The 44628-nt window shown below is 72.3% G+C and carries 45 protein-coding genes (1 of these 45 cut by a window edge); 22 read left to right on the top strand and 23 right to left on the bottom strand.

The window, feature by feature from the left end; genetic code table 11:
• Positions 1-188: 188 nt before the first annotated feature.
• Positions 189-1187: an NAD-dependent epimerase/dehydratase family protein gene (locus ASF28_RS21260; protein ID WP_056097436.1), complete on the bottom strand. Its 999-nt coding sequence runs from the start codon at positions 1185-1187 to the stop codon at positions 189-191.
• Between the two features lie 352 nt (positions 1188-1539).
• Between ASF28_RS21260 and ASF28_RS21255 the strand changes: the two genes are divergently transcribed.
• Positions 1540-1773 carry a hypothetical protein gene (locus tag ASF28_RS21255; protein ID WP_056097434.1) on the top strand — a complete coding sequence of 78 codons (234 nt, stop codon included), beginning with the start codon at positions 1540-1542 and terminating at the stop codon, positions 1771-1773.
• Positions 1774-1867: 94 nt separating this feature from the next.
• Here the strand turns inward: ASF28_RS21255 and ASF28_RS21250 are convergent, their stop codons facing one another.
• The gene (locus ASF28_RS21250; protein ID WP_056097432.1) at positions 1868-2446 is read right to left on the bottom strand and encodes a hypothetical protein; all 579 of its coding nucleotides are present in this window, start codon (positions 2444-2446) and stop codon (positions 1868-1870) included.
• 303 nt (positions 2447-2749) lie between these two features.
• Here ASF28_RS21250 and ASF28_RS21245 point away from each other — a divergent pair, with 303 nt between their 5' ends.
• The gene (locus ASF28_RS21245) at positions 2750-3334 is read left to right on the top strand and encodes a superoxide dismutase family protein (protein WP_056097431.1); all 585 of its coding nucleotides are present in this window, start codon (positions 2750-2752) and stop codon (positions 3332-3334) included.
• Between the two features lie 59 nt (positions 3335-3393).
• Here the strand turns inward: ASF28_RS21245 and ASF28_RS21240 are convergent, their stop codons facing one another.
• Complete coding sequence (locus ASF28_RS21240) at positions 3394-4989, bottom strand: helicase HerA domain-containing protein (RefSeq protein ID WP_056097429.1); 1596 nt, start codon at positions 4987-4989, stop codon at positions 3394-3396.
• A gap of 389 nt (positions 4990-5378) precedes the next feature.
• On the opposite strand from ASF28_RS21240, the gene ASF28_RS21235 reads away from it, so the two are divergent.
• Positions 5379-5585: a hypothetical protein gene (locus ASF28_RS21235; protein ID WP_056097427.1), complete on the top strand. Its 207-nt coding sequence runs from the start codon at positions 5379-5381 to the stop codon at positions 5583-5585.
• Positions 5586-5637: 52 nt separating this feature from the next.
• The gene (locus ASF28_RS21230; protein WP_056097425.1) at positions 5638-5931 is read left to right on the top strand and encodes a hypothetical protein; all 294 of its coding nucleotides are present in this window, start codon (positions 5638-5640) and stop codon (positions 5929-5931) included.
• On the opposite strand, the gene ASF28_RS21225 is transcribed toward ASF28_RS21230, so the two are convergent.
• The 4 genes from ASF28_RS21225 to ASF28_RS21210 form a co-directional block, all read right to left on the bottom strand.
• Positions 5928-7202: an oxalate decarboxylase family bicupin gene (locus tag ASF28_RS21225; protein ID WP_056097424.1), complete on the bottom strand. Its 1275-nt coding sequence runs from the start codon at positions 7200-7202 to the stop codon at positions 5928-5930. The genes ASF28_RS21230 and ASF28_RS21225 overlap by 4 nt on opposite strands.
• A 160-nt stretch (positions 7203-7362) precedes the next feature.
• Positions 7363-8373 carry a P1 family peptidase gene (locus ASF28_RS21220; RefSeq protein ID WP_056097423.1) on the bottom strand — a complete coding sequence of 337 codons (1011 nt, stop codon included), beginning with the start codon at positions 8371-8373 and terminating at the stop codon, positions 7363-7365.
• Positions 8374-8482: 109 nt separating this feature from the next.
• Positions 8483-9340 carry an EamA family transporter RarD gene (gene rarD, locus ASF28_RS21215; protein WP_056097421.1) on the bottom strand — a complete coding sequence of 286 codons (858 nt, stop codon included), beginning with the start codon at positions 9338-9340 and terminating at the stop codon, positions 8483-8485.
• A 166-nt stretch (positions 9341-9506) separates the two neighbouring features.
• Positions 9507-9803, bottom strand: coding sequence for a hypothetical protein (locus ASF28_RS21210; protein WP_056097419.1), 297 nt, complete (start codon positions 9801-9803; stop codon positions 9507-9509).
• A 113-nt stretch (positions 9804-9916) separates the two neighbouring features.
• On the opposite strand from ASF28_RS21210, the gene ASF28_RS23080 reads away from it, so the two are divergent.
• From ASF28_RS23080 to metC, 6 genes are all read left to right on the top strand, one after another.
• On the top strand, positions 9917-10093 hold the full coding sequence (locus tag ASF28_RS23080) for a ribosome modulation factor (protein WP_187273067.1): 177 nt from the start codon (positions 9917-9919) through the stop codon (positions 10091-10093).
• Between the two features lie 64 nt (positions 10094-10157).
• The gene (locus ASF28_RS21205) at positions 10158-11213 is read left to right on the top strand and encodes an amino acid ABC transporter substrate-binding protein (protein WP_056097418.1); all 1056 of its coding nucleotides are present in this window, start codon (positions 10158-10160) and stop codon (positions 11211-11213) included.
• Between the two features lie 171 nt (positions 11214-11384).
• Positions 11385-12548 (top strand): amino acid ABC transporter permease, encoded by a 1164-nt coding sequence (locus ASF28_RS21200; RefSeq protein WP_056097417.1) that lies wholly within the window; start codon positions 11385-11387, stop codon positions 12546-12548.
• Positions 12545-13690: an amino acid ABC transporter permease gene (locus ASF28_RS21195; protein ID WP_056097415.1), complete on the top strand. Its 1146-nt coding sequence runs from the start codon at positions 12545-12547 to the stop codon at positions 13688-13690. The genes ASF28_RS21200 and ASF28_RS21195 overlap by 4 nt, the downstream gene beginning before the upstream one ends.
• Positions 13687-14439 carry an amino acid ABC transporter ATP-binding protein gene (locus ASF28_RS21190; RefSeq protein WP_056097413.1) on the top strand — a complete coding sequence of 251 codons (753 nt, stop codon included), beginning with the start codon at positions 13687-13689 and terminating at the stop codon, positions 14437-14439. The genes ASF28_RS21195 and ASF28_RS21190 overlap by 4 nt, the downstream gene beginning before the upstream one ends.
• Before the next feature lie 197 nt (positions 14440-14636).
• On the top strand, positions 14637-15824 hold the full coding sequence (metC, locus tag ASF28_RS21185; RefSeq protein WP_056097456.1) for a cystathionine beta-lyase: 1188 nt from the start codon (positions 14637-14639) through the stop codon (positions 15822-15824).
• 926 nt (positions 15825-16750) lie between these two features.
• Here the strand turns inward: metC and ASF28_RS21180 are convergent.
• Genes ASF28_RS21180 through ASF28_RS21165 form a run of 4 tightly spaced genes read right to left on the bottom strand, consistent with a single transcriptional unit; the run spans position 16751 to position 20197 of the window.
• On the bottom strand, positions 16751-17362 hold the full coding sequence (locus ASF28_RS21180) for a pyridoxamine 5'-phosphate oxidase family protein (protein WP_056097412.1): 612 nt from the start codon (positions 17360-17362) through the stop codon (positions 16751-16753).
• The gene (locus ASF28_RS21175; protein ID WP_056097410.1) at positions 17359-17679 is read right to left on the bottom strand and encodes a lipid-A-disaccharide synthase N-terminal domain-containing protein; all 321 of its coding nucleotides are present in this window, start codon (positions 17677-17679) and stop codon (positions 17359-17361) included. Before ASF28_RS21175 ends, ASF28_RS21180 begins: the two co-directional genes overlap by 4 nt.
• 4 nt (positions 17680-17683) lie before the next feature.
• Positions 17684-18424 carry a glycosyltransferase gene (locus ASF28_RS21170; RefSeq protein WP_056097408.1) on the bottom strand — a complete coding sequence of 247 codons (741 nt, stop codon included), beginning with the start codon at positions 18422-18424 and terminating at the stop codon, positions 17684-17686.
• Between the two features lie 15 nt (positions 18425-18439).
• On the bottom strand, positions 18440-20197 hold the full coding sequence (locus tag ASF28_RS21165; protein WP_244475105.1) for an ArnT family glycosyltransferase: 1758 nt from the start codon (positions 20195-20197) through the stop codon (positions 18440-18442).
• Between the two features lie 299 nt (positions 20198-20496).
• Between ASF28_RS21165 and ASF28_RS21160 the strand changes: the two genes are divergently transcribed.
• From ASF28_RS21160 to ASF28_RS21135, 6 genes are all read left to right on the top strand, one after another.
• Complete coding sequence (locus ASF28_RS21160) at positions 20497-21201, top strand: DJ-1/PfpI family protein (RefSeq protein WP_056097406.1); 705 nt, start codon at positions 20497-20499, stop codon at positions 21199-21201.
• Positions 21202-21320: 119 nt separating this feature from the next.
• Complete coding sequence (locus ASF28_RS21155; protein ID WP_157085684.1) at positions 21321-22646, top strand: O-antigen ligase family protein; 1326 nt, start codon at positions 21321-21323, stop codon at positions 22644-22646.
• Entirely contained in the window at positions 22643-23812 is a 1170-nt protein-coding gene (locus tag ASF28_RS21150) for an acyltransferase family protein (protein ID WP_056097403.1), read from the top strand. Before ASF28_RS21155 ends, ASF28_RS21150 begins: the two co-directional genes overlap by 4 nt.
• A gap of 24 nt (positions 23813-23836) precedes the next feature.
• Positions 23837-25711 (top strand): acyltransferase family protein, encoded by a 1875-nt coding sequence (locus tag ASF28_RS21145; protein WP_056097401.1) that lies wholly within the window; start codon positions 23837-23839, stop codon positions 25709-25711.
• A 122-nt stretch (positions 25712-25833) separates the two neighbouring features.
• Positions 25834-26145, top strand: coding sequence for a GCG_CRPN prefix-to-repeats domain-containing protein (locus ASF28_RS21140; RefSeq protein ID WP_056097400.1), 312 nt, complete (start codon positions 25834-25836; stop codon positions 26143-26145).
• 117 nt (positions 26146-26262) lie between these two features.
• Entirely contained in the window at positions 26263-28050 is a 1788-nt protein-coding gene (locus ASF28_RS21135; protein WP_056097398.1) for a methanol/ethanol family PQQ-dependent dehydrogenase, read from the top strand.
• 108 nt (positions 28051-28158) lie between these two features.
• On the opposite strand, the gene ASF28_RS21130 is transcribed toward ASF28_RS21135, so the two are convergent.
• Both ASF28_RS21130 and ASF28_RS21125 read right to left on the bottom strand, forming a co-directional pair.
• Complete coding sequence (locus tag ASF28_RS21130; protein WP_056097395.1) at positions 28159-28605, bottom strand: hypothetical protein; 447 nt, start codon at positions 28603-28605, stop codon at positions 28159-28161.
• Between the two features lie 107 nt (positions 28606-28712).
• Positions 28713-29801, bottom strand: a complete 1089-nt coding sequence (locus ASF28_RS21125) for a replication protein RepA (RefSeq protein ID WP_056097394.1) — start codon at positions 29799-29801, stop codon at positions 28713-28715.
• 587 nt (positions 29802-30388) lie between these two features.
• On the opposite strand from ASF28_RS21125, the gene mazG reads away from it, so the two are divergent.
• A complete protein-coding gene (gene mazG, locus ASF28_RS21120; protein WP_056097392.1) occupies positions 30389-31240 on the top strand; it encodes a nucleoside triphosphate pyrophosphohydrolase in 852 nt (283 codons plus the stop codon).
• A gap of 44 nt (positions 31241-31284) precedes the next feature.
• Here mazG and ASF28_RS21115 read toward each other — a convergent pair whose 3' ends face one another.
• The 4 genes from ASF28_RS21115 to pabB are packed head-to-tail and all read right to left on the bottom strand — an operon-like array spanning position 31285 to position 34508.
• Positions 31285-31647, bottom strand: a complete 363-nt coding sequence (locus ASF28_RS21115) for a DoxX family protein (protein WP_056097390.1) — start codon at positions 31645-31647, stop codon at positions 31285-31287.
• Positions 31648-31703: 56 nt separating this feature from the next.
• Complete coding sequence (locus ASF28_RS21110; protein WP_056097388.1) at positions 31704-32519, bottom strand: aminotransferase class IV; 816 nt, start codon at positions 32517-32519, stop codon at positions 31704-31706.
• Positions 32506-33117 carry an anthranilate synthase component II gene (locus tag ASF28_RS21105; protein WP_056097385.1) on the bottom strand — a complete coding sequence of 204 codons (612 nt, stop codon included), beginning with the start codon at positions 33115-33117 and terminating at the stop codon, positions 32506-32508. The genes ASF28_RS21110 and ASF28_RS21105 overlap by 14 nt, the downstream gene beginning before the upstream one ends.
• Entirely contained in the window at positions 33114-34508 is a 1395-nt protein-coding gene (gene pabB, locus ASF28_RS21100) for an aminodeoxychorismate synthase component I (protein WP_056097384.1), read from the bottom strand. The genes ASF28_RS21105 and pabB overlap by 4 nt, the downstream gene beginning before the upstream one ends.
• Positions 34509-34754: 246 nt before the next feature.
• On the opposite strand from pabB, the gene rimO reads away from it, so the two are divergent.
• On the top strand, positions 34755-36101 hold the full coding sequence (gene rimO, locus ASF28_RS21095) for a 30S ribosomal protein S12 methylthiotransferase RimO (protein ID WP_056097382.1): 1347 nt from the start codon (positions 34755-34757) through the stop codon (positions 36099-36101).
• Positions 36102-36191: 90 nt separating this feature from the next.
• On the opposite strand, the gene ASF28_RS21090 is transcribed toward rimO, so the two are convergent.
• The 3 genes from ASF28_RS21090 to ASF28_RS21080 all read right to left on the bottom strand — a co-directional run bounded on the left by ASF28_RS21090 (position 36192) and on the right by ASF28_RS21080 (position 38098).
• Entirely contained in the window at positions 36192-36377 is a 186-nt protein-coding gene (locus ASF28_RS21090) for a DUF3606 domain-containing protein (RefSeq protein WP_056097380.1), read from the bottom strand.
• Between the two features lie 82 nt (positions 36378-36459).
• Positions 36460-37095: a bifunctional nicotinamidase/pyrazinamidase gene (gene pncA, locus ASF28_RS21085; protein ID WP_056097379.1), complete on the bottom strand. Its 636-nt coding sequence runs from the start codon at positions 37093-37095 to the stop codon at positions 36460-36462.
• Between the two features lie 28 nt (positions 37096-37123).
• Positions 37124-38098, bottom strand: coding sequence for a quinone oxidoreductase family protein (locus ASF28_RS21080; protein WP_056097377.1), 975 nt, complete (start codon positions 38096-38098; stop codon positions 37124-37126).
• A gap of 251 nt (positions 38099-38349) precedes the next feature.
• Between ASF28_RS21080 and ASF28_RS21075 the strand changes: the two genes are divergently transcribed.
• Positions 38350-38568 carry a hypothetical protein gene (locus ASF28_RS21075; RefSeq protein WP_056097375.1) on the top strand — a complete coding sequence of 73 codons (219 nt, stop codon included), beginning with the start codon at positions 38350-38352 and terminating at the stop codon, positions 38566-38568.
• Here ASF28_RS21075 and ASF28_RS21070 read toward each other — a convergent pair.
• Positions 38552-39943 carry a GntP family permease gene (locus ASF28_RS21070; RefSeq protein WP_056097372.1) on the bottom strand — a complete coding sequence of 464 codons (1392 nt, stop codon included), beginning with the start codon at positions 39941-39943 and terminating at the stop codon, positions 38552-38554. The genes ASF28_RS21075 and ASF28_RS21070 overlap by 17 nt on opposite strands.
• Before the next feature lie 201 nt (positions 39944-40144).
• Here ASF28_RS21070 and ASF28_RS21065 point away from each other — a divergent pair, with 201 nt between their 5' ends.
• Positions 40145-41368 carry an FAD-dependent monooxygenase gene (locus tag ASF28_RS21065; RefSeq protein ID WP_056097370.1) on the top strand — a complete coding sequence of 408 codons (1224 nt, stop codon included), beginning with the start codon at positions 40145-40147 and terminating at the stop codon, positions 41366-41368.
• A 3-nt stretch (positions 41369-41371) separates the two neighbouring features.
• Here ASF28_RS21065 and ASF28_RS21060 read toward each other — a convergent pair whose 3' ends face one another.
• Positions 41372-42643 (bottom strand): patatin-like phospholipase family protein, encoded by a 1272-nt coding sequence (locus tag ASF28_RS21060; RefSeq protein WP_056097367.1) that lies wholly within the window; start codon positions 42641-42643, stop codon positions 41372-41374.
• Between the two features lie 217 nt (positions 42644-42860).
• Between ASF28_RS21060 and ASF28_RS21055 the strand changes: the two genes are divergently transcribed.
• Both ASF28_RS21055 and hspQ read left to right on the top strand, forming a co-directional pair.
• Positions 42861-43913 (top strand): HpcH/HpaI aldolase/citrate lyase family protein, encoded by a 1053-nt coding sequence (locus ASF28_RS21055; protein ID WP_056097366.1) that lies wholly within the window; start codon positions 42861-42863, stop codon positions 43911-43913.
• Between the two features lie 67 nt (positions 43914-43980).
• Entirely contained in the window at positions 43981-44334 is a 354-nt protein-coding gene (gene hspQ, locus ASF28_RS21050; protein WP_056097363.1) for a heat shock protein HspQ, read from the top strand.
• A gap of 185 nt (positions 44335-44519) precedes the next feature.
• Here hspQ and ASF28_RS21045 read toward each other — a convergent pair whose 3' ends face one another.
• Positions 44520-44628, bottom strand: partial view of an invasion associated locus B family protein gene (locus ASF28_RS21045; RefSeq protein ID WP_056097361.1) — the end only. 674 nt of this gene lie beyond the right edge of the window; the window shows 109 of its 783 coding nt (coding positions 675-783); the start codon falls outside the window, past its right edge; its stop codon occupies positions 44520-44522.

Below are 44628 nucleotides of genomic sequence, written 5' to 3'. Positions count from 1 at the left end.
CCTGCCCGACACCTACCAGGACCACAATTCCCCCGACGCCATGTACCGCGAGGCCGGCCTCGACGCCGACTCCATCGCCGGAACCGTGCGCGACACCCTGCCAGAGCGGAAGGTCCGGGGCCCGGCCAAGCTCGTCAGCGTCGGCCAGACCCAGCGCTGACCCGCCCCGCCCCCGATGCGTCGGGGGCTCAGGCCCGGTAATACGACCGGTACCAGTCCACGAAGGCGGGGATCCCCACCGACAGGGGCGTCTCCGGCACGGTGCCGACGAGGGCGCGCAGGAGGTCCGTGCTCGCGTGGGTGCGGGCCACGTCGCCGGGCGGCAGGGGTTTCAGCACCCGCTCGGCCCGTCGGCCGAGGGCCGCCTCGAGGGCGTCGATCATTGCGTCGAGGCGCACGGGCCGGCCGCCGCCGATATTGACGAGGCGGTACGGCGCCACCGGGCTCAGGGTGTCGCAATCGCCCACGGGCACCGTCCCGGGCGGCGTGTCCATGAGGCTGGCGATGGCCGCCACGAGGTCGTCGACGTAGGTGAAGTCGCGCTCGGCCGCCCCGTCGGCGAAGACCTCGATGGGCTCGCCGGCCAGGATCTTTCCCGTGAACAGGAACAGGGCCATGTCCGGCCGCCCCCACGGGCCGTAGACCGTGAAGAACCGGAACGCCGTGGTGGGGATGGCGAACAGGTGGCTGTAGGCATGCAGCATCGCCTCCCCGGCGAGCTTGCTCGCGGCGTAGAGGGTCAGGGGCGAGACCGCCCGGTCGGTCTCGCGGAACGGCATCTGGGCGTTGCCGCCATAGGCCGAGCTCGTCGAGGCGAACAGGAGATGGCGCACGGGATGGGCCCGCACGGCCTCGATGAGGTTGGCGGTGCCGACCAGGTTGGCCTGCACGTAGGCGCCCGGATTCTCCAGGCTGTGGCGCACGCCGGCCTGCGCCGCGAGATGCACCACCATGTCGGGCCGCACCCGCGCCAGGGTGTCGAGGAGCAGGCCGGGCTCCTCCAGGCGCCCTTCCACGGCCTCGAACGCCGGATGCCCGGCGAGCCGCGCGTGGCGGGCGCGCTTGAGACCGACATCGTAATAGTCGCTGAACCCGTCGAGCCCCGTGACGGCGTGGCCCGCCGCCAGGAGACGGCGGCCGAGGTGGTAGCCGATGAAGCCGGCGCTACCGGTCACGAGGACGCGCATCGGATCTCCCAGGAGGGGCGGGGCCGCAGGGTGGAGGCATGCCCTATCCCGTGCGCCGCCGCACCTCAAGAAACCGCGCTGCGCGCCGCGTCTTCCCGCCGCCATTCACCCATCCCGGGGCAGGCATACGCAGAAGGACTTGTTTGCGGACTGAAGAACGCCATATATAACAGCAGCATGACGTGATCGCGTCGCGCCCGCCCCACTCCCGCCGGTCCGCCACGCCAACGCCCCTGCGCCGCCCGCAAGGCCGCGATGGACAAGGACGAACCGTCGGAACGCGGCGCGCGCCTCCGATCTTCCCGACGGGCCCAGGCCCGCGACACTCTCTTTCCGCGAGTCGAACCCAACCATGAACCAGCTTGTCCGCATGTCCCAGGTCGGCGAGGCCGATGCGATCGCCGAGCCGTCCGCCTCCCTGCGGGTTCCCTTCGCGCAGTCGGGTGCGTTCGTGTGCAAGTTCATCATCGGCGAGCCCAACGACCGCGCCGTGTGCTGCGGCGCCCCGGTGTCGGACGGCAAGAGCTGGTGCGCCTTCCACCGCCGCATCGTGTTCGAGCCCGCCCGCCCCGGCCGCCTGCGCTGAACCCGGCCGACCCCGCCCATCGACCTCACCCCGCCGAGCCACCCGGCGGGGTTTTTCATGCGCGTTCAGGGCGAGGCGGGGTCAGGCGACGGGATCAATCGTCGAAATCGTCGGCCTCGTAGGGGCGATAACCGTACAGGAGACGGCCATCGGGGCCGGAGACGGTGCTGCGGCGCACGACGAGGTAGCCCGCCGCCTCGGCCTGCCGGATGCGCCGGGCGCGCGGGTCCGCGTCGAACCCACCGGGCGGCGGGGGCGGCGCGAGGAAGCCGTAGGAGACCGGCCGGGCCGCCGTGTCCCGCATCCGGGCGTGGGCGGCGCTCCGCATCGGGACCTGGGCGTGGACGATGCGGACGGGGGCGCTCCGCAGGCCCGGATGGGTCGGCGTGAGGGTCCGGACCGCGACGACGGGCCGGGGGCGGGCCACCGCCACCCGTGTCTTCGGAGTGCGCGAGGCGGTCCGGGGGGCGGCCCGGGGTTTCGCGGCCGCGGCCACCGGCGCCTCGGGGGCGGGCCGGGCGACGGGCGGTGCCACGGCCCCCCGCGCCGGAGGATCGGTCCAGGCCCGCTCGGCGGGGGCGGTCTGCGCCGTGGCGGCGCCGGCCCAGCCCAGGGCCAGCCCGGCGACCAAGCGGATCGGCAAGTGAGTCGACAAGCGGATCTGGATGGACATGCGGCTCTCCCGATCGGTTCCGGCCCGCGCCGAGCGGGGTGACGCGAATCGAAGACGAGCCCGCCCGGATCGGAGAAAACCTTAAGGAAGTCTCAACACGACGTCCACAGGGCGAACGAAGGCGGGCCCCGCCGTTCCCGAGGGCAGACCGCTAACGCGGCGGCGGCGGCGCGAACCGCTTGCGCGGCGGCGTCCGGAGCGGCATGCCCTGCGGTGGACTGAATTGGTACGTCCCGGATCGACCCGGGTCCCTGCCTCGTTGAGATTCGCAAGCGCCCCCGGCGTGGAGAGGAAAGCCATTCCATGAGACGCGTCCTGTCGATCATCCCCCTCCTCGGCATCCCCTGCCTGGCCCTGACCGCCGCCGCCGCCCTCGCCCAGGGGACGCCGGCGACGCCGCCGGCTCCGGCCGCGGCACCCGCCGCCGCACCGGCGGCGCCCCAGGCCTTCGAGGCCGACATCCAGAACGGCAAGGGCGAGGCCATCGGCCGGATCGCCCTGCGCGACGGGGCCAACACCCTGGTGATGCGGGTGACGATCAACGCCGGCGGCCTGCCGCCCGGCTGGCACGGCATCCATTTCCACGCGGTGGGCGACTGCTCGGACACGGAGAAGTTCGAGAAGTCGAAGGCCCACGTGAACCACGACCAGAGCAAGCACGGCCTGCTCAACCCCGAGGGCCCGGACGAGGGCGACCTGCCCAACGTCTTCGCCAATGCCGACGGCTCGGTGAACGCCGAGGTGTCGAGCGAGACGCCGCTCACGGGCGAGGGCGGGCTGAAGGACGGCGACGGCTCGGCGCTCATCATCCACGCCAACCCCGACGACCACGCCACCCAGCCCATCGGCGGGGCCGGCCCGCGCATCGCCTGCGCGGTGATCAAGTAGGCGGCAAGTCTCGGCGGTAAGTCCGGGCGGCCGGTCGGGGAACCGCGTCGCGGCCGGGGCTACTCGGCCGCGAACAGGCCCGGCATCTCGGGCATCGGCGGGGCCGCGGCGGAAGCGGGCTTGGCCTCGGGCGCGGCCCCCTTCGCCTCCGCGCCCTTCAGGTCGCCCATCGGGGCTTTCGGGTCGCCCGGCGCCGTCTCGCAGTTGAGGGACGGCAGGGCGACGACGCGGTTGCCGCGATAATCCGTGCGGCAGACGATGGTGCCCCGGGTCTCGACATAGGCGAGCAGGCGCTTGGCCCGGCCGGGCGAGCGGCTGCCGATGGCCCGCGCCAGGGCCTCGTCGCCGGGACACGGCTCGCCCGCCAGCGCCGCGCGGGCCAGCATGAGGAACAGGCCCTGGACCTCGTCGGGGAGGGCCGCCGCGGCGGCCTGCGCCTCGTCCCAGCGCCCGTCGGCCTCCGCCGGCTCGGCCTCGTCGAGGCCCGCACGGGCCACGCCGAGGCGGCGGCGGAAGCTGGCGAGGCTCAGGGACTCGCCGTCGAGGCCGCGCATCCGGCAGCGCACGAGGAAGTCCTGATACACCACCGCCACGGGCTGGCCGCCGGCATCGGGATCGGCGGCGATGCCGCGCAGGACCGCGTCGCAGCCGGCGCGGATCTCCTCCTCGCTCAGGGGCTCGGGCGCCGCCACGGGCTCGGGCCGGTAGGCGCTGAGTTCGCGCATGAGGTCGGCCGGGGTCGCGCGCGGGACCGGGGGCGTGCGCGGCGCCGGGGCCCAGGCCGGGGCGCCGTCCTCCGCCGAGCGGGTGAGGATGAGGGCGCGGAGATCCGCGTCCGCCGGGGCCGGCAGGGGGACGAGCTTCGGCGAGCCCGAGCGCGCCGAAGTGGTGACGGAGCCGATGCGCAGGGCCAGGGGCCGGCGGCTGAGGGCGGGCCCGAGGGCCACGAACTCGCCGCGCGCCAGGTCGCGGAACCGCTCGGCCCCGCGCCGGTCGAGGCCCAGGAGGTCGGCGGCCCGCGCCATGTCGATGTCGAGGAAGGTGCGGCCCATGAGGAAGTTGGTGGCTTCCGCCGCGACGTTCTTGGCGAGCTTGGCGAGGCGCTGGGTGGCGATGATGCCGGCGAGGCCCCGCTTGCGGCCCCGGCACATGAGGTTGGTCATGGCCCCGAGGGAGGCCTTGCGTGCCTCGTCGGAGACGTCGCCGGCGGCGGCGGGGGCGAAGATCTGCGCCTCGTCGACGACGACGAGGACCGGGTGCCAGTGGCTGCGCTCGGCCTCGAACAGGCCGCCGAGGAAGGCGGCCGCGGCGCGCATCTGCGCCTCCATGTCGAGGCTCTCCAGGGTGAGGACCACGGAGACCCGGTGGGCCCGCACCCGGGCGGCGATGGCCTGGAGGTCGGCCTCGCCGTGGGCGCCGTCCACCACCACGTGGCCGTAGGCCTCCGCCAGGGTGACGAAGTCGCCTTCCGGATCGACGATCACCTGCTGGACCGATCCGGCGCTCTGCTCGAGGAGGCGGCGCAGGAGGTGCGACTTGCCCGAACCCGAATTGCCCTGGACGAGGAGACGGGTCGCCAGCAGTTCCTCGAGGTCGAGGCGGGCGGGCTCCGCGCCCGGCCCCATGCTCAGTCCCATCTCGATGCCGACGCTCATGCCCGCTCCGGTTGCCGAACGCCGGGACCCGCCCCGCCGCATCACGGCATTTGCACGGAAACCTTAACATGCGGGGACGGGTCCGGATCGGGCGACGCGCCGGGCTTCCACAGGTGCGTTCCACTCCGTTCCGGTTTTGTCCCTAAAGTGACCTTCCGATCCCGGCCTCTCCAGTCATTTTATCCTAGGCTCAAAAGCCCAGGACAATGATCCGCACACTATGATTCACACAAATCTTCGAACAGATCGGGTACGGAACGGGATCGACGGGGCGGATGCAGGGACCGCCCGGCGCGGCGGGAGGGTGCGGCAACGGATCCGGCATTTCCCTGCAGGGCCGGCGGCGTCCCGGCCTTGCCGTGCCCGGCACGCGATCTAGGTCACCGGTCATGAACCCAGTCCTCGTCGTCGCCCTCATCTGCGCCTCCACCGTCCAGGCCCCCGATTGCTCGCGGGAGACGGCCCTCGACATCATCACCGGTCCGGCCCACACGCTTCAGGAATGCCTGATGCAGGGGCCGGTGCTCGCCGCCAATGCGGGCCACGGCAACGACCGGGACACCTACGTGAAGACGCGCTGCGAACCCCGGCGCTGAGCGTTCGACAGGACCCCGCTTCGACAGGACCCCGCCATGCAGGCCCTCCGCCATGGATGATGTCGCCCCCGACCGCGCGGTGATGATCCGCCTGCGCGCCCGCCTCGCCGTGGTCGAGCGCGCCGCCTGGTTCGGCCTCGTCGAGGCCATGCGGACGCGGCCGGCCGAGACGGAAGCCTACCTCACCGCCGAGCGCGCCAAATGCGCCGAGGGGTTCGGGCAGCGCGGCTGGGCCGCCGATCTCACCAACGCCGAGCGGGCCATGCTCGGCGCCGAGGTCGATGCGGGTCTGGCCGCGCTCATCACCGATGCCAGGGCGGAGGCGGAAGGGTCGGCGGAGGGTTAGGCGGGCGGCCGTCCGATCACCGGGTCCTTGCCCTGCGGCAGGCCATCGATGAGCGCCCGGTCGATTCCCGTATGCGCCGCCACCAGGGCGTGGGGGGTCAGGGCGAGCCACTGGCGCAGGGAGATGTCGGCGTAGGTCGGCGTCCGGAACATCTCCAGGAAGGTCAGGGGCCCCTGGCCGGTGTTCTCGATGTAGTGGCCCATGGCGAAGGGCACGTAGCCCACGTCCCCGGCGCGGTAATCGAAGGTCCGCGCCTTCGATTCGGAGCCGAACACGGTCATGCGCCCCTCCCCCGCGATGTAGAACTGCCACTCGTCGCCGTTGGGGTGCCAGTGCAACTCGCGCATGGCGCCGGGCTCGAGCTCGACCAGGGCCGCCGCGATGGTCTTGGAGGCGGGAAAGACCGTCGAATCGGTGATCCGCACCGTGCCGCCCTTGGTGCGGATCGGCGCCTGGGCCAGCATCCGGTGGCTGAAGCCCTCGGGGATCGGGCCGGCTCCGCCCATTCGGTCGTCGGAAAGCGGACCCGGCTTGGGGCCGGGGAAGATGTAGAGCTCCTTCTCGGGGATCCGGGCGAACGCCGCCTCGGGCAGGCCGAAGTTCTTGGCCAGGATGTCCTTCGGGGTGTGGGCGAGCCAGTCGGTGAGGAGGAAGGTCGAATCCTCCGAGAACGCGCCGTCGTCGAAGACGAGGAGGAATTCGCAGCCGTCGGTCCCGTCGCTCTCCAGGGCCTGGATCGAGTGGGGAATGCCGGAGGGGAAGTACCAGAGGTCGCCGGGGCCGACATCGTCCGCGAAGGTGCGGCCCTGCGCGTCGATGGCGGTGATGCGGGCCCGGCCCTGGAGCATGTAGGACCACTCCGCTTCCTTGTGCCAGTGCATCTCCCGCACGACGCCGGCCCTGAGGCGCATGTTCACCCCCGCCATGGCCTTCGAGACCGGAAGTTCGCGAATGGTGGTCTGCCGGGCCCAGCCGCCCTCCTCCAGGCGCATGTGGCTGTCGGCGAACGACCATTTGAGGTTGGGCATGGTGCCGTGGTCGGTCTTCGGCGGCAGCACCGTGAACGGGTCCTGCGCCTCGCGCGCCGGGTTGCGCGGGCCGAGAATCGGGGCGCCCTGCGTCCCGCGCTCCGGGACGACGCCGCCCGGGGGGACACCTGCCGGAGGGAAACCTGCCGGAGGGACACCTGGGCCGGCGGCGCGGGCGGCCGAACTCATCAGGGCGCCGCCGGCGGTGGCGGCGATCAGGCTGCGGCGGGAGAGATCGGTCATGGGGGTCTCGCTTGCGGCGTTCGGGCCGATCCCCGGATGGGGCCGAACCGGCCCGGGGGCCGCCACGATCGGATGGGTGACGCGGGGCTCCGGCCGGGCAATGGCCCGGACCCGGGCCGCGTTCCGACCCGGCCATCACGGTTTCGCGCGTCAGCCGCCTTCAGCCTCCTGGCCCGAAGCAGTCGGTCCACGCCGGCGGCATCCGCTCGAAGCCCGGCAGGGACGTCGCGGAAAAGACCCCGATGGCCACGGCCCGCGCCAGGGTCCGGGCGGCGGCGTCGCCGAGGCGCGCGAGGTCGCCGACGGGGTCGGCCAGCGGCACCCGCCCCGTCGCCACGGCGAAGACCACGTCGCCGTCGAGGGGCGTGTGGACCGGGTGGATCGCCCGGGCGAGGCCGTCCTGGGCCATCACCGCGAGGCGCCTGGCCTGGGCCTTGGTGAGGATCGCGTCGGTCGCAACGACGGCGAGGGTCGTGCTGGCGCCGGCCGGGCCCGCGTGCTTGCGCGGCCAGTCGAACGCCTCGGGCGGCATGTGGCGCGGAAAGCCCAAGGCTCCGAACTCGTCGCCGACCTCGTAGGGCGCCGCCCAGAAGTGCGCCCCGTCCCCCACGGTGACCCGGCCGAAGGCGTTGACGGCGGCGAGGGCGCCGATCCGGGCTGACAGGCCCGCGACCTCCGCCGAGGCCGAGCCGACGCCGCCCTTGAGGTTGGCCGTGGTCGCCCCCGTGCCGGCCCCGACGGAGCCCAGGGCGAAGTCCACGGCCGCCGCCCGCGTCGCCGCGTAGCCGAGGTCGCGGTAGGGCGGAAACCGGCCCCAGTCCTTGTCGCCGCCGTTGAGGAGGTCGAACAGCACGGCGCCGGGCACGATGGGCACCCGGGCGGAGCCGACGGCGAAGCCGCGCCCGGCCTCGGCCAAAGCCGCCATGACGCCCGCCGCCGCGTCGAGGCCGAAGGCCGACCCGCCCGACAGCACGATCGCGTCGATGCGCTCCACCGTGCGCTCGGGATCGAGGAGGTCGGTCTCGCGGGTGCCGGGTCCGCCGCCGCGCACGTCGACGCCCGCCACCACGGGCGCGTCGAAGACCAGCGCGGTGACACCGCTGCCCAGGCGAACATCCTCGGCGTGGCCGACGCGCAGGCCGGGGATGTCGGTGATGCGGTTGGGGCTCATGCGGGGCTTTTCCGATTGCGGATCGGAGACGGTCGCACGGCGGGCGGTCCCCCGGCGAGGGGCCGCGTCGCGGAGGCGGGACGCGCGAATGCCGGGGGACGCGGCCGGTTCAGGCCGCCCGCGCCTTCCGCGCCGCGCGGAACGCGTCCGCCGCGTACAGGGCGAGCGCCAGCCAGATCAAGCCGAACAGCCCCATCCGGTGCGGCTCGAGGCGCTCGCCGTAGGCGGCGACGCTGAGGACGAGGAGGCAGCTCGGGGCGAGGTACTGCATCAGGCCGAGGGTCGCGAGGGTCAGGCGCTCGGCGGCGGCGGCGAACCAGATCAGCGGCAGGGCGGTGGTGACGCCCGTGAGCACGAGGAGTCCGGCCCGCACGGGGTCCCCCGTCATCACGGGCGGCGCGAACAGGACGAGGTAGCCCAGGGCCACGGGCAGGAGCACGGCGGTCTCGGCGGCGAAGCCCACCATGGCGTCGACCCCCACCACCTTGCGCACGAGGCCGTAGAGGGAAAAGCTCGCCGCGAGCGCCAGGGACACCCAGGGCAGGTGGCCGGCCACCACCACCGCCAGGAGCACGGCCCCGGCGGCAAGGGCCACGGCCGCGACCTGGACCCGGCGCAGGCGCTCGCCCAGCACCGCGGCGCCGAGCACCACGCTCATGAGCGGGTTGATGAAATAGCCGAGGCTGGCATCCAGCATGTGCCCGGACTGGACGGCGCGCAGGTAGAGCAGCCAGTTCACGCCGATGAGGCCGGCCGAGAGCACAAGCCAGCCGTGCCGGGGCCGCAACGGGAACGGGTTGCGGAGGCGCCGGCGCAGGGCCAGCAGCAGCCCGGCCACGAGCACCGCCGACCAGACGATGCGGTGGGCCAGGATGCTGGTGGCCGGCACCGCGTCGAGGAGGCGGAAATGCACGGGGACGACGAGGCCCCAGCTCAGATAGGCGCCGAGCGCGTAGATCAGACCCACATCGCGGCTCCCGCCCTCGCGGGCCGTCCCGCGGACGGGGCTTATATCAGACGACGATGCGGGGAACGCATCGTCGTCTGCCCGCGCGACCGCGTGGCGGCGGGCGTCCGCCGAACGCGCTGAGGCCGGCCATCGGCCGGGATCAGCGCCGCTTCGTCTTACAACATCAGCGCGTGCGCGACAGGGTGACGGCGGGGTCGCCGCGCATGAGGGCGTTGAGGCGCTCGGTGTCGAACCCCTCCACCGCCTTCGGCCGGGCGGCCTTGGCGGTCTTCATGGGGGTGGGGGCCTCGGGGAGCGCCCCCGTGGCGATGGGGTCCACCAGCACCGGGCGGGCCAGGGCGGGCACGGGCGGCGCGGCCACCACCACCGGATGGCCGAGGCGGTCGACGCAGGTGAAGCCGACGATGGTCAGGCTGATCCCGAAGAGACCGGCCACGGTGAGGGAACGCAGGATACGCACGGCGACGCACTTCCCAGAGACGCGAACAAAGAACCGCAACAGCTTTAGCCCAGGGCCGTTAACGAACCGCCCGGCGCCGCTGCCCGCGCCGCCTTCCTCCAGGAGTTCGCCGCATGCCACCGGATCCCGACGCCACGGCCACCGCCAGCGACAGCCCGTTCATCCAGGGGCGCAACGCCCGCACCCACGGCAAGCCCGCCGAGACCTGTCCCTATCCGGAGGGCTCGGCCGACCGGCAGGCCTGGCTCCAGGCCTGGGAGGAAGCCGGCCCGCCGGCGGACGCCCCCTGACCTTTCACTCGGCCGGGCGACCCTGTTAGAGGTCGCCCGGATGGACATTCGATCGTGGAGGCCGATGCGCGTGGTTCGACCGAAGGCTGCGCTGCTCCTCGCCCTCGCCCTCCTCGGCGCGCCCCTCCCCGCCAGGGCCGAACCCGCGAAGGCCGAGCCGGCCCGGGCCGAGGGCACCCTCGCGCAGGTGAAGGCGCGCGGGCACCTCGTCTGCGGGGTCAGCCCCGGGGTGGCGGGCTTCAGCGTGCCCGACGGCCAGGGCCGCTGGACCGGCCTCGACGTCGATTTCTGCCGGGCGCTGGCGGCGGCGATCTTCGACGACCCGGAGGCCGTGCGCTTCATCCCGCAATCCTCGGCCGCGCGCTTCACGGCCCTGCAATCGGGCGAGATCGACGTGCTCGCTCGCAACACCACCTGGACCCTGTCGCGCGACACGGCGGCCATGAACTTTCCGGCCATCACCTTCTACGACGGCCAAGGATTTCTCGTCCGCAAGTCCCTCGACATCACGCAGGTCAGGCAGCTCGACCGGGCGACCATCTGCCTGCAGCAGGGCACCACCACGGAGCTCAACCTCGCCGACTGGTTCCGCACCCGGGGCCTGACCCAGAGCGTGGTCACCTTCGCCAACAGCGAGCAGACCCTCGGCGCCTACGAATCCGGCCGCTGCGACGCCTATTCCACGGACCAGTCCTCCCTCTACGGCGAGCGCCTGAAGACCGCGCACCCCGACGAGCACGTGATTCTCAGCGAGGCCATCTCGAAGGAGCCGTTCGCCCCGGGCGTGCGCCAGGGCGACGACCAGTGGCGGGACATCGTCGCCTGGACCCACTACGCCATGCTCGACGCCGAGGAGGCGGGCATCCGCCAGGACAACATCGCGCAGATGCGCCGCGAGGCTCTGAGCCCCGACGTGAAGCGCATCCTCGGCCTCGAGGGCGCCTACGGCGCGCGCCTCGGCCTCACCGCCGACTGGGCCGCCCGCATCGTCCGCCACGTCGGCAATTACGGCGACAGCTTCGCCCGCAACCTCGGCGACGCCACCCCCCTCAAGATCCCGCGCGGCCTCAACGCCCTGTGGAACCAGGGCGGGTTGCAGTACGGGCCGCCGATCCGGTGAGGGGGGTTTTGCGGAAGGATCGCGCGCGAACCCTCCCCCCTCTGCGGGGGAGGGTGGTCGCGAAGCGACCGGGAGAGGGGCAGCGCCACCTTCTCCGGAGAGACCTGAGCCGGCCCCTCTCCCGCCTGCTCCGCAGGCACCCTCTCCCGCAGGGGGGAGAGGGTTTTTCCCATGCGTAACCCCCGCATCGCCCCGTCCTGGCGCGCCCTCGCCGTCCAGACCCTCCTCGTCCTGGCGCTGGCCACCCTCGCCTATCTCGCCGCCGCCAACGCGGCGCAAAAGCTCGCGCGCCAGGGGATCGTGGCCGGGTTCGGCTTCCTCGAGCGCGCCGCCGGGTTCGACATCGGCCAGAGCCTGATCCCGTATGCCGCCGCGACCGCCACCTATCTCGACGCGTTCTGCGTCGGCCTCCTCAACACCCTGCTGGTGTCGGGCCTCGCCATCGTGCTCTCGACCGTCCTCGGCTTCGCCCTCGGCATCGCCCGGCGCTCGGGCAACCTTTTGGCCCGGTCCTTCGCCGCCGCCTATGTCGAGGGGTTTCGCAATCTGCCGCTCCTGCTGCAGCTGCTGGTCTGGTACGTCGCCGTGCGGGTCGCCCTGCCCTCCTCCGGCGATCCCGCCGCGTGGGGCGGCGCCTATCTCAGCCAGCGCGGCCTCTTCCTCCCGCGCCCGGACTTCTTCGGATTGGCCGCCCTGGTGCCCGTGGCCTTCGCCGCCGGGCTTTTCGCGATGGGGCTGCTGATCCGCGCGAGCCACCGCGCCGTGGCCCTCGGGAAAAAGCCCGTTCCCGTCCTGTGGCCCGGCGCCCTCCTCGTCCTCGGCCCGCCGGCGCTCGCCTGGGCCGGCCTCGCGCTCGCGGGCCATCCCGTGCCCGTGGCCTGGCCGGCGCGCGGCCCCTACGACGTCGAGGGCGGACTGCCCGTGCGGCCGGAATTCGCGGCCCTGCTCATCGGGCTCTCGACCTACTCGGCCGCCTTCATCGCCGAGCTCGTGCGGTCGGGCCTCGACAGCGTCGGACGCGGCCAGCGCGAGGCCGCCGCCGCCCTGTCCCTGAGCCGGGGCCAGGCCCTGCGCCTCGTGGTGCTGCCCCAGGCCATGCGGGTGATCGTGCCGCCGCTGACCAGCCAGTACCTCAACACGACGAAGAACTCGTCGCTGGCCGTGCTCATCGGCTACCCCGACCTCGTCCACGTGTTCATGGGCACCGTGCTCAACCAGACCAACCAGGCGGTGGAGGTGGTGGCCCTCACCATGTGCGTCTATCTCAGCCTCAGCCTCGCCACGGCCCTCGTGATGAACCGGTACAATGCCCGCGCCGCGGGGACCCGCCGATGAGGTCCGAGACCGAGGGGTACGTCCGAAAAACCCTGATCCCGCCGGCCCCGCCGCCGCGCCGCCTCGGCGGCCCCCTCGCCTGGATGCGGACCAACCTGTTCGCGACCTGGACGGACGGCCTCGTCACCGTCCTGATCCTGGCGGCGCTGGCCTGGCTCGTGCCCCTGGCCCTGCGCTTCCTCGTCCTCGACGCCGTCTGGACCGGGACCTCCGGCGAGGCCTGCCGGCCGGAGGTGGCGGGCCGGCCCGTCGGGGCGTGCTGGGCCTTCATCGGGGGAAAAATCAACTACCTCGCCTACGGCTCCTACCCGGCGGCCGAGCGCTGGCGCCCGAACCTGTTCTTCGCCCTGCTGGCGTTCGGCGCCGCCTGGATGCTGTGGCTCGGCGCGCCGAAGCGCGCCTGGGGCGCGGCCTACCTGTTCGGCGTCTTTCCCCTGCTCGCCTACGCCCTGCTCGCCGGGATGCCGTCCGTGGGCCTCGCGTCCGTCGCCACCGGCCTGTGGGGCGGCCTCCTCGTCACCGTGGTGGTGTCCATGGTCGGCATCGTCGCCTCCCTGCCGCTCGGCATCCTCCTGGCGCTCGGCCGGCGCTCGGACTGGCCGGTGGTGCGCTACGCCTGCATCGGCTTCATCGAGTTCTGGCGCGGGGTGCCCCTCATCACCGTGCTGTTCATGGCCAACGTGATGCTGCCCCTGTTCCTGCCGGGCGACGTCACCGTCGACCGGCTGGTGCGGCCGCTCGTCGGCATCGCCCTGTTCGCCGCCGCCTACATGGCCGAGGTGGTGCGCGGCGGCCTCCAGGCGATCCCGGCGGGCCAGATGCAGGCCGCCCTGGCGCTCGGCCTGACGAGGACCCAGGCCCTGCGCGCCGTGGTGCTGCCCCAGGCCCTGAAGATCGTGGTGCCGGGCATCGTCAACACCCTCATCGGCCTGTTCAAGGACACGACGCTGGTCTCCATCGTCGGCATCGCCGATTTCATCCGCGTGCTGGAGGCGGCCCGCGCCGACCCGCGCTGGTCGGCCCCCGCCGTGCCGGCCACGGCCTACGCCTTCGCGGCCCTGTTCTACTTCGCCATCTGCTTTTCCATGGCCCGCTACGCCGGCTTCATCGAGCGGCGCCTCGCGGCGGGGGAGGCCCGATGAGCCCGCCTGCCCCCGATCCGCCCGCCGTGGAGTTCGCGGGCGTCAACGCCTGGTTCGGCGCCACCCACGTCCTGCGCGACATCGACCTCGCCGTGGCGCAGGCCGAGACCGTGGTGATCTGCGGCCCCTCGGGCTCGGGCAAATCCACCCTGATCCGCGCCATCAACGGCCTCGTCGATCACCAGTCCGGCACGATCCGGGTCGCGGGCCTCCCCCTCGACGGCAGCGCCAAGGCCACCGACGCCGTGCGCGCCCGGGTCGGGATGGTGTTCCAGGGGTTCAACCTGTTCCCGCACCTGACCGTGCTGGAGAACTGCACGCTGGCGCCGCTGCACGTCCGCCGCCTCGGGCTCAAGGCGGCGCGGGACCTCGCCCTCTGCCACCTCGACCGGGTGCACCTCGCCGACAAGGCCGACCGCACACCCGCCGAACTCTCCGGCGGCCAGCAGCAGCGGGTCGCCATCGCCCGCGCCCTGTGCCTCGAACCCGACATCATGCTGTTCGACGAGCCGACCTCGGCCCTGGACCCCGAGATGGTGCAGGAGGTCCTCGACACCCTCACCGAACTGGCGGCGGGCGGCACCACGCTGCTCTGCGTCACCCACGAGATGGGGTTCGCCCGCGCCGTGGCCGACCGGGTGGTGTTCATGGACGAGGGCCAGATCGTCGAGATCGCCCCGCCGGACGCGTTCTTCGACCGGCCGCAACATTCCCGGACGCAGGCCTTCCTCAGCCGCATCCTGGGGTGATGGGCGTCGGCAGGCGCGCATCCCCTCGCCCCGCTTGCGGGGAGAGGGGGATGCGCACGAACCGGCCGCTCGACTGGCCCGAGGCCCTCCCCTTCGGCGCGACGCACGATCGGCCCGAAAGCCGCACGACTTGACGGCCCGCCCCCCGCCGGGCTGTGGTCGCCGCCATCCTCGAAAAATCCCGCCCGAAGGCGCCGATGTCCATCACACCGCCCCGCGATCCCGCACGCTTCGGCCCGAGCACCCGCCTCGTCCATGCCGGGCGCGATCCCTCCGCCCAGCACGGCTTCGTCAACACGCCGATCTATCGCGGCTCGACGGTGCTGTTTCCCACCTACGACGACCTCAAGCACCGGCGCGGGCGCTACGATTACGGCACCTCCGGCACGCCGACGACGGAGTCGCTCACCACCGCCTGGAGCGAGCTCGCGGGTGCCGCCGGCACGGTGCTGACCCCGTCGGGGCTGGCGGCGCTCACCGTCGCCCTCATGGCCGTGGTCTCCGCCGGCGACCACCTGCTGGTCTCCGATTCCGCCTACCGCCCCACCCGCATTTTTTGCGATGGGGTGCTCAAGCGGTTCGGGGTCGAGGTCGAATACTACGACCCACTGGTCGGCGCCGGCATCGGCGCCCTGATGCGGGACAACACCAAGGCCGTGCTGGTCGAGGCGCCGGGCTCGCAGAGCTTCGAGATGCAGGACGTGCCGGCGATCAGTGAAGCGGTCCATGCGCGGGGGGCCGCCGTGATCATGGACAACACCTGGGCGACCCCGCTGCTGTTCCCGCCCCACGCGCGCGGCGTCGACATCGCCGTGGAGGCCGGCACCAAGTACCTCTCCGGCGGCTCGGACCTGCTGCTGGGCCTCACCTCGGCCAACGCACAATACTGGCCGGCCCTGCATCGGACCTTCGAGCACTTCGCCATGTGCCCCGGCCCCGAGGACGTGTTTCTGGGCCTGCGCGGGTTGCGCACCATGGCCCTGCGCCTGCGCGAGCACGGCGCGCAGGGCCTCGCCATGGCGCGCTGGCTCCAGGCCCGGCCGGAGGTGGCCCGCGTGCTCCATCCCGCCCTCCCCGAGGACCCCGGCCACGCCATCTGGCGCCGCGACTTCTCCGGGGCCTCGGGCCTGTTCGGCGTGATCCTGAACCCCGCCCCCGAGCGCGCCGTGGCGGCGATGCTCGACGGCCTCGAACTGTTCGGGATGGGGTTTTCCTGGGGCGGCTTCGAGAGCCTCGTCATCCCGTTCGACTGCCGCACCTACCGCACGGCCACCACCTGGGCCCCGGAGGGACCGGGCCTGCGCTTCCATATCGGCCTCGAGGATGTTGCGGATCTGCAGGCGGACCTCGACGCCGGGTTTTCGCGGCTGCGCGCGGCGATGTGAGGCAGGCGACCCCTCTCCCCTCTGCGGGAGAGGGTGCCTGCGGAGCAGGCGGGAGAGGGGGCGACCTCTCCGGACAACGCGCTCCCCTCATCCGACCCGCATGCGCGGGCCACCTTCTCCCGCAAGGGGGAGAAGGGATGCTCACGTGGGGCCAGGACTTTCCCCACTGCTTCCCCGAACACCGAAATGTCTTGACAATATTCCTATTTCGTGGTTGTCTCCGGTCACTCGCCTCCCACACGGGAGGCCCCCCGGCGGACCGGGTCGGGGGGCTCGGGGGGAGGAGACGGTGCCCCGCGTCGATGGCCCACACTCTTTCCCTCCCACACGGGAGGCCCCCCGGCGGACCGGGTCGGGGGGCTCGGGGGGAGGAGACGGTGCCCCGCGTCGATGGCCCGGTCGCCATCGCCCCGGGCCGCATTGGCGACGCAAGGTGCCCTGGACGGGGAGGCCGTGTTGAGGCTGGCTCCGGGACCCTGGGGCGCACCGAGAGAACGGACGGTCCGCCCACTACGAGGCGGGCTCGGGGCCCAGCGCCCTGATTAGTCGGCTGCCGCACCGGCGTTCCCGCGAGGGGCGTCGCGTCGCGCGGAGGAGGGCCGCCACTAGCCGAGTCGCCGACGCCGTGAAGACATCGTGACGAAAAACGGACCGGCCCCNCGGCTGCCGCACCGGCGTTCCCGCGAGGGGCGTCGCGTCGCGCGGAGGAGGGCCGCCACTAGCCGAGTCGCCGACGCCGTGAAGACATCGTGACGAAAAACGGACCGGCCCCGAAACGGGCCGGGCCGAGGGACGCCGGGAGACCGGCTAAACTTTCAAAAACGTGGTTTCGCGGCGTCCCGCGTCTCCCGTTTCCCGGCCATCCCCCGCGCCACCGGCGGCGGGGCCGCAGCCGCGTGGCCTTGCCGAACAGACCTCGCTTGGCCTCACGGCGCCAGCCAGGTCCCGGTCCACCCCGCCGCCCCGCGCACCCATCCTGCCCGGCGGTGGCCGCGCCGGTCGAGGAACAGGAAGTCGAGGTGGGTCGCCGTCACCACCACGGCGCAGAAATTCGCGCGGCTGAGGTCGAGGTCGGCCCCGTCCTCCGGCTGGGTGTAGGCGTCCCCCGCCGGCAGGGCCGTGCCGGGCGCCGGGGCGATCCCGTAGCAGGTCCGGCTCATGACCCGCGAGCCGGACCACGCGGCCTCGGCCAGGGCGTCGTCCGTGTGGAGGCGGGCGGACCCCGAGACCCGGATCTGGATCTTTGACGCCGTGTCGTAGCCGTGCAGGGCGGCCCGGCCCGACGCGGCGATCTCGACGGCCTTGGCCGAGCGGCGGTCGCAGTGGAAGCGCAAGGTCCCCGTCGCCGGATCGGCCTCGCGCAGGACCACGGTCCGCACCTGCGGATGGCCATCGGCGTCGACGGTGGCGAGCGCCGGCATGTGGAAGGCGTTGCGGCGCAGGGCCGGCCCCTCCCGCAGCAGGCGCCAGACTTCGAGAAGGCTGGCGTCGAGATCGTCGTGGAACGTCGGCAGGGGCGCGGGGGCGAACGCCGTCATCGGGCCCGGCGCTCGCGCAGGATGAGGACGACGTTGCGCAGGTAGATGAAGGTCGACAGCGCCTGGCCGAAGATGATCACGGGCTCGCGCCGCACGAGGCCGTAGACCAGGGTCATGAGGCCGCCCGCGATGGAGAGGAACCAGAACGCCAGGGGGATCACGCTGCGCCCCGCCCGCTCGGAGGCGAGCCACTGCACCACGAAGCGGGCGCCGAACACCGCCTGGGCGAGGATGCCGAAGACGAGCCAGCCGTCGAAGCGGACCACGAAGACGTCGTAGACGTAGCCGCGGATATCGGCGGCGAGCTGGATCAGCATGGGGTCAGGGTCCCGTCACGCCAGATTCCGTCACGTCGGTGACCACCGGCGTGACCCGCTTGCGGCGGATGAGCCACCACACGCCGGCCAGATCGAGCAACCCCACCCAGAGCCGGTCGAACAGGCCGTATTTCGAGGCCCCGGTGAAGCGCGGGCGGTCGATCACGTCGCGGTGGACCACGGCGTAGCCCTCGCGGGCGACCAGCGCCGGCATGAAGCGGTGCAGCCCGTCGAAATACGGCAGGCGGCCGTAGACCTCGCGGCGGACGAGCTTGTAGCCGCAACCGGTGTCGCGGGTGGAATCCTTGAGGATGCGCACCCGCACCCCGTTGGCGATGCGCGACTGCAGGGTCTTGAGCCGGCCGTCCGTGCGCCCGACGCGCTGCCCCTGGGCGAGGCCGACCCGCGGGCCGCCCTCCTCCAGGGCCGCGAGCAGGATCGGCAGGTAGGCCGGGTCGTTCTGGCCGTCGCCGTCGAGGAGGGCGCAGATCGCGCCGCGGGCGGCGGCGATGCCGGTCTGGACGCCGGCGGACTTGCCGGCCGTGCGGTCGTGGCGCAGCACCCGGAGCCAGGGCCGGTCGCGGCGGGCGAGGTCGAGGGCCGCGGCGGTGCCGTCGGTGGAGCCGTCATCGACGTAGATCACCTCGAACGGCGCCAGGGGCGCGCAGGCCGCGCCGATCTCGGCGACGAGGCCCGCAATGTTGCCGACCTCGTCCTTCACCGGCACGATCACGGAGAGACGCATGGGGATTCCGGGGGTTCAGGGCGTCGGGTCGGGGATGCTGGCGTAGGCCGTGAGCGCGACCCGGCGTCCGCCGTTGATATTGAAGCCCGAGACCGCGCCGACTTGTGTGGGCCCGAATCCGGCACTCGCGGCCGCCGCGGCGAAGGCCGGGGCGAACCGGTCCTCGACGTAGAGCAGGCGGCAGCCGTCGCCCCGGAGGAAGGACGCGGCCTCGGCGGCGGTGTCCATCATCGCCAGATCCGTTCCGATGAGGAAGACGAAGCTCGGTTCGCGGTAGCCGAGGCTCGCCACCTTCGGCGCCGCGCAGGGCAGGCGGTCGCGGAGGGCGGCAAGGCGGGGCGAGACCTTGAGGGCGGCCATCACCGGCTGGGTCAGGCCGAACACCGCCGGCGAGAGCAGGGCGGAGGCGAGGATGCCGAGGCACAGGGCCCGCTCCGCCGCCCCCCGGCCGAAGGCGCGCCAGGCGAGGAACGCCGCGGCGCAGGCGGCGAGCAGCAGGGGCAGCCCCGCCCAGGGCAGCGTGCCGTCCTGGGTCCAGGCGAAGGCCGAGAGGCCGAGCGTCAGGCCCACGGGAATCAGCACCACGAGGCCGGCCGTGAGCCGCGCCCCCCGGCGCTCCGGGTCGAGGGCGCCGCGGGTCAGGGCGAGCACGGCGAGGATCGCGAGGGCCGGGAACAGGGGCAGCACGTAGTGCGGCAGCTTCGTCGGCACGATCTCGAACAGGAGCCAGGTCGGCACGATCCAGGCGAGGAGGAAGGCGACCCCCGCCTCGCGCCGATGGGCCCAGGCGAAGGGCGCAGCGAGCGCCGCGAAGGCCGCACCGGGCCAGAAGGTGCCGAAGACCGCGAACAGGTAGGCGCCCGGCGGCGCCCAGTGCTTCTCGGAGCCGCCCTGCACCTTGCTCAGCATGTCGTGGCCGACGGCCTCGCCGTAGAACGCGCCGCCGCTCTTCCAGGTGATGGCGACGAACCACGGCGCCACGATGAGAAGCGTCAGCGGCAGGCCGAGGCCGGGCCGCAGCGCCTGCAGCCACCGGCCGGAGCGCGCCTGGAGCGACAGCACCAGGGCGGGCAGCCCGCAGAACAGGGGCACCATCGGCCCCTTCACCAGGATGCCCACGGCGAAGCCGAGCCAGAAGGCCAGGACGGTGGCGGTGCCGAGGACGGTGGCGGTGCCGAGGGTCAGCCCAGCGGCTCCGTCGGCGCGGCCGAGCCAGGCCCGGGCCAGGCCCCCGAAGGTCGCCATGGCGCAGGCGCAGAGCAGCGCGTCGGTCTTGGCGAGGCGGGCTTCGGCCGAGAGCACCACGCAGGCGGCGAACAGGGCGGCGGCGAGCACGGCGCCCCGCCGGGGCAGGAAGGCCAGGGCCGACCAGTAGGCGAGCAGCGCCGCCCCGATGGCGCCGAGCAGGGACGGCAGGCGGTAGAGGGCGATGGTGGTGCGGGCATTCGGGATGCCGAGGGCCTCGCCGGCCCCGACGAAGGCGGCCTGCGCCCAGTAGATCCCCACGGGCTTCTTGTGCCGCGCCTCGGCCTGGAAGCGGATGTCGACGAGATCGCCGGTCTCCAGCATCTGCTTGGAGGCCTGGGCGAAGCGCGGCTCGTCCCGGTCCATGGGCTGGAGCGAGGCGAGCCCCGGCAGGAAGCAGACGAGGCAGAGCGCCACGAGGAGGGCGCAGGCCCGGCCATGGCTCAGGGCCGCGGCATCGAGGATCGCCTGCGGCCACGCGAGCAGGTCGCGGCGGCCCGGGCGAGACGCGAAGGCGCGGGCGGTCATGCGGGCGGACGGGCCGGAAAGGCGGGCATGCGGCTCCAGACTGGCACGCGCCCGGCGATTCCGGTCGATGCCGCGAAGGCCGGCGGTGTCGATGATGCGGCCCGGAATGTCAAATTCCGGACGGGTCCGGACGGGGCCTGCGACCCGGTGAGAACCGTGAACCGATGAGAAACGCGGGCCGATGAGAAACGCGGGCGCTCGGTCGTTGCGGTCCGGGTATGATCGTGCGTGCCCATGAGCGGGGCGTCCCGCGAATCAGCGCCCCGAGAAGAACGGCCCCGAAACTCAGGAGTCCTGTCGTGACCCTCCAAATCGGCCTCCTCGCCTTTCCGAACGTGCAGCAGCTCGACCTCACCGCCCCCTACGAGGTCTTCGCCATGATCCCGGGGGCCACGGTCCACCTCGTCGCCGCCGGCCTCGACCCGCTCGCGAGCGCCACGGGCCTCGTGCTGACCCCCACCGTGCGGATGGCCGACTGCCCCGTCCTCGACGTGCTGTGCGTCCCCGGCGGGGTCGGGGTGAACGCCCTGATGACGGACCAGGGCGTGCTGGCCTTCGTGCGCGAGCAAGCGAAGACCGCGCGCTTCGTCACCTCCGTCTGCACCGGCGCCCTGGTGCTCGGCGCCGCCGGCCTGCTCGAGGGCCGGCGCGCCACGACGCACTGGGCCTCCCTCGACCTGCTCGCCGCCTTCGGGGCGACGCCCGTGGCCGAGCGGGTGGTGCGGGACGGCAATCTCCTCACCGGCGGCGGCGTCACGGCGGGCATCGACTTCGCCCTGGCGCTCGCCGCCGAACTCGTGGGCCAGGCGGAGGCGGAAGCGATCCAGCTCGGCCTCGAATACGCCCCCGCCCCGCCCTTCGACGCCGGCACGCCGGGATCGGCGGCGCCGGAGGTGCTCGCCGCGGCGCGGACGCGGCTGTCCCCGTCACGGGCCGCCCGCGAGGCCCTGGTGCGCGCGATCACCGGGATCGAACCGGAGCGCTGGGCGCGCGCGGAGTCCTGATCCGGCCCTTCGCAGGTTCTCAAGTATTCTGCGCCCAGGATGCCGGCCACGGATCACGCTATCCTGGCGCGATTGCTCGGGCGGTCCCCGCCCCGCTCCGTTCCTGGGAGTTTCCGCCGATGACCACGGGAGTCGCCGCCCCCGCGAGACCGGTCTCCCTGCCCGCGCGGGCAGGGATGTCGGATGGCCTTCGCGTCACCGCCATGGCGGTGATCCTCCTGGTGATGCTTGTGGGCGCCAACCCGTTCCACGACGGCACCGCGCCCGAGAACGCGGCCTCGGGCGCGGGCGGCAATCTCGGCAACCAGATCCTGTTCCTGATCATGGGCGCCGTCGCCGGCGCGGTCCTGTTCGCCCGGGGCCGCGCGGCCCTGCGGCCCCTGGCCAGCCTGCCGATCCTGCTCATGCTCGCCTGGCTCGCCCTGTCCACGGCGCTCTCCATCGAGCCCCTGGTCTCGGCCCGCCGCCTGGTCTCCCTCGTGATCATGACCGCCGCGGCGGTCGCCCTCCTCGTGGCGGCGCGCGACGCGCGCCAGTTCGCCACCGTGCTCGGCGCCACGGTGCTGGGGATCGTGGGCGTGAGCTATCTCGGCCTCGTCCTCGCGCCCGAGCGGGCCATGCACACGGCCTTCGACCTCATCGAGCCCGAGCACGCCGGCAGCTGGCGCGGGATCTACCCGCACAAGAACGCGGCGGGTGCCGCCATGGGGGCGTTCGTGTTCGTCGGCCTGTTCTGGGCGGGGGCGGGCCGGCGCGGCCTGGGTTTCCTCCTGGCGGGGGCCGCCGCCGCGTTCCTTGTGTTCACCAACGCCAAGACCTCCATCGCCATCACGCCCGTCGTGCTCGGCCTCACCTGGCTCTGCACCTGGTCCGGGGCGACCCTCTGGCGCCGCGCCGTGCTGCTCATCCCCCTGGCGCTCCTCCTGGCGCTGACGGTGGGGTCGGTCCTGGTGCCGGGGATCGGCGCCCTCGTGGCCGGCCTCGCCGGCGATCCGACCTTCACCGGCCGCACGGAGATCTGGGAGTTCGCCGCCGACAACATCGCCAAGCGCCCCCTCGCCGGCTACGGCTACGGCGCCTTCTGGGAGAGCGTGTTCTACGGCGGCGGCGCCGACGCGGCGACCTGGGTCAACCGCGCCACGGATGCCCATAACGGCTACCTCAACACCGCCCTCGAATCCGGCCTCGTCGGCCTCGCCCTCACGGCGTGGTGGATCGTGTGGGCGCCCGTGACCGACCTGCAGGACCGGGCCGGGGGCCGCCGCCTCGATCCCCTGGCGATGCTGTTCCTGCGCCTGTGGCTGTTCGTGATCCTCGTCGCGGTGTTCGAATCGGTGTTCTACCAGGCCACCAACGGGCTCTACTTCCTCCTCGTGGTGTCGGTGCTGGGCCTGCGCTACCTGGCGCGGAGCCGGGTGGTCGCGGGCGGAGAGGACCGATCGTGAACTCCCGCGCGGACCACGCCGCTCCCGCCGGCCCCCACCCGGCGGTGGAGCCCCTGCCGGCGCTGACCGCCCTGCGCTTCGTGGCGGCGGCCTACGTCCTCGCCTTCCACTTCGCCGACCGCCGTTTCGGCCGGGACGCGCTCCCCGAGACCGTCGCGCTGGGCTATTCGGGGGTGACGTTCTTCTTCCTCCTGTCGGGCTTCATCCTGGCCTACAATTACCGGCGGGTGGACCTGTCGAAGCGCGCGGCGCGGGTCCGCTTCCTCCGTGCGCGGGTGGCCCGGGTCTATCCCGTCTATCTCCTGGCGCTGGCCGTCGCCCTGCCGTGGTTCGTCGTCTGGACCGCGAAGGCCACGCCGCCGCTCCAGCCCCTCATGGCCGCCAGCGCGGTCCTGGCGCCGCTCGGGCTCCATGCCTGGGTGCCGGGCGCGGCCTGCGCCCTCGACTGCCCGAGCTGGTCGGTCTCGGTGGAGCTGTTCTTCTACGCCCTGTTCCCCCTCCTCCTGCCCCTCGCCCTGCGCCGGCCCGGCGCGACGGCCCTCGTCACCCTCGCGGCCTGGGCCGCGTCCACCGCCGCCGCGATCCTCGTCTGGAACCGCTACGCCCCCGGCCACTCCCTCATCGATCCGGGCCCGGGGCGGGCGGCGATCCTGGCGCAGGCGATCAAGTACAACCCCCTGCTGCGCCTGCCCGAATTCGTGGCCGGCCTGCTCCTGTTCGTCCTGTGGCAGCGGGTGCGCCTGCCGGTTCCCCCGCTCCTCGCCGTGGCGGGGGCGGCGGCCCTGGTCCTCGTCGCCCTGGTCGACAGGATCCCCGAACCGCTGCTGCACAACGGGCTGACGGCCCTGGTCTGGGCGCCGGTGATCCTCGTCGGCGCCCAGGTCCACTCCGGCCCCCTCGTGGCCGGGTGGTTCGTCTTCCTCGGCCGCATCTCGTTCGCCCTCTACCTCCTGCACGTGCCGGCCGACGCGCTCGTGTCGAGCCTCGACCGGGCCGTCCTCGCCGGCCGCCTCGCCGAGATCCCCTGGCTCGGCCTCGGCGCGGCCACGCTCCTGTCCCTCGCCGCCGCCGCCGCCGTACATCTCCTGGTCGAGGAACCGGCCCGCCGGCGCATCCTCCGGCCGCGCTCCCGCCCGGCCGCGGCCGCGGCCGTGCCCTCGGCCTGACGGACCCGCATGTCAGAGTCCTCCGTGTCACAGCCTCGCCGGGCCGCCCCGCACCTGGCCTATCGCCCGGACGTCGACGGCCTGCGCGCCCTCGCGGTCCTCGCCGTGCTGTTCTTCCATGCCGGCGTGCCGGGCCCGTCCGGCGGGTTCGTCGGCGTCGACGTGTTCTTCGTGATCTCCGGGTACGTCATCACCCGGGGCATCCTCGCCGACGTCGCCGCCGGGCGGTTCTCCCTCGCCCGGTTCTACGAGCGCCGCATCCGCCGCATCCTGCCGATGCTGGTGGCGACGATCCTGGCGACCTACGCCCTCGCCCTGGCGTTCCTGCCGCCCGGCGCCCTGGACGACTACGCCCGCAGCGTGGTGGCGGCCTCGGCCTTCGCCGCCAACGTGTTCTTCTGGAAGACGACGGGCTACTTCGACCTCGAGGCGCAGACCCGGCCCCTGCTCCACACCTGGTCGCTGTCCGTCGAGGAACAGTTCTACCTCGTCGTGCCCCTCATTCTGCCGCTGCTGCTCGCCCGCTCGCGCCGGGCCGCGGCGGCGGGCCTGCTCGCCGCCCTCCTGGCGTCGCTGGCGCTCAGCGTGGCTCTCACCGACGGCGCACCGGGCGCCAACTTCTACCTCCTGCCGACCCGGGCCTGGGAACTCCTCGTCGGCGCCCTCCTGGCCTTCCCGGCCGGATGGGTGGCGCCGCGTGCCCTGCGCGAGGCCATGGCGGCGGCCGGTTTCGGGCTCATCGCCACCGCAATCCTGGCCTACGACGAGGCCACGCCGTTTCCCGGCCTCGCCGCCCTGGCCCCCTGCCTCGGGGCGGGCCTGCTCATCGCCGCCGGGACCGGGCCGACACTCATCGGCCGCCTCCTGTCCGCGCCGCCCTGCGCCGGGATCGGGCGGATGTCCTACGCCCTCTACATGGTGCACTGGCCCGTGGTGGTGTTCACCCGCTACGCCCTCCTGCGCGAGCCGGCCGGGTGGGAGGTTTTCGGCGTCGTCGCCGCCTGCCTCGGCCTCGCCTACGGCGCCTGGCGCTGGATCGAGACGCCATTCCGGTATCCGCGACCGACCGGAGGGACACTCGGCCCCCGCCCGCTCTTCGCCGCCACGGCCGTTCTCCTCACGGCCCTCGGAGCCCTCGGCCTCGCCGGCACCCTCGCGGACGGCTTTCCGGCGCGCTATCCCGACACCCGGCCGGGCGCCCTCGCCGCCCTCGAGCGCGAGGGCTGGAAGGGCGGGCGCTGTTTTCTCGAGAACCAGCGCGCCGCGGACTGGGCCGGGGCCGAATGCCTCCTCGCCCGGGGCGCGCCCGCCACCGCCCTGCTGTGGGGCGATTCGTACGCGGCCCATTACGTGCCCGGCCTCGTCCGCAACGCCCCGGCCCTGAGCCACAGCATCCTGCAATACACCTTCGCCGGCTGCCCGCCGCTCCTCGCCTACGCCTCGCGGGCCAAGCCCGGCTGCCGGGACTTCAACGCCCACGCCTTCGAGATCATCCGGGCCTACGGCATCGACAGCGTGGTGCTCGCCGCCCGCTGGGACCTGCTGCCCGCCCGGACCCTGGCGGGCCTGCCCGACACCATCGCGCGCCTCGCGGCGATGGGGGTCGCCGTCTCGGTGATCGGTCCCTCGCCGCTGTTCGCCTTCGACGTGGCGGTGCTGGGCGCGCGCGGCGCGGGAACCCACCCCGACGGCTCGGCGGCGTGGTTCGCCCACCGGGGCGACCCGGCGATCCGGCGCCTGTCGGCGGGCGCGCGCTTCGCCGATCCCCTGCCGGCCTTCTGCGACGGCCCCCTGTGCCGCTACCGGGCGAACGGCACCGACCTGTTCCTCGACACCGGCCACCTGTCGCAGGCGGGCAGCGAGCGCGCGGTGCGGGCGTATTTTCCACTTCTGCGCTGAGGCGGATTCCGCGGCAGCGGGGCCAGACGACGTCAGCGCGCGTTCATCCGGACGGAGGCATCCTGCGCGGCGGTCCGGTCGGCGAACCGGGCCGTTCTGACACCAGCAGAAGGGTCTCTCCCATGTCTGTGAACTCCCTCGTCGCGGCGCTCGCCGTCGCCTGCGGTCTCGGCCTCGCCCTGGCCGCGCATGCCGCCCCCCTGTCCCCCGTTCCCGCCGACACATGGGCCGGCGTGACCACGCAACCCGTCGCCTTCGGCTGCGGCCCCGGCTGGGCCCCCAACCGCTGGGGCCGGTGCCGGCCGATCTACCGGGGCTACGGCTACGGGCCGCGCCCGTTCTACGGCCCCCGGCGCGTCTACGGGCCGGGCTACGGCTACGGCCCGCCGCGCCCGTTCTACGGCCCCCGCCCCGTCTACGGGCCGTTCTACTAGGGGGTCTCGACGGACGCGGGCGGGCTTTGCTCGCGTCCCTTCACCCGCGTCCCTTCGCGCATGACCCATCACGGCGGAATCGCTTAAAGCCCCACGGACCGCACCCGAGGGGACCCCATGCGTCGCGCGCGACCGCTCTGCCTTGCCGGCCTCGCCGGAGCCATCCTGACCGGCGCCATCCTCCCCGCGGGAGCCCAGGACCCGGCACCGGTGCTCCAGACCGTGGACGCGGCCAACACCCGCTATTCGCCCCTCGACGGGATCACGGCCGGGAACGTCGCCCGCCTCCAGGTCGCCTGGACCTTCTCGACGGGCGTGCTGCGCGGCCACGAGGGCGCGCCCCTGGTGGTCGGCGCGGTGATGTACCTCCACACGCCGTTCCCCAACATCGTCTATGCCCTGGACCTCGACCACGACGGCCGCATCCTCTGGCGGTACGAACCGAAGCAGGACGCGTCCGTCGTGGCCATGCTGTGCTGCGACACGGTCAATCGCGGGCTGGCCTATGCCGACGGGGCGATCCTCCTGCACCAGGCCGACACCACCCTGGTCTCCCTCGATGCCGCGACGGGCCGGGTGAACTGGCAGGTCCGCAACGGCGACCCGGGCCGCGGCGAGACCAACACCGCCACGGTCCTGCCGGTGAAGGACAAGATCCTCGTCGGCCTCTCGGGCGGCGAGTTCGGGGTGCGCTGCCACCTCACCGCCTACGACGCGAAGACGGGCCGGCGCCTGTGGCGGGCCTATTCCATGGGGCCGGACGCCGACATGCTCGTCGATTCGGAGACCACCACCGTGCTGGGCCGCCCCATCGGCCGGGATTCCTCCCTCGCCTCATGGGAGGGCGACCAGTGGAAGACCGGCGGCGGCTGCACCTGGGGCTGGTACGCCTACGATGCCGGGCTCGACCTGATGTATTACGGCACCGGCAATCCCTCGACCTGGAACCCCGCCCAGCGCCCCGGCGACAACCGTTGGGCGCAGTCCATCGTCGCCCGCGATCCCGAGACGGGCCGGGCGCGCTGGCTCTACCAGATGACGCCCCACGACCAGTGGGACTACGACGGCGTCAACGAGATGATCCTCACCGACCAGAAGGTCGACGGCCGCACCCGCCCGCTCCTGACGCATTTCGACCGCAACGGCTTCGCCTACACCCTGGACCGGGCCACGGGCGAACTGCTGGGGGCGGAGAAGTTCGACCCGGCGGTGAACTGGGCCACGCACATCGACCTCGACCGGGCGTCGAACACCTACGGCCGGCCCGTCCTCGATCCGCGCTACGCCCCCGAGCGGACCGGCGAGGACGAGACCACCCCGGGCATCTGCCCCGGCGCCATCGGCGCCAAGAACCAGCAGCCGGCGGCCTACTCGCCCCGGACGCAGCTGTTCTACGTGCCGACCAACCACATCTGCATGACCTACGAGCCGTTCCGGGTGACCTACACCCCCGGCCTGCCCTTCGTCGGCGCCACCCTGAGCCTGCAGCCGCCGCCGGGCGACACCCACACCGGCACCCTCACGGCCTGGGACGGGGTGCGCGGGCGGGCCGCGTGGTCGATCCCCGAGCCGTTCTCCGTGTGGTCGGGCGTCCTCGCCACCGCCGGGGACGTGGTGTTCTACGGAACCCTCGAAGGCTATCTCAAGGCCGTCGATGCCCGGACCGGGCGGGAACGCTACCGGTTCAAGACCCCGTCCGGCATCGTCGGCAACGTCACCACCTACACCCACAGGGGCCGGCAATACGTGGCGGTGCTCTCCGGCGTCGGCGGCTGGGCCGGCATCGGTCTCGCCGCCGGACTCACCGACCCCAGCGACGGCGCCGGGGCGGTGGGCGGCTACGCGGCCCTCGCGAACTACACGGCCCTCGGCGGCCAGCTCACGGTGTTCGCCCTGCCGGAGTGAAGTCTGGGTTCGAAGGGATCATCCCTTCGCGGGTCCAGGGCAGAGCCCCGGGTTCTTCGTCGGGCTCTGCCCGACACCCGCCGAAGGGGTGACCCCTTCGGGATCCCGTTACGCGGGATCCTCTTCCGAGGGCGCGTAGACCGCGTCGCCGAGGCGCCGCAGGGGGCCGCCGGGGCCGGAGCGCTTCCACAGGCGGGTGTTGAGGGCGGCCACCGGATCGTGGCCGGGCAGGTCGAAGCCCCGCGCCGTCAGGCCGGGCAGGATCTCACCGGCATGCAGGGGCCGGCCGGCCTCGTGCAGGAGGTCGAGGGCGGCGGCGACGAGCGCCCGGCCGTGGCGGCGGGCGGCGGCGACGTCCTCGACGGGGCGCATCTCGGCGGGTTCCGCCGGGGGCCGGGCCGGCGCGGCCGCGACGGGCGTCGCCGGGGCTCCCGCGCCGAGGCGGCGGCCGAGCTCGAGGTAGAGGGCGTGGTCGGCGATCTGCCGGTCGAGGGCCTCGCGCTGGCGGCGCAGGGCGGCCAGGGCCGCCTCCGCCTCGGCTTCGTTCGGAAACATCGCTCACTCCACGGAATATTCCACAAATCACCGTTTGATGGGTGTATCAGAATATTCCGTCACGGCAAGCGAACCGGTCATATTCCCTGTCTTCCGGACGCGGAGCGTCAGGCCGCCGCCGCCTTCCGGATTGGTTTTCCGGCCCGCGGCGGGATCAGCAGGGCGCCGGCATCGGCGGGCTGGAGCAGCATGCCGTTGTCGTCGAGCCGGATCGGCAGCTTCGGAAAAACCTCCTGCAGGTGGGCGAGATCCGCCTTGAACGCCTGGCGGAAGCTGCGCAGGCTGGCGTTGTCGGCACCGAACTGCCTGTGCAGGTTGTCCCAGGTCAGGCGTAAGGGCCGCTGCAGGGCGCGCAGGCGGTAGCCGACCCAGAACAGCAGGTCGAGCTTTCGCGCCGAGCCCGAGAAGGCGCGGGCCGCCCGGATGTCCACCGGCAGCGCGTGCTGGATCAGGTTGTCGTAGAAATCCTGGTGGAACTGGACGCTCTTCTGCCAGACCACCCCGTCCGCCCCCTGCGGCAGCCACAGGTCGAGCTGGCGGAACGGCGGCACGTTGAGGGTGCTGGCGCTGCCCGCCCCGTCCCACAGGCCGATCTGCAGGGTGCAGGCGGCGAGGCGCGCGAGCTGCTCCTTGAACTGCCGGATGGTGCCGCGCTCGCCCCCGGTGACGGCGAACCCCATCTCCTTCATGAAGCCCGACAGGCTGTCGGCCACCGCCACCGTGGGGCTGCGCTGGCGCACGGCCTCGGTGCAGAGGTGCAGGAGCACGAGGCGCGCCTTGGGGCCGTAGGGCAGGCCCTGGAACTCCATCTCGCCCGTGGCCGGGTTCTTCAGGCGTCCGGCGAGGAGGCTCAACGAATTGCGCCCGTACTCGCGAAAAAATTCGCGGGCGTCGCCGGGATCCCGGTAGGGCAGGCCGCACAAAGCCAGCACGGAGTGGATGTGCTGGAGGTTTTCGGGGCCCGTCGGCTCGTTCTCGATGACCTCGCGCACGGCGTCGCGCCGGCGCTGGTCGCGCCCCATGGCCTGGCGCCGCCCGGCCACGGCGCCGCGGGCGGCGGCCTCCGCGTCCCGCGCCCGCTGCCGGTGCAGGATGGTCTCCGCGATGGTGGCGAACAGGAAGCCGCCGCGCGCCGCCTCTACCTCGGCCAGGAGGTCGGCGTCGCGGATGCCCGCCAATGTGTCCTCGATCCCCATGAGCCCGGTGCAGTGCCTCGCCGACGCCGCGGACCGGTGTGGCGCCGCGAAGGCGGGACCATGCCCGATTCGGGGCGCGGGAGTCTCAGGCGGCGGCGGCGTCATCCCGGCTATCCACCGGCCGGGACTCGCGATTTTCACGCCGACGATGCTCGACCGGGGCCGGGCGAGGGGGTTCACGCAGAGTTCGATACGGGGTCGGTTTTGCGACTATCCCCGGAGTTCACCGGCCGGACCCGGTTTCCACGCCGATCCCGATACGCGGATGCGCCGAATCCCATACGCCGACCCCCGTTTCCCGCGCAGAGTTCGATACGGGCCTGCGCAGAGTTCGATACGGACCCGCGCAGAGTTCGATACGGGAACGGGGCTCAACCCCCTGTGCCGCAAGGCGTTTCGGCCGCCCCATATAACCTGCATAACTGACTCTCTGAGAATCCCTTACTGATACCTTTCCTAAGGGGATCGGAGGCCGTTCGGTTTAACGAACACGCCGGGCAAAGGGGATTTTTGAGGGACTTTTGAAGGGATGCGCACCGCCTGTCCCGGATCTGTCCCCAGCCTCACCCCTCCCCGCCGGATCGGCTATGGGTTCGTTCGCCCCCGCCCCAAACGTCCCGGAGTTCCCCTTGACCATCGACGCGCTCCTGACCCTGATGGCGGCCCTGCGCGACCCGGAGACGGGCTGCCCGTGGGACGTCGCCCAGACCCATGCCTCCATCGCGCCCTATGCCGTGGAGGAGGCCCACGAGGTGGTGGATGCCATCGAGCGGGACGACGCGGACAATCTGCGCGATGAGCTCGGCGACCTGCTGCTCCAGGTCGTGTTCCATGCCCGCCTGGCGGAGGAGGCGGGGCGCTTCACCTTCGCGGACGTGGTCGCGGCGATCGTCGCCAAGATGATCCGGCGCCACCCGCACGTGTTCGCCGCCGATGGCGGCCCGGTGCCGGCGGGCTCGTCCTTGCGCGATCCGGCCGCGGTGGAGCAGCAATGGGCGGCGATCAAGGCGGAGGAGCGGGCGGGGCGGTCCGAGCGCCGGGCAGGTCCCCTGGACGGCATCGCCCGCGCCCTCCCCGCCCTCAGCCGCGCCGAAAAACTCTCGGCCCGGGCGGCGACCTACGGCTTCGACTGGTCGGACCCGGCCGACGTCGTCGCCAAGGTCCGCGAGGAGACGGACGAGGTCGCCGACGCCATGGCCAACGGCACCCCCGAGGACGTGGCCGAGGAGCTCGGCGACCTGCTGTTCTCGGTGGCCAACCTCGCGCGCCACCTTGGGATCGATCCGGAATATTCCTTAAGCCAAGGGAATAAGAAGTTCGAGCGCCGCTTCACCGCCATGGCGGCGCTGATCGCGGCACAGGGGAAGGCCCTGGAGGAAACGCCCCTGGACGCGATGGAATCCGCCTGGGGGGCGGTGAAGCTGACGGAGAAGGAATAGAAAGGAATATTCTATTCTGCGTGCCGGTCTGCGGCGCCCTGCCCTCACCCGGCGCGGCGGCGCGGCCAGTCGATGAGGCCCGTGGCGTAGAGGGCCCACCACACGAAGACCGGCTGAAACGCGAGGCGCGGCCCGTGGTACCACCACGAATCCGGCAGGCCCGCGACGGGGATGCCCTCGAGGGCGTGCTTGATGTTGGCCGGAAAGACGCAGACGGCGTAGAGGGCGAGCCCGATGCCGGCCCAGCGCCGGGTCGGCGGCCAGATCAGGCCGGCGACGCCGGCGAGTTCGCAACACCCGGTGAGGATCACCACCAGGCGGGGCGCCGGCACCCAGTCGGGCATGATCGGCAGGAACGCGTCGGGGGCGGCGAGATGCACGATTCCGATGAAGCCGTAGGCCGCCATCAGGGCGAGGCGCAGCCAGAAACGGTGATCGCGCGGAGGATGATCGCGCGAAAGCCTCACGGGCGCATGGCCGCGCGCAGGGCCTCGCCGAGGGCCGTGACAGCCGGATGTTCGGCAAACCGCGTCGCGCCGACGGCCCGCACGGGGGCGATCCCGCGCAGGGAATTGGTCAGGAACACCGCGTCGGCGCCGAGGAATTCTTCGAACGCGAGGGGTTGTTCCTCCGCCGTGAATTCGAGGCTTGGGGCCAAGCCCAAAACCTCGGCGCGGACGATGCCGGCGAGCACGCCTTCCGAGAGCGGCGGGGTGACGAGGCGGGTGCCGAACACGGCGAACAGGTTGCCGGTGCCGGCGCAGGCGACGCGTCCGTGGGTGTTGCGGAACAGGGCCTCGTCGAACCCCGCCGCCCGCGCTTCGGCCGCCGCCAGCACGGCGTCGAGGTAGCCGAGCGTCTTCCAGCGCGCGGCCGGCGAGGTGTCGTTGCGGCGGATGTCCGTGGGATGCAGCGTCAGGGACGCGAAGGGCAGGGCGGGCGGGAGCGGCGCCGCGCTCGCCCACAGGACCGGGCGGGGCTCGGCCGGGGGCGCGAGGCCGCGCGGTCCCGAGCCCCGGGTCACCGTGGTGCGAATGGCCGCGAGATCCCCTGCCCCGCCGGCCACGGCCCGCATGGCCTGCGTGATCCGCTCCGGGTCGACGAAGAACCCGAGGGCCCGCGTGGCGGCGGCGAGGCGGGCGACATGCGCGGCCTCGAACACGAGGCGGCCGTCGCGGGCGAGCGCCGTGTCGAACACCCCGTCGCCCAGCGTCAGGCCGCGGTCGGCGAGGTCGAAGGGCACGGGCCCCGCGACGAGGGCGCCGTCAAACCACAGCACGAGACGGCTCCTCCCCCGCGCGCCAGGCACGGGCCAACTCCAAAAAGTTGCCGAACAGGGCGTGGCCGTGCTCGGTCAGCACGGATTCCGGGTGGAACTGGATGCCCCAGGTCGGGTGGCGGGTATGGGACAGGGCCATCACCTCGCCCTCGGCCGAGACGGCGTCCACGGTGAGGGTCTCGGCCATGCCGGGCTCGGGCGTGACGATGAGGGAATGGTAGCGTCCCACCTGCATCGGGCTCGGCAGGCCGGCAAACAGGCCCTGCCCGCCATGGGTGATGGGTGTGGCTTGGCCGTGGAGCGGCCGGCCGGCCCGCGCGACCCGGCCGCCGAAGGCCGCGCCGATGGCCTGGTGGCCGAGGCAGACGCCGAGCAGGGGGATCTCGCCGGACAGGTCGCGGATGGCGGGAAGCGAGATGCCGGCCTCGGCCGGGGTGCAGGGGCCGGGCGAGATCACCACGGCGTCGGGCGCCAGGGCCCGGATGCCGGCGACATCCACGGCGTCGTTGCGCACCACCCGCACGGTCTGCCCGAGTTCCTCGAAGTACCGCACCACGTTGAAGACGAAGGAATCGTAATTGTCGATGACGAGGATCACGGGGCGCCCTCCCCGTCCGGCGCGAACGCCTGGAACACCCGCGCGGCCTTGGTCAGGGTCTCCTCGTATTCGCGGCCCGGGTCGGACAGCAGGGTGACGCCGCCGCCGGCCTGGAGCACGGCCGTGTGGCGGTCCATCACCACCGTGCGGATGGCGATGGCGGTGTCGAGGCCGCCGTCGAAGCCCAGCGCCCCGATGGCGCCGCAATAGAGCTCGCGGGCGTCGCCCTCGATCTCGGTGATGATGTCCATGGCGCGCAGCTTCGGCGCCCCGGTGATGGAGCCGCCGGGGAAGGTCGCCGCGATGAGGTCGATGGCGTCCATCCCGTCCTTCAGGGCTCCGGTGACCACGGAGACGAGATGGTGGACGGAGGCGTAGGATTCGAGCCCGCACAGGACCGGGACCCGCACGCTGTGCGGCGCGCAGATGCGCGAGAGGTCGTTGCGCAGGAGATCGACGATCATGATGTTCTCGGCCCGCTCCTTGGCATCCGCCTGGAGGGCTTCCCCGAGACGCGCATCCTCGTCCGGGTCGGCGACGCGGCGCACGGTGCCCTTGATCGGCCGGGTCTCGATGTCGCGGCCCGACAGCTTGAGGAAGCGCTCGGGACTGCTCGAGGCGACGCGCAGGTCTTCGAAGGCGAGGTAGGCGCCGAAGGTCGCCGGGTTGGTGGCGCGCAGGCGCCGGTAGAGGGCCAGGGCGTCGAAGCCCGCCGGCAGGCCGGCTTCGAAGCGCTGGGCGATGTTGGCCTGGTAGATGTCGCCGGCGCGGATGTAGTCGCGCACCCGCTCCACCGCCGCCTCGTAGGCGGCGCGCGAAAAATTGGAGCGCCAGGCGAGGGGCCCCTGCGCCGCCGGCTCGGGCGTCGGGCGGGCGGCGGACAGGCCTTGCGCGAACAGGGCGAGGCGCGCCTGGGCCCGGGCCTGCCGGGCTTCCGGCTCACGCGCGGGAAAGCCCGTGGCCATGAGCCGGCAGGTGCCGGTCTCGTGGTCGATGCTGAGCACCGTGTCGTAGAGGTTGAAGGCGATGTCGTCGCACAGGCCCGCGCGCTGGGACGGCGCCGCCACCCGCTCCAGGCGTGCGCCGAGATCGTAGGCGAAGTAGCCGATGGCCCCGCCGGTGAAGCCGGCGGCGTCCGGCTCCGGGTCGATCCGGTAGGGCGCGAGGCAGGCGCGCAGGGCCTCGAGGCCGGTGCCGGGCACGGGGTGCCCGTCCAGGGTGGCCTGACCGTCGCGATACCTGAAGCGGGCGAACGGGTCCGCCGCTACGGTCGAGGTCCGGCCGAGGGTCGGGTGATGCATGGCGCTGTCGAGAAAGGCGAGCCCCGGCAGGTGCGCCAGGGCTTCCGCCGCCGCGACGGGATCGACGAACGGGATGTCTGCGGTCCACATGATGATCGGGGCTTAGAGACTCGCGCGGGAAACGGATACCCGCCCTGCCCTGCGGCAAGGATTCCGGGTTTTCTCAGGAGGTGGCACGGGCGCGGCCGCCGGAGAAGCGGCAACGGCGCATGACGCCCCTTGGGGCCGTGAGGCTCGCAAGCCGCCTCGGATGCGGCTATAGAGTTGTCAACTCAGCTTGATTTCCTCGAATCCACGGCCGGTCGGCGCCACTTCGACCGCGCCCGACGGGTGCCCATGACCGCTTCACCCCTGCTGCCGCCGGCGTCCACGAAGCCCGCGCCCAAGATTTCCTTCGTGTCGCTGGGCTGCCCCAAGGCGCTGGTGGATTCCGAGCGCATCCTCACCCACCTGCGCGCGGAGGGCTACGAACTCGCCCGACGCCATGACGGCGCGGATGTGGTCATCGTCAACACCTGCGGCTTCCTCGATTCGGCGAAGGCCGAGTCGCTGTCGGCCATCGGCGAGGCCATGGCAGAGAACGGCCGGGTCATCGTCACGGGATGCATGGGCGCGCAGCCCGACGAGATCCGCGAAAAGTACCCGAACCTTCTGGCCGTCACCGGCCCCCAGGCCTACGAATCCGTGGTGGCGGCGGTGCACGAGGCGGTACCCCCGGCCCACGATCCGTTCCTCGACCTCGTGCCGCCCCAGGGGGTGAAGCTCACCCCGCGCCACTACGCTTACCTCAAGATTTCAGAGGGTTGCAACAATCGCTGCACCTTCTGCATCATCCCGTCCCTGCGCGGCGACCTCGTCAGCCGACCGGCCGGCGACGTCCTGCGCGAGGCGGAAAAACTGGTCAAAGCCGGCGTCAAGGAACTGCTGGTGGTCTCGCAGGACACCTCCGCCTACGGCGTCGACATCCGCTACGCCCCGAGCCCGTGGCAGGGCCGCGAGGTGCGGGCGAAGTTCTACGATCTGTCCGCGGAGCTCGGTGAGCTCGGGGCCTGGGTGCGGATGCACTACGTCTATCCCTACCCGCACGTGGACGACGTCATCCCCCTGATGGCCGAGGGCAAGATCCTGCCCTACCTCGACATGCCGCTCCAGCACGCGTCGCCCTCCGTGCTCAAGCGCATGCGCCGGCCGGGCAACCAGGAGAAGCAGTTGGAGCGCATCCGGCGCTGGCGCGAGATCTGCCCGGATCTCGCCATCCGCTCGACCTTCATCGTCGGATTCCCCGGCGAGACCGAAGCCGAGTTCGAGGAGCTGCTCGCCTGGATCAAGGAAGCCAGGCTCGAGCGCGTCGGCTGCTTCACCTACGAGCCGGTGAAGGGGGCGACCGCCAACGAACTCGGCGACGCGGTTCCCCCGGAAGTCCAGGCCGACCGCAAGCGCCGGTTCATGGAGGCGCAGCAGGTCGTCTCCGCCCGCCTGCAGAAGGCGCGGGTCGGCAAGCGCCTGCCCGTCATCATCGATTCCGTCGCGGGCGGCGTCGCCAAGGGCCGCTCGAAATACGATGCGCCGGAGATCGACGGCAACGTCCACGTCACCTCCCGCCGCCCGCTTCGCGTCGGCGACATCGTCACCGTGAAGATCGAGCGGGCGGATGCGTACGATCTCTATGGAAGTGCGGTGTAGGGGGATCGCAGGCCGTTCCCGATCGCTCCTCGGCGGATGGCGATCGGGAACGGCACTGCCGCCCGTTGGGCCAGGGCTTTACGGCAAGACTTACGGAAAGGGCTTGCCGAGGTGGCGCGCTACGTCGCGTGCCATCACGCCCGCGGCCTTGACCGCGGCGCGCAGCTGAGCCTCGGTGACACCGAATTTCCGGCACCACCACGCGACTTCCCACGTCTCGTTGACGTTGATGCGCTCGCGGTCCGGCGGTCCGCGCTTGTCCAGATCATCATTCATTAAAAAGATACCTCAGGTTGACGATATCTGATCTTAGTAACCTGAGCGATATTTCAAGGGCTTTGTTGCACCTCGGATGAGGCTATCGCCGATCTGCGAGTTCCGAGGTGATGCTTCTACGGACTCCGGCTGCTGTCATCTCGGCCCAGGCCCATGCAACCGAGCCGTTATGGTCGATGCCACGCACGGCGTCCTCCACAACTACCACGTCGAACCCCGCCGCGCGGGCATCGAGGGCGCTCCAGCCGACGCAGTAATCCGTGGCGAGGCCGCACACGACCACGCGGGTGAACCCGCGCTCGCGCAGGTAGCCGGCGAGCCCCGTGGGGGTCGCGCGGTCGGCCTCCAGGAACGCCGAGTAGCTGTCGACGCCGGGATGGTGCCCCTTGCGGATCACCAGTTCGGCGCGCTCGGCCCGCAGGCCGGGGGCGAGGGCGGCGCCGGCCGTTCCCTGGATGCAGTGCTCCGGCCACAGCACCTGATCGCCATGGGGCAGCGCCACCGTCTCGAACGCCGACCGGCCGGGATGGCTGGCGGCGAAGGAGACGTGGCCCGGCGGGTGCCAGTCCTGGGTCACCACCACGTGGGCGAACCGGTCGACGAGGCGGTTGATCGGGGCGATCACCCCGTCGCCGTCCGACACGGCCAGGGCGCCGCCGGGCAGGAAGTCGACCTGCACGTCCACCACGAGGAGGACGTCCGATGATCCGGGGATCACGGCGTCCTCCGATCCCGGGAGAACGGTATCACGGGATCATCACCGTGGCGCCCGTGGTCTTGCGGCTGGCCAGATCCGTGTGGACCTGCGGGGCCTCCGACAGTTTGGCCTTCGCGTGGACGGGAATCTTGACGGCGCCGCTCGCCACCACGGAGAACAGGTTCTTCGCCATGGCGTCCAGGGTCTCGCGCTGGCCCGCATGGGCGAAGAGCGAGGGACGGGTGGCGTAGAGCGAGCCCTTCTGGCCGAGCAGCGCCAGGCTGAAATCGTCCACGGGGCCCGAGGCCGAGCCGAAGCTGACGAAGAGGCCCAGCGGGCTGATGCAGTCGAGGGAGGCCGGGAAGGTGTCGCGGCCGACGCCGTCATAGACCACCGGTACGCCCTTGCCCCCCGTGATCTCCTTCACCCGGGCGGCAAAGTCCTCGTCGCGGTAGAGGATGACGTGATCGCAGCCGTTGGCCCGCGCCAGCTCCGCTTTCTCCTCGGAGCCGACGGTGCCGATGACCGTGGCGCCCAGATGCTTCGCCCACTGGCAGGCGATGAGGCCGACGCCACCGGCGGCGGCGTGGAACAGGATCGTGTCGCCGGCCTTCACCCGGTAGGTCCGGTGCAGGAGGTACTCAGCGGTGAGACCTTTGAGCATCATCGCGGCGGCGGTGGTGTCCTCCACGCCCTCGGCGAGGTGCACGGCGGCGCTGGCGTTGATCACCACCTCCTCCGCATAGGTGCCGGCGGCCGAGCCGTAGGCCACGCGCTCGCCGGCGCGGAACGCGGTGACGCCCTCGCCCACCGAGACCACGGTGCCGGCGCCCTCGTTGCCGGGGGTGAACGGCAGCTGCGGCACCTTGTAGGCGCCCGAGCGGAAGTAGATGTCGATGAAGTTGACGCCGATGGCGCTCTGGCGGACGCGGATCTGTCCGGGCCCGGGCTCGGGCACCGTGACGTCCTCGTAGCGCATCACCTCGGGGCCGCCGTATTCGTGGACTCGGATCGCCTTCGCCATGGGGCTCGCTCCTCGATGGGTCTCGGTCTCAGCGAGATAGACGGTCCACGCGCGCGAGCAATGGTGGGGGCGGTCTCGCGGCCCTCCACGTGCGCCGCCGCACCCGCGCGCGCGTCCGTCGCACGCCGCGGAGCAGGCGATTGCGCGGCACACAAATCCCTGGTTTACAAGGTGCCGCCGTCATGGTTCGGACCACAACGGGCGGTTGATCTTGCCTGCACCAATAACGTGAAGACCAACCGGACGATGGGATGGACGAGATCGTATGGATACGCCCGGCGGCCTATGATCCGGCCGTTCAGCCCGGCACGATCCTGCGGCCGGAGGCGACCCTGCCGGCCTTCCAGGTGCTGGAGCGCCGTCTCGTGGTGATGATGTTCAATCCGGGGCGCACCTGGGAGATCAAGCCGTTCACCCAGCTCACCCTGCGGATCGTCGAACCGGTGGCGCCCGTCACACGATTCCCGTGAGGTAGTAGACCCCGATCACCAGGAACACGGCGCTCGTCTTCAGCACGGTGATGGCGAAGATGTCGGCATAGGCCTGCCGGTGGGTGAGGCCGGTCACGGAGAGGAGCGTGATCACGGCGCCGTTGTGAGGCAGGGTGTCCATGCCGCCGCTCGCCATGCTGGCCACCCGGTGCAGCACCTCCAGGGGGATGTTCGCCGCCTCGGCCGCCGCGATGAAGGGGCCGGACATGGCCGCGAGCGCGATGCTGAGCCCCCCGGAGGCCGAGCCGGTGATGCCGGCGAGCGCCGTCACCGTCACCGCCTCGTTCACCAGGGGGTTCGGGATCGCCGAGAGGGCGTCGCGGATCACGAGGAAGCCCGGCAGCGCAGCGATGACCGCGCCGAAGCCGTACTCGGACGCGGTGTTCATGGCCGCCAGGAGGGCGCCCGCCACCGCCGCCCGGCTGCCCTCGGCGAAGCCCTGGGCGACGGGCTTCCAGGCGAAGGCCAGCACCGTGAGGATGCCGGCGACGAGCGCGAGCTCCACCGCCCAGATGGCGGTGACGGACGAGATCGTCGTCACGATGGGCTTGTCGAGGCCGGCGAGCGCCGTCTCGGCCCTGGGCCCGTAGAGGCGCGGGATCGCCGCCGTGAAGGCGAGGTTCGAGAGCCCCACCACCACGAGGGGCAGGAGGGCGACGGCCGGGTGCGCCCGGGCGGCCGCATCCATCACCGCCGGCTCGTTGCCGTGGCCGCTGCCGTAGCCCTCGCCCCGGCGCCTGGCCGCGGCGATGCGGGCATCGAGATAGGCGACGCCGGCGACGAGGATGAAGGCCGCGCCGATGAGGCCGAGCCAGGGCGCGGCCCAGGTGTTGGTGTTGAAGAAGGTGGTGGGGATGATGTTCTGGATCTGCGGCGTGCCCGGCAGGGCGTCCATGGTGTAGGAGAAGGCGCCGAGGGCGATGGTGCCGGGGATCAGGCGCTTGGGGATGTCGGAGAGGCGGAACGCTTCGGCCGCGAACGGATAGACGGCGAACACCACGACGAACAGCGAGACGCCGCCATAGGTGAGCAGGTTGCACACGAGCACAATGGAGAGCACGGCCCGCTTGGCGCCGACGAGTTCGATCACCGCCGTGACGATGGAGCGCGAAAACCCCGACAGCTCGATGACCTTGCCGAACACGGCGCCGAGCAGGAACACCGGGAAGTACAGCTTCACGAAGCCGACCATCTTCTCCATGAACAGGCCGGAGAACACCGGCAGCACGGCGGAGGGGTCGGTGAGCAGCACGGCCGCCAGCGCCGCCACGGGGGCGAACAGGATGACGCTGAAGCCGCGATAGGCCACCAGCATGAGAAAGCCGAGCGCGAGGAGCGCGATGGCGAGGTTCATGGGGGTGTCCTTCCTCCGGGCCCGGGCCCGCACGGCCTCCGTTCCAGGATGCTACCCGGCGCTGTTTTCCCGCACCATCGCGTCCCTTGACCGATCCGGCCGGCTCCCTCTGTAAGGGATGACGGATCGGCCGGTCTGTCCCATTTTCGACGCCGCCCTCCGACACCCGCGTCGGACGGGCGTACCCAGGAGAACAGCCCCGTGGCCCCATCGCCCGAGAGTGATTCGCGCGCGCCGGCTCCCTTCGCGGTCGCGGTGGTCGGCGCCGGGGCCGCCGGGCTCGCCGCCGCCCTGGCGCTCGCCCGCGACGGGGTTTCCACCGCCCTCGTCGGCCGGCACGCGCCCGTGGCCGACGGGCGCACGGTGGCGCTCCTCGACGGGTCCGTGCGCTTCCTCAGGGCGCTCGGCGCCTGGGACGGCATCGCACCCCACGCCAGTCCGCTCGCCGAACTCCACATCGTCGACGACACCGGCAGCCTGTTCCGGCCGCCCCCGGCCCGCTTCGTCGCCACGGAGATCGGCCTCGATGCCTTCGGCTGGAACGTCGAGAGCGCCCGCCTCGTGGAGAGTTTGCGGGTTCAGGCCCGTGCCACGCCGAACCTGACTCTGTTCGAGAGCGACGCGGAGGCGTTCAGCGCCGGAGAAACGGAGGCGGCCCTGACGCTCGGGGACGGCACGCGCCTGTCCGCCCGCCTCGTGGCCGGCGCCGACGGCGCCCGCTCGAAGCTGCGCGCCGCCGCCGGCCTCGTGCCCCGCGAATGGTCCTATCCGCAAGCCGCCATCACCACGATCCTGGCCCATACCCGCCCGCACCGGGATGTCTCGACGGAATTCCACACCCGGCAGGGGCCGTTCACCCTGGTGCCCCTGCCGGGCGGCCACCGCTCCAGCCTCGTCTGGGTGATGGACGCGGCGCGGGCGCAAGGCATGGCGGCCCTCGAGGAATCCGGGCTGGCCCGGGCCGTCGAGGCGCAGGCGCAGGCGATGCTGGGACACATGCGGATCGACGGGCCGCGCGGCCTCGTGCCCATGCGCGGCCTCGCCCTGACGAGCCCGGTGGCGGCGCGCCTCGCCCTCGTGGGCGAAGCCGCCCATGTCTTCCCGCCCATCGGCGCGCAGGGGCTCAATCTTGGCCTGCGCGATGCGGCGGCCCTGCGGGACGCCGTCGCCGACGCGGTGGCGGACGGGCGCGATCCGGGGTCCCGGGCGGCCCTTGCGGGGTTCGCCCGGGGGCGCGGTCGCGATGCGCGCCTGCGCACCCTGGCGGTCGATGCCCTCAACCGCAGCCTGCTCACCGGCTTCCTGCCCGTGGATGCCCTGCGCGGCCTCGGGCTCCTCGCCATGACGACGATCACGCCCCTGCGCCGCTTCGTCATGCGCGAAGGCGTGGTGCCGCGCCTCGGCGCGCCCAGCCTCATGCGCTGAGACTCAGCGCCGGACCAGCTCGACGGCTTCCTTCGGTGCGGTCGTTCCCGTGAGGGAGACGGCCGGCAGATCGCCGTCCTTCCCGCGCGGCGTTCTGGTCTCGACGTCGGCCTCGCGGTCCCTGGCGTCTCCGCGGAAGGCGGTGCCGGCGCGGCCCAAGGCTTCGCCATGGAAAAACAGCGCCTTCATGTAGCCCTGGTCGAAGGGCGCCGTGGTCGTCCGGGTGAACCGTCCGTCGATCTCGGCCACCCGGAGGTCGAGGCCCGTCCGCTCGGCGAAGCTCCGGCCGAGGGCCAGGGCGGCGCGGGTCTGCGCCTTGATCGCCGCCGACATGGAGCGGCCGAGCACGCTCAGGGTGGTGCGCGAGGCCATCTGGAATTGGGGCGCGAGGGAATTGTTGACCACGAGGTAGACCCGGTGCGTCGGCAGGGGGGTCGGGTGTGCGGCCAGCAGGGTCGCCTCGGGCGCGAGGTAGTACGGCGCCGTGGTGCCGCCGTCGTCGTGCATCTCCTGGATGTGCCGGGAGCCCGCCACGGCCTCGACCATCACCGGCGGAAACACCCCCGGCACCGCCGAGGAGGCGAGGATGATGTCCCGGAACAGGGCGAGGGCCTTCGGGCCGTCGGTGCCGGCGATGGCGCCCATGTCCCACAGGACCGGGCGCTCGGAATCCACCGCCGTGGTGGCGACGAGGAGGCGCCGGCCCTTGGCGTGCTCGGCCGCGATGGCCTGGAGCAGCTTCGGGGTCACCGACCTGTCGATGCGCCGCTTCAGCGGCCAGGTGTCGGTCAGGGCCTCGGCCGTCGCCCCGAACTCGAACACGTCGGCCGCCGAGATCTCGGTGTAGCCCTGGCGCAGGGCCTCGTCCCCGCCGGAGCCGACGAAGGCGAAGGGGGCGATCATCGCGCCCGTGCTGACGCCGGTGATCACGCCGAAGGCGGGCCGGGTCCCGGCCTCGCTCCAGCCCTTCAGGAGGCCCGCCGCGAAGGCGCCGTTCTCGCCGCCGCCCGAAAGGACGAGCCAGGGATCGGAGGCGGCCCGCGCGCCCGCGAGGAGGCGGGCGAAGGCGGCGGGATCGTCGCCGGGGATGCGCACGCCCGCGGGAAATCCGTCGGGTCTGGCCGCGGCGGCCTCCGCGGCGGTGAAGGCGGCGCGCTCAGAAGTCCTGGTTCGCTCGGCCGCGAAACCCGGTTGCGGGAGGCCGAGGCCGAGGCCGATGACGCACACGAGTGCCGTGGACCGGAGGCTGGTGCGCCTGATCGATGATCCGGACATGGGTCCGTCCTTCGTTCGTGGTCGAGGTGCCCGCCTCGTCGTCAGAACGTGAGGCCGCGGGTCCTGTTCCGGATGGTCCTCCCATCCCGACCCCATGGCAAACGGTTTGGTGTGTCCGCGCACCTTTACGGCGGGGGCAGGCTTGAACTAACCGCTGGACGGGAGCCCGCCGCACAAGAATACCCGCCCCACAAGAACATTGGAGCCTGAGACGCCGATGAAACTGCCCCGCCGCTTCTTCCAGCCCCTCGCCACCGGCGCGCCGGCCCCGTTCCGCGAGCTTCCGGTGAAGCTCGAGCGGATGATCCACTTCGTGCCGCCGCACAACGACAAGGTCCGCGCCCGCGTGCCCGAGCTCGCCGCCACCGTCGACGTGGTGCTGGGCAACCTCGAGGACGCCGTGCCCGTCGATCAGAAGGAGGCCGCGCGCAAGGGCTTCGTCGCCATGGCGCAGGCGACCGACTTCGCCGCCTCCGGCACCGGCCTGTGGACCCGCATCAACGCCCTGAACTCCCCTTGGATTCTCGACGACCTGTTCGAGATCGTGTCCCAGGTCGGCGACAAGCTCGACGTGGTGATGGTGCCCAAGGTCGAGGGGCCGTGGGACATCCACTACGTCGATCAGCTCCTCGCCCAGCTCGAGGCGAAGCACGGGGTCGGAAAGCCCATCCTCGTCCACGCCATCCTGGAGACGGCCGAGGGGGTCGCCAACGTCGATGCCATCGCGTCGGCCTCCCCGCGCATGCACGGCATGAGCCTCGGCCCCGCCGATCTCGCGGCGTCGCGCGGCATGAAGACCACCCGCGTCGGCGGCGGCCACCCGGATTACCGCGTCATCGCCGATCCGACGTCGGACGGCGCCGCCCGGGCCAGCGCCCAGCAGGACCTCTGGCACTACACCATCGCGAAAATGGTCGATGCCTGCATGGCCAACGGCCTCAAGGCGTTCTACGGCCCGTTCGGCGACTTCTCCGACGGCGAGGCCTGCGAGGCCCAGTTCCGCAACGCCTTCCTCATGGGCTGCGCCGGCGCCTGGACGCTCCACCCGAATCAGGTCGCCATCGCCAAGCGGGTCTTCGCGCCCGATCCGGCGGAGGTCGCCTTCGCGGTGCGCATCGTCGAGGCGATGCCCGACGGCACCGGCGCGGTGATGCTCGACGGCAAGATGCAGGACGACGCCACCTGGAAGCAGGCCAAGGTCATCGTCGATCTCGCCAGGCTCGTCGCCGACAAGGACCCGGAGCTCGCCAAGACGTATGGCCTGACCTGAGGTCCCGGTTGTCGTCGGCGGCCTCTGCGCCGATGACAACCGCATCGCGCCGGCTTATCTGGCAGGGATGACCGATACGATCTCCGCCACGCCCAAGATGAGAACCGCCAAGTTCGGCCTCGGCGCCGTGGTCCGCCACCGCATCTACCCGTTCCGCGGCATCGTGTTCGACGTCGACCCGGTGTTCGACAACACCGAGGAATGGTGGCTGGCGATTCCCGAGGAGGTCCGGCCGCGCAAGGACCAGCCGTTCTACCACCTGCTCGCCGAGAACGCCGAGAGCGAGTACGTGGCCTACGTTTCCGAGCAGAACCTCGTCCCCGATACCTCCGGCGAGGCCCTGCGCCACACCGGCATCGCCGAGGTGTTCGAGCGCGACGCGGAAGGCACCTACCGGATGCGCAGCTCCCAAGCCAACTGATCTCGGGCCAACTGATCTCGGGCCAACTGATCCCGGGCCAACTGATCCCGGGCCAACTGATCCCGGGCCGACGGGTCCGGTTCCGGACATGAGAAAGGCCGGGCGATTTCTCGCCCGGCCTTTCTCATGTCGGAGATCCCCGGGATCGCGGCCGGGCCGCAATCCCGGGGATCGGGGATCGGGGATCAGGGCTTGGGCGCAGGGGCCGGGGCGCCGGCAGCGGGCGCGTTCTGCTGCTCGAGCTTCTTGCGCGTCTCGTCGGCGCGCTTCTCCATCTCGGCCTGGAGCTTCTTC

It is taken from the genome of Methylobacterium sp. Leaf99 (assembly GCF_001422375.1).
In the GTDB taxonomy this organism is placed as follows: domain Bacteria; phylum Pseudomonadota; class Alphaproteobacteria; order Rhizobiales; family Beijerinckiaceae; genus Methylobacterium.
The sequence above is the reverse complement of the archived record's forward strand: the minus strand, read 5'-3'. Positions and strand labels throughout refer to the sequence as shown.

What these genes read in the sequence shown, in the direction of transcription:
- ASF28_RS21260 (WP_056097436.1), bottom strand. Translation starts at nt 1,187, where the DNA reads ATGCGCGTCCTCGTGACCGGTAGCGCCGGCTTCATCGGCTACCACCTC.
- ASF28_RS21255 (WP_056097434.1), top strand. Translation starts at nt 1,540, where the DNA reads ATGAACCAGCTTGTCCGCATGTCCCAGGTCGGCGAGGCCGATGCGATC.
- ASF28_RS21250 (WP_056097432.1), bottom strand. Translation starts at nt 2,446, where the DNA reads ATGTCCATCCAGATCCGCTTGTCGACTCACTTGCCGATCCGCTTGGTC.
- ASF28_RS21245 (WP_056097431.1), top strand. Translation starts at nt 2,750, where the DNA reads ATGAGACGCGTCCTGTCGATCATCCCCCTCCTCGGCATCCCCTGCCTG.
- ASF28_RS21240 (WP_056097429.1), bottom strand. Translation starts at nt 4,989, where the DNA reads ATGAGCGTCGGCATCGAGATGGGACTGAGCATGGGGCCGGGCGCGGAG.
- ASF28_RS21235 (WP_056097427.1), top strand. Translation starts at nt 5,379, where the DNA reads ATGAACCCAGTCCTCGTCGTCGCCCTCATCTGCGCCTCCACCGTCCAG.
- ASF28_RS21230 (WP_056097425.1), top strand. Translation starts at nt 5,638, where the DNA reads ATGGATGATGTCGCCCCCGACCGCGCGGTGATGATCCGCCTGCGCGCC.
- ASF28_RS21225 (WP_056097424.1), bottom strand. Translation starts at nt 7,202, where the DNA reads ATGACCGATCTCTCCCGCCGCAGCCTGATCGCCGCCACCGCCGGCGGC.
- ASF28_RS21220 (WP_056097423.1), bottom strand. Translation starts at nt 8,373, where the DNA reads ATGAGCCCCAACCGCATCACCGACATCCCCGGCCTGCGCGTCGGCCAC.
- ASF28_RS23080 (WP_187273067.1), top strand. Translation starts at nt 9,917, where the DNA reads ATGCCACCGGATCCCGACGCCACGGCCACCGCCAGCGACAGCCCGTTC.
- ASF28_RS21205 (WP_056097418.1), top strand. Translation starts at nt 10,158, where the DNA reads ATGCGCGTGGTTCGACCGAAGGCTGCGCTGCTCCTCGCCCTCGCCCTC.
- ASF28_RS21200 (WP_056097417.1), top strand. Translation starts at nt 11,385, where the DNA reads ATGCGTAACCCCCGCATCGCCCCGTCCTGGCGCGCCCTCGCCGTCCAG.
- ASF28_RS21195 (WP_056097415.1), top strand. Translation starts at nt 12,545, where the DNA reads ATGAGGTCCGAGACCGAGGGGTACGTCCGAAAAACCCTGATCCCGCCG.
- ASF28_RS21190 (WP_056097413.1), top strand. Translation starts at nt 13,687, where the DNA reads ATGAGCCCGCCTGCCCCCGATCCGCCCGCCGTGGAGTTCGCGGGCGTC.
- metC (WP_056097456.1), top strand. Translation starts at nt 14,637, where the DNA reads ATGTCCATCACACCGCCCCGCGATCCCGCACGCTTCGGCCCGAGCACC.
- ASF28_RS21180 (WP_056097412.1), bottom strand. Translation starts at nt 17,362, where the DNA reads ATGACGGCGTTCGCCCCCGCGCCCCTGCCGACGTTCCACGACGATCTC.
- ASF28_RS21175 (WP_056097410.1), bottom strand. Translation starts at nt 17,679, where the DNA reads ATGCTGATCCAGCTCGCCGCCGATATCCGCGGCTACGTCTACGACGTC.
- ASF28_RS21170 (WP_056097408.1), bottom strand. Translation starts at nt 18,424, where the DNA reads ATGCGTCTCTCCGTGATCGTGCCGGTGAAGGACGAGGTCGGCAACATT.
- ASF28_RS21165 (WP_244475105.1), bottom strand. Translation starts at nt 20,197, where the DNA reads ATGACCGCCCGCGCCTTCGCGTCTCGCCCGGGCCGCCGCGACCTGCTC.
- ASF28_RS21155 (WP_157085684.1), top strand. Translation starts at nt 21,321, where the DNA reads ATGACCACGGGAGTCGCCGCCCCCGCGAGACCGGTCTCCCTGCCCGCG.
- ASF28_RS21140 (WP_056097400.1), top strand. Translation starts at nt 25,834, where the DNA reads ATGTCTGTGAACTCCCTCGTCGCGGCGCTCGCCGTCGCCTGCGGTCTC.
- ASF28_RS21135 (WP_056097398.1), top strand. Translation starts at nt 26,263, where the DNA reads ATGCGTCGCGCGCGACCGCTCTGCCTTGCCGGCCTCGCCGGAGCCATC.
- ASF28_RS21130 (WP_056097395.1), bottom strand. Translation starts at nt 28,605, where the DNA reads ATGTTTCCGAACGAAGCCGAGGCGGAGGCGGCCCTGGCCGCCCTGCGC.
- ASF28_RS21125 (WP_056097394.1), bottom strand. Translation starts at nt 29,801, where the DNA reads ATGGGGATCGAGGACACATTGGCGGGCATCCGCGACGCCGACCTCCTG.
- mazG (WP_056097392.1), top strand. Translation starts at nt 30,389, where the DNA reads ATGGGTTCGTTCGCCCCCGCCCCAAACGTCCCGGAGTTCCCCTTGACC.
- ASF28_RS21115 (WP_056097390.1), bottom strand. Translation starts at nt 31,647, where the DNA reads ATGGCGGCCTACGGCTTCATCGGAATCGTGCATCTCGCCGCCCCCGAC.
- pabB (WP_056097384.1), bottom strand. Translation starts at nt 34,508, where the DNA reads ATGTGGACCGCAGACATCCCGTTCGTCGATCCCGTCGCGGCGGCGGAA.
- rimO (WP_056097382.1), top strand. Translation starts at nt 34,755, where the DNA reads ATGACCGCTTCACCCCTGCTGCCGCCGGCGTCCACGAAGCCCGCGCCC.
- ASF28_RS21090 (WP_056097380.1), bottom strand. Translation starts at nt 36,377, where the DNA reads ATGAATGATGATCTGGACAAGCGCGGACCGCCGGACCGCGAGCGCATC.
- ASF28_RS21080 (WP_056097377.1), bottom strand. Translation starts at nt 38,098, where the DNA reads ATGGCGAAGGCGATCCGAGTCCACGAATACGGCGGCCCCGAGGTGATG.
- ASF28_RS21075 (WP_056097375.1), top strand. Translation starts at nt 38,350, where the DNA reads ATGGACGAGATCGTATGGATACGCCCGGCGGCCTATGATCCGGCCGTT.
- ASF28_RS21070 (WP_056097372.1), bottom strand. Translation starts at nt 39,943, where the DNA reads ATGAACCTCGCCATCGCGCTCCTCGCGCTCGGCTTTCTCATGCTGGTG.
- ASF28_RS21060 (WP_056097367.1), bottom strand. Translation starts at nt 42,643, where the DNA reads ATGTCCGGATCATCGATCAGGCGCACCAGCCTCCGGTCCACGGCACTC.
- ASF28_RS21055 (WP_056097366.1), top strand. Translation starts at nt 42,861, where the DNA reads ATGAAACTGCCCCGCCGCTTCTTCCAGCCCCTCGCCACCGGCGCGCCG.
- hspQ (WP_056097363.1), top strand. Translation starts at nt 43,981, where the DNA reads ATGACCGATACGATCTCCGCCACGCCCAAGATGAGAACCGCCAAGTTC.